Source organism: Alpinimonas psychrophila (assembly GCF_014137865.1).
Classification (GTDB): Bacteria; Actinomycetota; Actinomycetes; order Actinomycetales; family Microbacteriaceae; genus Alpinimonas; species Alpinimonas psychrophila.
In genome coordinates this window covers 171,952-228,198 of the sequence record NZ_JACGWU010000002.1, presented here as the reverse complement: position 1 = coordinate 228,198, position 56,247 = coordinate 171,952, and the positions used below count along the sequence as shown (strand labels likewise).

At 58.5% G+C, this 56,247-nt stretch carries 59 protein-coding genes and 1 tRNA gene (2 of these 60 cut by a window edge); 40 read left to right on the top strand and 20 right to left on the bottom strand.

What is annotated here, in order from left to right; translation table 11 throughout:
• From FB555_RS05750 to rbfA, 6 genes are all read left to right on the top strand, one after another.
• Window positions 1-574: the final stretch of an MFS transporter gene (locus tag FB555_RS05750; RefSeq protein ID WP_343046414.1), read on the top strand. The gene continues 683 nt to the left of window position 1, outside the view; only the last 574 of its 1,257 coding nucleotides appear in the window; the start codon falls outside the window, past its left edge; its stop codon occupies window positions 572-574.
• A 10-nt stretch (window positions 575-584) separates the two neighbouring features.
• Window positions 585-2,348, top strand: a complete 1,764-nt coding sequence (locus tag FB555_RS05745; RefSeq protein WP_182484502.1) for a proline--tRNA ligase — start codon at window positions 585-587, stop codon at window positions 2,346-2,348.
• A 59-nt stretch (window positions 2,349-2,407) separates the two neighbouring features.
• Window positions 2,408-3,472 carry a transcription termination factor NusA gene (gene nusA / locus FB555_RS05740; protein ID WP_182484501.1) on the top strand — a complete coding sequence of 355 codons (1,065 nt, stop codon included), beginning with the start codon at window positions 2,408-2,410 and terminating at the stop codon, window positions 3,470-3,472.
• A gap of 41 nt (window positions 3,473-3,513) precedes the next feature.
• Window positions 3,514-3,819 carry a YlxR family protein gene (locus tag FB555_RS05735; RefSeq protein WP_182484500.1) on the top strand — a complete coding sequence of 102 codons (306 nt, stop codon included), beginning with the start codon at window positions 3,514-3,516 and terminating at the stop codon, window positions 3,817-3,819.
• A gap of 80 nt (window positions 3,820-3,899) precedes the next feature.
• Window positions 3,900-6,794, top strand: coding sequence for a translation initiation factor IF-2 (gene infB / locus FB555_RS05730; protein ID WP_182484499.1), 2,895 nt, complete (start codon window positions 3,900-3,902; stop codon window positions 6,792-6,794).
• 90 nt (window positions 6,795-6,884) lie between these two features.
• Window positions 6,885-7,421 (top strand): 30S ribosome-binding factor RbfA, encoded by a 537-nt coding sequence (gene rbfA / locus FB555_RS05725; RefSeq protein ID WP_182484498.1) that lies wholly within the window; start codon window positions 6,885-6,887, stop codon window positions 7,419-7,421.
• Here rbfA and FB555_RS05720 read toward each other — a convergent pair.
• The gene (locus FB555_RS05720) at window positions 7,418-7,705 is read right to left on the bottom strand and encodes a 2TM domain-containing protein (RefSeq protein ID WP_182484497.1); all 288 of its coding nucleotides are present in this window, start codon (window positions 7,703-7,705) and stop codon (window positions 7,418-7,420) included. The two genes, rbfA and FB555_RS05720, sit on opposite strands and share 4 nt — an antisense overlap.
• Before the next feature lie 9 nt (window positions 7,706-7,714).
• Window positions 7,715-8,575, bottom strand: a complete 861-nt coding sequence (locus FB555_RS05715) for an HhH-GPD family protein (protein ID WP_343046413.1) — start codon at window positions 8,573-8,575, stop codon at window positions 7,715-7,717.
• A 79-nt stretch (window positions 8,576-8,654) separates the two neighbouring features.
• Here FB555_RS05715 and truB point away from each other — a divergent pair, with 79 nt between their 5' ends.
• The 17 genes from truB to rdgB all read left to right on the top strand — a co-directional run bounded on the left by truB (window position 8,655) and on the right by rdgB (window position 24,345).
• On the top strand, window positions 8,655-9,641 hold the full coding sequence (truB, locus tag FB555_RS05710) for a tRNA pseudouridine(55) synthase TruB (RefSeq protein ID WP_182484496.1): 987 nt from the start codon (window positions 8,655-8,657) through the stop codon (window positions 9,639-9,641).
• On the top strand, window positions 9,638-10,006 hold the full coding sequence (locus FB555_RS05705; protein WP_182484495.1) for a hypothetical protein: 369 nt from the start codon (window positions 9,638-9,640) through the stop codon (window positions 10,004-10,006). Before truB ends, FB555_RS05705 begins: the two co-directional genes overlap by 4 nt.
• A 27-nt stretch (window positions 10,007-10,033) precedes the next feature.
• Window positions 10,034-10,477 carry a hypothetical protein gene (locus FB555_RS05700; protein ID WP_182484494.1) on the top strand — a complete coding sequence of 148 codons (444 nt, stop codon included), beginning with the start codon at window positions 10,034-10,036 and terminating at the stop codon, window positions 10,475-10,477.
• Window positions 10,474-11,406 (top strand): bifunctional riboflavin kinase/FAD synthetase, encoded by a 933-nt coding sequence (locus FB555_RS05695; protein ID WP_182484493.1) that lies wholly within the window; start codon window positions 10,474-10,476, stop codon window positions 11,404-11,406. Before FB555_RS05700 ends, FB555_RS05695 begins: the two co-directional genes overlap by 4 nt.
• A 12-nt stretch (window positions 11,407-11,418) precedes the next feature.
• Window positions 11,419-12,654: an MFS transporter gene (locus FB555_RS05690; protein ID WP_182484492.1), complete on the top strand. Its 1,236-nt coding sequence runs from the start codon at window positions 11,419-11,421 to the stop codon at window positions 12,652-12,654.
• Window positions 12,655-12,790: 136 nt separating this feature from the next.
• Window positions 12,791-13,744: a sugar-binding transcriptional regulator gene (locus FB555_RS05685; protein ID WP_182484491.1), complete on the top strand. Its 954-nt coding sequence runs from the start codon at window positions 12,791-12,793 to the stop codon at window positions 13,742-13,744.
• Entirely contained in the window at window positions 13,741-14,736 is a 996-nt protein-coding gene (gene deoC / locus FB555_RS05680) for a deoxyribose-phosphate aldolase (protein WP_182484490.1), read from the top strand. The genes FB555_RS05685 and deoC overlap by 4 nt, the downstream gene beginning before the upstream one ends.
• 9 nt (window positions 14,737-14,745) lie before the next feature.
• Window positions 14,746-16,188 (top strand): aldehyde dehydrogenase family protein, encoded by a 1,443-nt coding sequence (locus FB555_RS05675; protein WP_182484489.1) that lies wholly within the window; start codon window positions 14,746-14,748, stop codon window positions 16,186-16,188.
• Window positions 16,185-17,042, top strand: coding sequence for an aldehyde dehydrogenase family protein (locus FB555_RS05670; protein ID WP_182484488.1), 858 nt, complete (start codon window positions 16,185-16,187; stop codon window positions 17,040-17,042). The genes FB555_RS05675 and FB555_RS05670 overlap by 4 nt, the downstream gene beginning before the upstream one ends.
• Before the next feature lie 20 nt (window positions 17,043-17,062).
• A complete protein-coding gene (locus tag FB555_RS05665) occupies window positions 17,063-17,926 on the top strand; it encodes a carbon-nitrogen hydrolase family protein (RefSeq protein ID WP_246323604.1) in 864 nt (287 codons plus the stop codon).
• Between the two features lie 461 nt (window positions 17,927-18,387).
• Window positions 18,388-18,969 (top strand): hypothetical protein, encoded by a 582-nt coding sequence (locus tag FB555_RS05660; RefSeq protein ID WP_182484487.1) that lies wholly within the window; start codon window positions 18,388-18,390, stop codon window positions 18,967-18,969.
• Complete coding sequence (locus FB555_RS05655) at window positions 18,945-19,871, top strand: hypothetical protein (protein ID WP_182484486.1); 927 nt, start codon at window positions 18,945-18,947, stop codon at window positions 19,869-19,871. The genes FB555_RS05660 and FB555_RS05655 overlap by 25 nt, the downstream gene beginning before the upstream one ends.
• 148 nt (window positions 19,872-20,019) lie before the next feature.
• On the top strand, window positions 20,020-21,723 hold the full coding sequence (locus FB555_RS05650; RefSeq protein WP_182484485.1) for a S1C family serine protease: 1,704 nt from the start codon (window positions 20,020-20,022) through the stop codon (window positions 21,721-21,723).
• A 113-nt stretch (window positions 21,724-21,836) separates the two neighbouring features.
• Window positions 21,837-22,118: a DUF3039 domain-containing protein gene (locus FB555_RS05645; RefSeq protein ID WP_182484484.1), complete on the top strand. Its 282-nt coding sequence runs from the start codon at window positions 21,837-21,839 to the stop codon at window positions 22,116-22,118.
• Window positions 22,111-22,932 carry a glutamate racemase gene (murI, locus tag FB555_RS05640; protein WP_182484483.1) on the top strand — a complete coding sequence of 274 codons (822 nt, stop codon included), beginning with the start codon at window positions 22,111-22,113 and terminating at the stop codon, window positions 22,930-22,932. The genes FB555_RS05645 and murI overlap by 8 nt, the downstream gene beginning before the upstream one ends.
• Window positions 22,933-22,945: 13 nt before the next feature.
• Window positions 22,946-23,689, top strand: coding sequence for a ribonuclease PH (rph, locus tag FB555_RS05635; protein ID WP_182484482.1), 744 nt, complete (start codon window positions 22,946-22,948; stop codon window positions 23,687-23,689).
• Complete coding sequence (gene rdgB, locus FB555_RS05630; RefSeq protein ID WP_182484481.1) at window positions 23,689-24,345, top strand: RdgB/HAM1 family non-canonical purine NTP pyrophosphatase; 657 nt, start codon at window positions 23,689-23,691, stop codon at window positions 24,343-24,345. The genes rph and rdgB overlap by 1 nt, the downstream gene beginning before the upstream one ends.
• Here rdgB and FB555_RS05625 read toward each other — a convergent pair.
• From FB555_RS05625 to FB555_RS05605, 5 genes are all read right to left on the bottom strand, one after another.
• A complete protein-coding gene (locus FB555_RS05625; protein WP_182484480.1) occupies window positions 24,342-25,166 on the bottom strand; it encodes an amino acid ABC transporter permease in 825 nt (274 codons plus the stop codon). The two genes, rdgB and FB555_RS05625, sit on opposite strands and share 4 nt — an antisense overlap.
• A complete protein-coding gene (locus FB555_RS05620; RefSeq protein ID WP_182484479.1) occupies window positions 25,163-25,810 on the bottom strand; it encodes an amino acid ABC transporter permease in 648 nt (215 codons plus the stop codon). Before FB555_RS05620 ends, FB555_RS05625 begins: the two co-directional genes overlap by 4 nt.
• 109 nt (window positions 25,811-25,919) lie before the next feature.
• Window positions 25,920-26,789, bottom strand: coding sequence for a glutamate ABC transporter substrate-binding protein (locus tag FB555_RS05615; protein ID WP_182484478.1), 870 nt, complete (start codon window positions 26,787-26,789; stop codon window positions 25,920-25,922).
• 38 nt (window positions 26,790-26,827) lie between these two features.
• Window positions 26,828-27,547, bottom strand: coding sequence for an amino acid ABC transporter ATP-binding protein (locus FB555_RS05610; protein WP_425485597.1), 720 nt, complete (start codon window positions 27,545-27,547; stop codon window positions 26,828-26,830).
• A gap of 184 nt (window positions 27,548-27,731) precedes the next feature.
• A complete protein-coding gene (locus FB555_RS05605) occupies window positions 27,732-29,171 on the bottom strand; it encodes a helix-turn-helix domain-containing protein (protein ID WP_182484477.1) in 1,440 nt (479 codons plus the stop codon).
• A 154-nt stretch (window positions 29,172-29,325) separates the two neighbouring features.
• Here FB555_RS05605 and aceA point away from each other — a divergent pair, with 154 nt between their 5' ends.
• Genes aceA through FB555_RS05590 form a run of 3 tightly spaced genes read left to right on the top strand, consistent with a single transcriptional unit; the run spans window position 29,326 to window position 32,977 of the window.
• On the top strand, window positions 29,326-30,615 hold the full coding sequence (gene aceA / locus FB555_RS05600) for an isocitrate lyase (protein WP_182484476.1): 1,290 nt from the start codon (window positions 29,326-29,328) through the stop codon (window positions 30,613-30,615).
• Between the two features lie 29 nt (window positions 30,616-30,644).
• Window positions 30,645-32,282 carry a malate synthase A gene (gene aceB, locus FB555_RS05595; protein ID WP_182484475.1) on the top strand — a complete coding sequence of 546 codons (1,638 nt, stop codon included), beginning with the start codon at window positions 30,645-30,647 and terminating at the stop codon, window positions 32,280-32,282.
• Window positions 32,279-32,977: an SDR family NAD(P)-dependent oxidoreductase gene (locus tag FB555_RS05590; protein WP_182484474.1), complete on the top strand. Its 699-nt coding sequence runs from the start codon at window positions 32,279-32,281 to the stop codon at window positions 32,975-32,977. The genes aceB and FB555_RS05590 overlap by 4 nt, the downstream gene beginning before the upstream one ends.
• A gap of 5 nt (window positions 32,978-32,982) precedes the next feature.
• Here FB555_RS05590 and FB555_RS05585 read toward each other — a convergent pair whose 3' ends face one another.
• From FB555_RS05585 to FB555_RS05570, 4 genes are all read right to left on the bottom strand, one after another.
• Complete coding sequence (locus FB555_RS05585; RefSeq protein WP_182484473.1) at window positions 32,983-33,834, bottom strand: PhzF family phenazine biosynthesis protein; 852 nt, start codon at window positions 33,832-33,834, stop codon at window positions 32,983-32,985.
• The gene (locus FB555_RS05580) at window positions 33,834-34,589 is read right to left on the bottom strand and encodes a DedA family protein (RefSeq protein WP_182484472.1); all 756 of its coding nucleotides are present in this window, start codon (window positions 34,587-34,589) and stop codon (window positions 33,834-33,836) included. The genes FB555_RS05585 and FB555_RS05580 overlap by 1 nt, the downstream gene beginning before the upstream one ends.
• A 10-nt stretch (window positions 34,590-34,599) precedes the next feature.
• Complete coding sequence (locus FB555_RS05575; RefSeq protein WP_182484471.1) at window positions 34,600-35,247, bottom strand: VTT domain-containing protein; 648 nt, start codon at window positions 35,245-35,247, stop codon at window positions 34,600-34,602.
• Window positions 35,248-35,285: 38 nt separating this feature from the next.
• Window positions 35,286-35,367 (bottom strand) — tRNA-Leu (locus FB555_RS05570).
• A gap of 81 nt (window positions 35,368-35,448) precedes the next feature.
• Between FB555_RS05570 and FB555_RS05565 the strand changes: the two genes are divergently transcribed.
• The 7 genes from FB555_RS05565 to FB555_RS05535 all read left to right on the top strand — a co-directional run bounded on the left by FB555_RS05565 (window position 35,449) and on the right by FB555_RS05535 (window position 40,064).
• Window positions 35,449-36,669, top strand: coding sequence for a TadA family conjugal transfer-associated ATPase (locus tag FB555_RS05565; RefSeq protein WP_182484470.1), 1,221 nt, complete (start codon window positions 35,449-35,451; stop codon window positions 36,667-36,669).
• A complete protein-coding gene (locus FB555_RS05560; protein ID WP_182484469.1) occupies window positions 36,666-37,523 on the top strand; it encodes a type II secretion system F family protein in 858 nt (285 codons plus the stop codon). Before FB555_RS05565 ends, FB555_RS05560 begins: the two co-directional genes overlap by 4 nt.
• Complete coding sequence (locus FB555_RS05555; protein WP_182484468.1) at window positions 37,520-38,464, top strand: type II secretion system F family protein; 945 nt, start codon at window positions 37,520-37,522, stop codon at window positions 38,462-38,464. The genes FB555_RS05560 and FB555_RS05555 overlap by 4 nt, the downstream gene beginning before the upstream one ends.
• 67 nt (window positions 38,465-38,531) lie before the next feature.
• Window positions 38,532-38,699, top strand: a complete 168-nt coding sequence (locus tag FB555_RS05550) for a hypothetical protein (protein WP_182484467.1) — start codon at window positions 38,532-38,534, stop codon at window positions 38,697-38,699.
• A 6-nt stretch (window positions 38,700-38,705) separates the two neighbouring features.
• Entirely contained in the window at window positions 38,706-39,149 is a 444-nt protein-coding gene (locus tag FB555_RS05545; RefSeq protein WP_182484466.1) for a TadE/TadG family type IV pilus assembly protein, read from the top strand.
• Window positions 39,124-39,615, top strand: a complete 492-nt coding sequence (locus FB555_RS05540; RefSeq protein ID WP_182484465.1) for a hypothetical protein — start codon at window positions 39,124-39,126, stop codon at window positions 39,613-39,615. Before FB555_RS05545 ends, FB555_RS05540 begins: the two co-directional genes overlap by 26 nt.
• Complete coding sequence (locus tag FB555_RS05535; RefSeq protein ID WP_182484464.1) at window positions 39,615-40,064, top strand: pilus assembly protein TadG-related protein; 450 nt, start codon at window positions 39,615-39,617, stop codon at window positions 40,062-40,064. Before FB555_RS05540 ends, FB555_RS05535 begins: the two co-directional genes overlap by 1 nt.
• Window positions 40,065-40,579: 515 nt before the next feature.
• Here FB555_RS05535 and FB555_RS05530 read toward each other — a convergent pair.
• The 7 genes from FB555_RS05530 to FB555_RS05500 all read right to left on the bottom strand — a co-directional run bounded on the left by FB555_RS05530 (window position 40,580) and on the right by FB555_RS05500 (window position 47,675).
• Window positions 40,580-41,737: a mandelate racemase/muconate lactonizing enzyme family protein gene (locus FB555_RS05530; RefSeq protein ID WP_182484463.1), complete on the bottom strand. Its 1,158-nt coding sequence runs from the start codon at window positions 41,735-41,737 to the stop codon at window positions 40,580-40,582.
• A 98-nt stretch (window positions 41,738-41,835) separates the two neighbouring features.
• Entirely contained in the window at window positions 41,836-42,222 is a 387-nt protein-coding gene (locus FB555_RS05525; RefSeq protein WP_182484462.1) for a RidA family protein, read from the bottom strand.
• A gap of 7 nt (window positions 42,223-42,229) precedes the next feature.
• Window positions 42,230-43,354, bottom strand: a complete 1,125-nt coding sequence (locus FB555_RS05520; RefSeq protein ID WP_182484461.1) for an aminotransferase class V-fold PLP-dependent enzyme — start codon at window positions 43,352-43,354, stop codon at window positions 42,230-42,232.
• Window positions 43,355-43,357: 3 nt separating this feature from the next.
• Complete coding sequence (locus FB555_RS05515) at window positions 43,358-44,536, bottom strand: ABC transporter ATP-binding protein (RefSeq protein WP_182484460.1); 1,179 nt, start codon at window positions 44,534-44,536, stop codon at window positions 43,358-43,360.
• A 3-nt stretch (window positions 44,537-44,539) separates the two neighbouring features.
• Window positions 44,540-45,373 (bottom strand): carbohydrate ABC transporter permease, encoded by an 834-nt coding sequence (locus FB555_RS05510; protein WP_182484459.1) that lies wholly within the window; start codon window positions 45,371-45,373, stop codon window positions 44,540-44,542.
• Window positions 45,370-46,335 carry a carbohydrate ABC transporter permease gene (locus tag FB555_RS05505; protein WP_182484458.1) on the bottom strand — a complete coding sequence of 322 codons (966 nt, stop codon included), beginning with the start codon at window positions 46,333-46,335 and terminating at the stop codon, window positions 45,370-45,372. Before FB555_RS05505 ends, FB555_RS05510 begins: the two co-directional genes overlap by 4 nt.
• 74 nt (window positions 46,336-46,409) lie before the next feature.
• Entirely contained in the window at window positions 46,410-47,675 is a 1,266-nt protein-coding gene (locus FB555_RS05500) for an ABC transporter substrate-binding protein (protein WP_182484457.1), read from the bottom strand.
• Between the two features lie 192 nt (window positions 47,676-47,867).
• Between FB555_RS05500 and FB555_RS05495 the strand changes: the two genes are divergently transcribed.
• From FB555_RS05495 to FB555_RS05485, 3 genes are read left to right on the top strand one after another with little or no spacing between them, the layout of a single operon-like run.
• Window positions 47,868-48,839, top strand: coding sequence for a sugar kinase (locus tag FB555_RS05495; protein WP_220475846.1), 972 nt, complete (start codon window positions 47,868-47,870; stop codon window positions 48,837-48,839).
• Window positions 48,840-48,843: 4 nt separating this feature from the next.
• The gene (locus tag FB555_RS05490; protein ID WP_182484456.1) at window positions 48,844-49,602 is read left to right on the top strand and encodes an IclR family transcriptional regulator; all 759 of its coding nucleotides are present in this window, start codon (window positions 48,844-48,846) and stop codon (window positions 49,600-49,602) included.
• Complete coding sequence (locus tag FB555_RS05485; protein WP_182484455.1) at window positions 49,589-50,188, top strand: bifunctional 4-hydroxy-2-oxoglutarate aldolase/2-dehydro-3-deoxy-phosphogluconate aldolase; 600 nt, start codon at window positions 49,589-49,591, stop codon at window positions 50,186-50,188. The genes FB555_RS05490 and FB555_RS05485 overlap by 14 nt, the downstream gene beginning before the upstream one ends.
• A 38-nt stretch (window positions 50,189-50,226) precedes the next feature.
• Here the strand turns inward: FB555_RS05485 and FB555_RS05480 are convergent, their stop codons facing one another.
• Window positions 50,227-51,252 (bottom strand): peptidoglycan bridge formation glycyltransferase FemA/FemB family protein, encoded by a 1,026-nt coding sequence (locus FB555_RS05480; protein WP_182484454.1) that lies wholly within the window; start codon window positions 51,250-51,252, stop codon window positions 50,227-50,229.
• 111 nt (window positions 51,253-51,363) lie between these two features.
• Window positions 51,364-52,620, bottom strand: coding sequence for an MFS transporter (locus FB555_RS05475; protein WP_182484453.1), 1,257 nt, complete (start codon window positions 52,618-52,620; stop codon window positions 51,364-51,366).
• Window positions 52,621-52,676: 56 nt separating this feature from the next.
• Between FB555_RS05475 and prfB the strand changes: the two genes are divergently transcribed.
• From prfB to smpB, 4 genes are all read left to right on the top strand, one after another.
• The gene (gene prfB, locus FB555_RS05470) at window positions 52,677-53,783 is read left to right on the top strand and encodes a peptide chain release factor 2 (RefSeq protein ID WP_182484452.1); all 1,107 of its coding nucleotides are present in this window, start codon (window positions 52,677-52,679) and stop codon (window positions 53,781-53,783) included.
• A 51-nt stretch (window positions 53,784-53,834) separates the two neighbouring features.
• Complete coding sequence (gene ftsE / locus FB555_RS05465; RefSeq protein ID WP_182484451.1) at window positions 53,835-55,031, top strand: cell division ATP-binding protein FtsE; 1,197 nt, start codon at window positions 53,835-53,837, stop codon at window positions 55,029-55,031.
• The gene (gene ftsX, locus FB555_RS05460) at window positions 55,028-55,942 is read left to right on the top strand and encodes a permease-like cell division protein FtsX (protein ID WP_182484450.1); all 915 of its coding nucleotides are present in this window, start codon (window positions 55,028-55,030) and stop codon (window positions 55,940-55,942) included. The genes ftsE and ftsX overlap by 4 nt, the downstream gene beginning before the upstream one ends.
• A 96-nt stretch (window positions 55,943-56,038) precedes the next feature.
• On the top strand, window positions 56,039-56,247 hold the beginning of the coding sequence (gene smpB / locus FB555_RS05455) for an SsrA-binding protein SmpB (RefSeq protein WP_182484449.1). 268 nt of this gene lie beyond the right edge of the window; the window shows 209 of its 477 coding nt (coding positions 1-209); the start codon lies at window positions 56,039-56,041; its stop codon lies off the right edge, out of view.

Genomic DNA, 56,247 nt, shown 5'->3' with positions numbered 1-56,247 from the left:
CCTTGCCGCCAACCCGGTTGCCGCTGTGGCCGTCTTTTCGCTGGCCTTCAGTCATGCCACGATGGTGGCCGTCATGGCCATGACGCCGGTTCATCTTGCCCTTCACGGAGTTATCATCCCACTCATCGGCTTGACCATCAGTTTGCACACCGCCGGCATGTACGCCCTCTCGCCGGTCTTTGGATGGTTGGCCGATCGGCTGGGGCGTCCCACGGTTATTTTGATGGGACAAGCCATTTTCATGGCCTCACTAATCGTGAACTGGAGTGCGCCCGATTCGGTTCCGGCGGTTACGGTTGCCCTTGTCCTATTGGGGTTGGGATGGTCAGCATCCACCGTCGCCGGTTCCGCGCTATTGACCGAGTCCGTGGAACCCCAGGATCGAACCACAGTTCAAGGTTTCTCGGACACGGTCATGAGCCTGGCGGGTGCCGGGGGAGGTGCCCTGGCTGGAGTCGTGTTGGCCGCGGTCGGCTACGGCATGCTCAATGTCACCTCGATGGCCCTCGTCATTGCGGTGACGCTGGCGGTGATTCTTGTCGCCTGGCGGCGGGTGCCGTCTCCCACCGCCTAAAATGGGGGTCGTGCCAACACGACTCTCACACCTATTCCTGCGTACCCTCCGCGAAGACCCGGCTGAAGCCGAGGTCACCAGCCATCGGCTCCTGCTGCGTGCTGGCTACATCCGCCGCCAGGCTCCGGGCATTTTTGCGTGGTTGCCGCTTGGCTTGCGGGTGAAGGCCAAAGTTGAGGCGATCATCCGTGAAGAAATGATGGTGGCCGGTGCGCAAGAAGTGCACTTTCCAGCGCTACTCCCCAAGGAACCCTATGAGGTCACCGGTCGATGGGACGAGTACGGCAGCGGAATTTTTCGTCTGAAGGACCGCAAGGATGCCGACTACTTGTTGGCCCCCACGCATGAAGAAGTCTTCACTTTGCTCGTGAAAGACATGTACACGAGCTACAAGGATTTGCCGGTCTGCCTGTATCAGATTCAAGACAAGTACCGCGATGAGGCTCGCCCCCGGGCGGGACTACTGCGCGGCCGCGAGTTCACGATGAAAGACGCGTACTCCTTCGATGTCTCGGACGAAGGTCTCGACGTGAGCTACCAAGCTCAGCGTGATGCCTACGAGCGGATTTTCGCTCGCCTCGGCTTAAATTACGTGATCGTCACGGCGGATGCCGGCGCAATGGGTGGTTCGCGCTCGGAGGAGTTCCTGCACCCCACCGAGGTGGGCGAAGACTCTTTCGTTCGTAACGCCTCGGGCTACGCGGCCAACGTCGAAGCATTTCGCACCGTCGTGCCTGCGAGCATCCCTCTCGACGGTCTTCCTGCCGCCGAAGTGTTTGAGTCGCCGAACACGCCGACCATTGCTTCTCTCGTGGATTTCGTCAACACGAACCACGCGCATCCCACCGGCCGGGAGTGGACCGCCGCCGACACCCTGAAGAACGTCGTGCTGGCGCTTACCCATCTCGACGGAACCCGCGAGCTCATAGCGGTGGGTCTTCCCGGTGACCGCGAGGTCGAACTTTCTCGCATCGAGATCGCGTTCTCCCCGGCTACAGTTGAGGCCGCCACCGAGGAAGACTTCGCGAAGAATGCAGCGCTGGTCAAGGGTTACATTGGCCCGTGGTCGCTGGGCGGCCCCGTACTCGGCGCCGAGGCGACCTCGAAGGTGCGCTTCTTCGTCGACCCCCGTGTCGTTGACGGCACCGCATGGATCACCGGCGCCAACCTGCACGAGCGTCACGCTCTCAACGTTACGGCTGGTCGTGACTTTGTCGCCGATGGCGTTATTGAGGCATCGGATGTTCGCGAAGGCGACCCGGCCCCCGATGGTTCGGGCCCCGTAGAGATTGCGCGGGGCATGGAAATCGGTCACGTCTTCCAGCTTGGCCGCAAGTATGCCGAGGCGCTCGGGCTCAAAGTTCTCGATGAGAATGGCAAACTGGTCACCGTCACCATGGGGTCATATGGAATCGGGGTGACCCGCATCCTGGCCGTTATTGCCGAGACGAACAACGACGAGAAGGGCTTAATCTGGCCCGAGAATGTTGCCCCGTTTGACGTACACGTTATTGCCACCGGCAAAGATGAGGCAGTCTACGAGGCGGCCGAAAAAATTGTGGCCGACCTCGAGGCCGCTCGCTACGACGTGCTGTTCGACGACCGACCTAAGGCGTCTCCCGGTGTGAAGTTTGGCGACGCCGAACTCATCGGTGTCCCGCGGATCATCATCGTGGGTAAAGGATTGGTCGATGGCGTGGTTGAAGTCTGGAACCGCCGCACCGGAGAGCGCCGCTCGGTGCCCGTGGCCGAGGTGCTCAGCCACCTGAGCTAAACTGAAACTTCGTTCGCCGGGAGGCAAGCGGTAACTGGTGCGAATATAGGAGGCCCGTCGTGGATATCGATCTCAGAGTTCTCAAGCTCATGGAAACTGAGAAGGGCATCCCCTTTGACGAACTCGTCGAAATCATCGAGCAGGCCATTCTTATCGCCTATCAGAAGCACATGGTTCAAAATCAGCCGCTGCCCAAGCCCATTCGCCAGCCCAAGGGAGCTCCCGGATCTAAGGTCGTTCCGGAGGTTCGCCCCGCGATTGAGCTTCCTGACGCTCGAGTAGAGCTGGATCGCAAGACCGGTATTGTCACCATTTTTGTACCCGAAAAAGACGAAGAAGGTCACATCATTGGCGAGTCCATCGCCGATGGTGAAGACTTTGGCCGCATCGCTGCGGCTGCCGCCAAACAAGTCATCTTCCAACGGCTGCGCGACATCGCTGATGATGCCGTTCTCGGTGAGTTCAAGGGCCGCGAAGGCGACATCGTTGCCGGCGTCATTCAGCAGGGCCCCAACCCCCGTATGGTGCACATTGATCTCGGTTCGGTGGAGGCCATCATGCCCCCCGAGGAGCAGGTTCCTGGCGAAGAGTATGTTCACGGCGCTCGCATCCGCGTGTATGTTACGGCCGTTGCTCGCGGTCTCAAGGGCCCCATGGTCACTGTTTCTCGCACGCACCCGCAGCTCGTTCGCAAGTTGTTCGTGCTCGAGGTTCCCGAGATTGCGAGCGGCCTGGTTGAGATCGTTGCCCTGGCTCGCGAAGCTGGACACCGTACCAAGATCGCGGTTCGCGCCACCGACGCTGCTATCAACGCCAAGGGCGCCTGCATCGGCGAGCTCGGCCGTCGCGTTCGCGCCGTAACCGAGGAGCTCAATGACGAGAAGGTTGACATCGTTGACTACTCGGCAGATTTGGCGACGTTTGTGGCTAACGCGCTTTCTCCGGCCAAGGTGACAAGTTCCTATGTCATCGACAAGGACCTGAAGGCCGTTCGCGCCCTTGTCCCCGACTACCAGCTCTCGTTGGCCATCGGTAAGGAGGGGCAGAATGCTCGTCTTGCCGCGAAGCTCACCGGGGCCAAGATCGACATTCAGCCCGACTCAATTCTCGAGGGCGACGACTAATTTGCGGCCCCTAATCCCGGGGCCCCGCAGAGTGAGGTAACATGGAACCGGTTAGAACGTGCATCGGCTGCCGTCACAAGGCCGACAAGTCTGCACTTGTGCGGGTTGTTGCCAAGGATGGCATTGCTGTCGTAGATTTTTCTGCGGTGGCGCCAGGCCGAGGTGCATGGGTTCATCCACGCAGTGAGTGTGTGGAAACGGCGGTGAAGCGTCGGGCTTTCGGGCGTGCGCTTCGAACCGAGATTACCGATACTCACGATTTGGTCAGCGTGCTGACTTCCAAGGAGCTCGCCGTCGGCGAGCCTCACACCAACCAAACAAAGGCTGAACGGCTAATGGACAACTAATGAGTGACTCGTAATGAGTTCCGTCCGTTTGTAATGGTCTGGTCCTGTAATTAGGGCTCAGACCCTAAGACAGGAGAATTGTGGCTGCCAAACCACGCGTACACGAAGTCGCTGCTGAATACGGCATCGATAGCAAGCAGGCTCTCGCTATGTTGAAAGACATAGGCGAGTTCGTCAAAGGACCTTCGTCCACCATTGAACCTCCCGTAGCGCGCAAGTTGCGGGCCGCACTCGAGGCCGAGGGCATCAAGCCCGCTGCCGCGGTTGCTGCCGCTGCTGCCGCGTCTGCTCCAGCGAGCCCGGTTGACGCGACTCCCGTTGCTTCTACGAGCGCTCCGGTCCCCACCCAAGTTTCGGCTCAGGCTCCGGCCCCTTCGGCTGCAGCGACCCCCGGACCTGCCATGCCTGCGGCCACTGTGTCGGTTCCCTCGGCTCAGGCTCCAGCCCCGAGCAAACCAGCATCGATTCCCTCGGCTCAAGCACCGGCGCCCTCAGCGTCCTCTGCTCCAGCAGCGGCTGCTGTCGCCCCGTCGGCGCCGACCGCACCGGTCGTTGCTGAAGGCACGCCTGCAGCTCCTAGTGCGCCCACGGACGGTTCAGCACCAGCTGCGCCCAAGGCCCCTGGCGCTGTTCGTCCCGGCAATAACCCCTTCGCTTCGGCGCAGGGAATGGGTACACGTCCCGCAGGTGCCTCGCGTCCCGGCAATAACCCCTTCGCTTCGGCGCAGGGAATGGGCACACGCCCGGCGGGAACTCCAAGCCCCAGTAACATTCCTCGTCCCATGGCTCCGCGTCCCGGTGGCGGCATGCCGCGTCCGGGTGGCGCAGGTGGCCCCGGTGGCCGCCCAGGTGGTCCCGGTCGTCCCGGCGGTGCCGGTACGTCCTTCCAGCGCCCCGGTGGTGCTGGTGGCGCACGTCCCGGCTTTGCTGGCGCTGGCGCTGGTGCACCCGGTGCTCCCGGTGGAGCAGCACGTCCAGGCTTTGGCCCCAACCGTCCGCCAGCTGGTGGCGCGGGCGGCCGTGGCCGAGGTCCCGGTGGTGGAACTGCCGGTGCTTTTGGTCGCGGAGGCGGCAAGAGCAAGGCACGTAAGTCGAAGCGCACCAAAAGGGCCGAGTTTGAGCTCCGCGAAGCCCCCTCGCTGGGTGGTGTTAGCGTTCCCCGCGGTGATGGCACGACGGTCGTCCGACTTCGTCGTGGCGCCTCGATCTCTGACTTCGCAGACAAGATCAACGCCAGCCCCGGTAACCTGGTAACCGTTCTGTTCCACCTCGGTGAGATGGCAACGGCCACAGAGTCTCTCGATGAGGCCACATTCCAGGTACTTGGTGAAGAACTGGGATTCAAGATCCTGGTTGTCAGCCCCGAAGAGGAAGACAAGGAGCTTCTCGAAGCCTTCGACATCGACCTCGAGCAGGAGCTGGAAGACGAGACAGACGAAGATCTTGAAATTCGTCCCCCCGTCGTCACCGTCATGGGTCACGTTGATCACGGAAAGACGCGTCTACTCGACAGCATCCGTAAGACGAACGTTGTCGCGGGTGAAGCCGGTGGAATCACGCAGCATATCGGTGCCTACCAGGTTCACACCATGCACGAAGGCGTCGAGCGCGCCATCACCTTCATCGACACACCGGGCCACGAGGCGTTCACCGCCATGCGTGCTCGTGGTGCTCAGGCAACGGACATCGCGATTCTGGTTGTGGCAGCAGACGACGGCATCATGCCTCAGACCATTGAGGCGCTCAACCACGCACAAGCCGCTGGGGTGCCCATCGTTGTGGCCGTCAACAAGGTAGACAAGCCCGATGCCAACCCGGCCAAGGTTCGTCAGCAGCTCACCGAATTCGGTCTCGTTGCCGAGGAATACGGAGGAGACGTTATGTTCGTCGACGTTTCCGCCCTCACCGGCTTGAACGTTGATGCTCTTCTCGATGCCGTTCTGCTCACCGCAGATGCTGGTCTCGACCTCCGTGCCAATCCCAACAAAGCCGCTCGCGGTATTGCGATTGAGGCTCGCCTTGATAAGGGTCGTGGTGCTGTGGCAACCGTGCTCATCGAGTCGGGAACCCTCCGTGTTGGTGACGCCATCGTTGCGGGTACGGCGTATGGTCGCGTTCGCGCAATGATGGATGAGAACGGTGATCCCGTCAAGGAAGCCACTCCTTCTCGTCCGGTTCAAGTTCAGGGCCTCTCGAGTGTTCCGCGCGCCGGAGATACCTTCCTCGTTACCGAAGAAGACCGTACGGCTCGTCAGATTGCTGAGAAGCGTGAAGCTGCCGAACGTAACGCGCTGTTGGCCAAGGGTCGCAAGCGCATTTCGCTTGAAGACTTCACGCGCGCTCTCGAAGAGGGCAAGGTCGAGTCGCTCAACCTCATCATCAAGGGTGACGTTTCGGGTGCTGTTGAAGCCCTCGAAGAGTCGTTGCTCAAGATCGAGGTTGATGATTCTGTTCAGCTACGCATCATCCACCGTGGTGTGGGTGCGGTCACCGAGAGCGACGTCAACCTCGCTACGGTCGACAACGCCGTCATCATCGGATTCAACGTTCGCCCCGACGTTAAAGCGCGCGAGCGTGCTGCCCGTGAGGGTGTCGACATCCGGTTCTACTCGGTCATCTACGGTGCCCTCGAAGACATTGAGCACTCCCTCAAGGGCATGCTCAAGCCTGAATTCGAAGAGATCCAGTCGGGTGTTGCAGAAGTTCGCGAGATCTTCCGCTCGAGCAAGTTCGGGAACGTTGCCGGCTGTATCGTTCGCAGCGGAACCATCACGCGAAACTCGAAGGCCCGCGTTATTCGCGAGGGCATCGTTATCGCCGATGGTCTTGCCATCGAGTCGCTCCGTCGCTTCAAGGACGACGCCACTGAGGTCCGCACGGACTTCGAGTGTGGTATCGGACTGGGCAAGTACAACGACATCATGCTCGGTGACGAGATTGAGACGATCGAGATGAAAGAAAAGCCCCGCGTCTAATCCCTGTAAGAAAAGGGGCACGCCGCGCAACCCGCAGCCTGCCCCTTTTCTTGCCCCACTTTTTAAGAGATTTAAGAGATAGGCACGAACATGGTCGACCACGCCAGAGCACGCAAGCTTGGTGAACGCATCAAGGTCATCGTCGCGGAGGCTCTCGAGCGCGGTGTCGTCAAAGATTCCCGCTTGGGCTTTGTCACGATCACGGATGTTCGGTGCACCGGTGACCTCCAACACGCCACAATTTTTTACACCGTCTACGGCTCCGATGAGGAGCGTGCCGATACGCAGGCGGCGCTCAAGGCCAACACTGGTCGCATTCGCGGTGAGGTGGGACGCAATCTTACGATTCGCCTGACCCCCGTCATCGAGTTCATGCTCGATGCCCTGCCGGAGAACGCGCAAAGCATCAACGACTTGCTCGAGAAGGCTCGGGAGCAGGACTCCGCGGTCGAGGGTCTAGCGAAGAACGCGGTCTATGCTGGCGAAGCGGACCCCTACGTCAAGCCCCGCGAAATCCATGATGAAGAGGCTGCGCCGCGGGTCAACCCGTGGGCCGACGGTGTCAGCGATATTGACGAGGCTGACGAAGCTGACGAGCTTCACGAAGGCTCTGCAGAGAAGCCTTAGGAACTTTCGGGCTTAGTGCCTTTGAGGCGGTGAACTTCAGCATCGATGGCTGCTTCGCTGATGATGCGCGGGTTCTTGCCGTACGCGTCTATCCCTGAGAAAAGGGCGCCGATACCCATGCCGAAGATGGCCCAGATTGGCCAGTAATACGTTCCGAAACTGGTGAGTGCCCAGATGGCGGTCAGCATGACCGAAACAGCCAACCAAATCCACAGGTACCCCTTGAAATCTGCCTGTTTCTTGAGTTGCTTCTTGGCTATCTCGCGAATCTCGTTCTCATCCATGGTTTTAGCCTAGGACGGCAGGCCAAAGATGTCACTTTCTTCGAGCACGACGAGACCATCTTGGAGAAGTCCCTCCAGGGCCCGCCCACGCCCGGCGGCATCCGGCCACGCGTCATCTATGGCTGATCGGTGGACCGCACTGGGGGCATCTCGCAACACCGCCAGTATTGCTCCGCGCACCTGGCGGTCGCTTCCCTCATACTTTTTCTGTCGTGCTTTGACTGCACCTTCATACTCGGGATAGCCGGCTGTTCGCCAGGCGCACGTTGCACGAATGGGACACGCCTCGCACTGGGGATTTCGTGCAGTGCACACCAGAGCCCCTAACTCCATGACACCAATGTTGAAGGTGGGAGAGATGGTCGGCTCGGGCAAAAGCTCACGCATAGCCTCCATGTCGGCTTTTTCGCGGGGCGGTCCGGGCTCGGCTTGTCCCAGCGTGTGGCGGGCAATAACGCGCCGGATATTCGTGTCAACCACCGGTTCATGCGCACCGAAGGCGAAGACGGCGACGGCGCGAGCGGTATAAGACCCCACTCCGGGGAGGGCGAGCAGGGCATCCACGTCATTGGGAACGTTTCCGCTGTAATCTCGCACGATTGTGACAGCGCACGCGTGCAACCACAAGGCTCGACGCGGGTACCCCAGATTGGCCCACGCCCGCACAGCATCTCCAGCGGGGGCGGCGGCCAGGGCTGCTGGTGTCGGCCAGCGTTCGAGCCATTCCTCTAGGCGGGGGATCACACGCGCCACCGGGGTTTGTTGCAACATAAACTCGCTGACCAGCGCACCCCACGGGGTAAAGCCGGGCTGGCGCCACGGGAGGTTGCGCCCGTTGGTCTCGTACCAGTCGATGATCTCTTGTTGCACGAGAGAAAGTCTAGGTCGGCCTCACGCCGATAATGGAACACGTGTGGGGCGGCCTGCTTCAGGCGAGGATAATTGAGGTGTGCCAAAAACTTCTGTCGACGCCCCTAACGGCATCCTTCTCGTGGATAAGCCTCAGGGGCTGACAAGCCATGACGTTGTTGCTCGCACACGCAAGAAAGCTGACACCCGCAAGGTGGGGCATGCTGGCACCCTAGATCCCATGGCTACGGGACTTCTCATCTTGGGACTGGGCTCCTCCACGAGACTCCTCACGTTCATTGTTGGGCTCGACAAGGAGTACGAGGCAACCATTCGTTTGGGAATCTCTACCACGACCGATGACGCCGACGGAGAGAGTCTGGGCAGCGCCCCGGCAGCCCAGGTTCAGCGGGTGACCGAGAGCGCCATTCACGAAGCCATCGTCACGTTGACAGGGGAAATCGAACAGGTTCCGAGCTCGGTCAGTGCCATAAAAGTGGATGGGCGTCGAGCCTACGCGCTCGTGCGAGCGGGCCAAGAAGTGCAGCTGAAAGCGCGTGCCGTGACGGTCTCAGAATTTGAGGTCCTATCGGTTGCGCACTCCCGCGACGCGCAGGGGGAGGCTGTCATTGACGTGGATGTTCGTGTCGTCTGTTCGTCCGGTACCTATATTCGTGCCCTCGCCCGTGACCTTGGTTTCAAGTTGGGAGTTGGTGGCCATCTCACTGCTTTGCGCCGCACGCGTATCGGTGGCTTCCACGTGACGGATGCGCTCAGAATTGAGGATGTTGCCTCGCCACCAAAACTCCTGGGCCCCGCGGACGTCGCTCGCCGAGTATTTCCCGCTGTGGATCTCGGGCTGGAGCACGCCGTCGACCTCAGCCACGGAAAAAAGATCGTGTTGGCGGATCAGGCCGACTCGAAACATCCCATCGCTGCTATTGGGCCCGAGGATAGGCTGGTGGGACTCATCACAGTGAAGGCGGGGGTTTCGCGCGTGATTCTGAATTTTCCTGCCTATGGCCCGATCGCGTCCGATGGGACTTCCGATGAGGTTCCCGATGCGCTGGAGATAACGACCTCATGATCGAATGGCTGACTCTCCTTCAAATTCTCGTTGCTGTTGTGGGCGGAGCAATTGCGGTGATGCTGGGGCTCATTGGGCGTCGCCCGAGTGACCTGACGATGGCCTTTACCGGCGTTGTGGCGTTATTGCTCATCGTTCAGCTCGGGGTGGCCATCGCCTCCCCAATTATGGGCAACGAACCCTCGGGTTCGCTCCTTGAGTTCTATATTTACCTCATCAGCGCGATCCTTATTCCCTTTGGAGCAGGATTTTGGGCACTGCTTGATCGAAGTCGCTGGAGCACGATTATCCTGGGCGTTGCCTGCTTGGCGGTTGCCGTCATGCTGTTCCGGATGAGCCAGATCTGGTTCATCCAAGGCGCCTAGCCACACCGAAGTAGAATTGATCTTGATATGACTGCGACAAGGCCTCCCCACGCGAATGAACACACTCGCCGCTCGGGTCTGGGACGAGTGCTCATTGCGGTCTACGCGGTGTTGGCTCTCGCGGCACTCGGTCGCTCGTTCTTTCAGATTGCGACCAAGTTTCATGATGCCCCCGTCGCCTATGCGCTCTCGGCCGTCGCGGCCCTCATCTATGTCGTCGCCACGATTGCCCTGATTGCTCCCGGTCGTACATGGATGCGTGTCGCCTGGGTGACGATCAGCATCGAGCTCGCCGGCGTGCTCATCGTCGGTTTCCTCAGTATTTTCTTGCCGGTACTTTTTCCGCACGACACCGTCTGGTCAGTTTTTGGTCGCGGGTACCTCTTCTTGCCGTTGGTCATGCCAATTTTGGGGCTCCTCTGGCTTCGTCGGTCGAGATCGCCTTTGGCTGTCGCGGGGGAAACCCGATGACAACCTATTGGTCACTCGAGGAGATCCCTCAGGATTTTGGCCCGACTGCCGTCACGATTGGCAAGTTCGATGGCGTTCACATCGGCCATGTTGAAATCATCCATCAGCTCGATGACATTGCAGAGACTCGTGGGCTGACGGCCACCGTCGTGACGTTCGATAGGCACCCCGCGGCACTTTTTCGCCCTGAGGCTCGCCCGGTTGAAATCACCGGCATGGCTCGCCGAATTGAGCTGATTGAGCAAGCCGGCGTTCAGACCAACCTCGTTCTGCCCTTCACCCATGAGCTGGCCGCGCTGAGTCCTCGGGAATTTGTCACGCGCGTGCTCGTGCACGCTCTGCACGCGCAGGTCGTTCTGGTCGGACACGACTTCCGGTTTGGGTCTCACGCGGAAGGCGACGTGGCTCAACTTCGAGCCTTCGGAGTCGAGCTTGGTTTCGATGTTGTGCTCATCGATGATGTTTCGTCGGTCAACGGTCTGCGAGTGTCTTCCTCGCGCATCCGCCTCGTTATGGGGGAAGGCGATGTTGAGGGGGCGTGCGCGTTGCTCGGGCGCATGCCGGCTGTGCGTGGAACCGTCGTTCATGGAGCTAAACGGGGCCGCGAGCTGGGTTATCCCACAGCCAATCTTTCCCAAGAAGCAACGGGGCTTATTCCCGCTGATGGCGTCTATGCCGGCTGGCTCACCGATGCGGGTGTTCGCTATCCGGCCGCAATCTCTGTGGGGTCTAATCCAACCTTTGAGGGAATCCATCTGCGAACGGTGGAAGCCTTTGTGTTGGATGCTTCCCTCGATCTCTATGGGCATGTGGTCGTCGTGGAATTTGCGGCGCGCCTTCGCGGCATGGTGGCCTTCGCCGGCATCGAGGCGCTCATTGAACAGATGAATGCCGATGTTCTGGATGTGCGCAAAGTTCTCGCCGTCTAGGTGTCCTCTCCGATGATTCCTGGGGCTCCCGGTCGGATTTGGGCGGGACGGGCGTTTGCGTTCGCCGGAATCGTCATCGTGGCGGCAAGCATGCGCACGGCAGTGGCCTCAGTTTCCCCGATCCTCGCCCTTATCGGGAACGACGTTCACTTCACCCCCTTTTCGGTGGGTATTTTGGGAATGCTGTCGCCCGTTGCTTTTTCTGTCTTTGGGTTGGCGGCACCGTGGTTTGCCCGCCGGGTTGGGCTCGAATGGGCCCTGATGATCGGCGTCTTCCTCACCGGGGTGGGGCAAATTCTTCGGGCCTTCTCCTCGGAGACCAATGCATTTCTGGGATGGAGCGTTGTCGCCCTCGCGGGTATTGGAGCCAGTAATGTTCTCCTGCCTCCGCTGATCAAGAAATACTTCCCCGATCGGGTCGCCTTCATGTCGGCCTTGTATGTCTCTGTAGCCGTGGCATCGACCATGTTCCCACCGCTGCTTTCGGCACCACTCGCCGAAGCCATTAACTGGCGATTCTCGATCGCGTCCTGGGCCATCATTGCGTTCGTCGCGATCATCCCGTGGGCGGCCCTTCTTATTCGGCGCCGTTCTGTCGACAAGCCCACATTGCCCCACCACACGCATAAAATTACTCGCCTCGTTTGGAAGTCACCCACGAGCTGGGCGATCACGCTTGGCTTCGCCATCGCCAGCATCAACGCCTACACGTCGTTTGCCTGGCTGCCCATGATGCTTCAAGAGCGTGTGGGCATGACCGCCGCCCAAACCGGATCGAGCTTGGCTTTCTACGTGCTTCTCGGCCTCGCCCCGGCGCTGTTCGCGCCAATTCTTGTGGCTCGCATGAAGAATGTCAGTTTTCTCTACTACCTTTCGTCGGCGTCATTGTTAGCGGGGACCACAGGGTTGTTGTTGATTCCCCACACGGCAACCTTGCTCTGGATCGCACTCTTGGGCTTGGGTCCTTTGCTTTTCCCCGTCTGTCTGGTGCTGATTAACTATCGAACAAGAACGCAGGAGGGGTCGGTTGCATTGAGCGGCATGGCTCAAGGAGTGGGCTACGCCATCGGTGCACTCGGGCCCCTAGGCGTGGGCCTCATTCACGCCGCGACGCCCAGTTGGACGCCCATGCTGCTCATGATGATGGCAACGGGTGTGATTGCTGCTTTCGCAGGGTTCATTATGCGCAAAAACGTCATGGTGGACGGCACGGCCGTGGGAAGTCCGGCACCTCTTCCGCCGGCGTAGGGTGCCGACCGAGATTCCCGCCGACCCACCCGTCAACTCGCCCATTTTGCTCATACGAGCAAGCTATCGCGCAGATGTTGCGTATTGCCGTAAATGCGTCTATCCTCGAGACAGTAGCTCGTGTCTTGGAGGTTTCATGTTTAACGCCGATCTCACCCTCGCGGTGCGGGCTTCCGAGCTGTACTACAACGGAGACATGACGCAAGATGACATCGGCGCCGAACTGGGGATTTCGCGCTGGAAGGTTGGGCGTTTGCTCACCGCCGCCCGCGATGCCGGAATCGTTCGGATCACGATTGTTCATCCACGCGCGCGTCAGAATGAACTCGAGCAGAAGCTTCGTGAGCGCTATGGCTTGGCGGAGGCCGTGGTTGTCCCTGCTGCACGCGGCGATGGCTACGACGAGGTTCAGGAGCGAGTCGCCGCTGCAGCCGCGACCTATCTTTCGCTGTTGAAACCGAACCCTCGCATTTTGGGGCTGAGCTGGGGGCGCACCCTAGACCGCATCGCCGAGGCACTTCCTCAGGGCTGGGCGGATGGCACCCAAGTCGTGCAGATCAACGGTGGCGTCAGCCTCACATCGCGTTCCGAGAATGCCAGCCAGACGGCGATGACAATGGCCCGCAAGTCTGGAGGAAGCATCACACTGCTTCCCACCCCCGCAATTTTGGAGCGTGCGGAGACGCGTGCTCTCATTCAGGATGACCGCACCATCGCGGGTGTCCTCGATCTTGCCGGCTCCGCAAATGTTTTCTTGTTCAGCGCCGGTCCCGCCGATGACACCTCGGTGTTGCTTGAGAGCGGCTATATCTCCCCAACAGATTTGAACCGCCTTATTTCACGCGGTGCCGTCGGCGATGTCGTCGGGCGCTTCATCGATGCCGCGGGCAAGATCGTGGATCCCGCCCTCGATGCGCGGACCTTGGGAGTCGAACACGAACAGCTGCGTAAGGCGGCCATCAGTATTGCCGTCATTGCGGGCGCGTCCAAGCAGGGGATTGCCGCGGCCGTGGCCGCCAGCGGGCTCTGCACCGTTTTAGTTACCGATGAACAAACGGCGCTGGCGCTGTTACCTGGAGGAGACCAATGACGATTTTGTCTACCGATCACGCCCATTCTTTGGTGGGCACCGATTTTTCGGAAAAGAACCTGAAGGCTGTTCTCAACGGACTGCCCGGTGTCGATGCCGTCGGGCTCGAAGCCCGTGCCGCCGACCTCGGAACCCGCAGTATCAAGACCAGTTCCAAGGCCTGGGCGATCGACAAGATTATCTCGTTGATCGACCTCACGACGCTGGAGGGCGCCGACACCCCCGGCAAGGTCCACTCCCTCGCCGCCAAGGGCATGCTCCCCGACCCCAGCGACACCGCCACTCCTCGTGTTGCTGCCCTCTGCGTTTATGGGGACATGGTTGGCCATGCCGTTGATGCGTTGGGTACCCTTCATGGCGATCCGGATGCGGGACTGATTAGCATCGCTGCCGTCGCCACCGCATTCCCCAGCGGTCGCTCCTCTCGGGCGATCAAGCTTGCCGACACCCGAGATGCTGTCGCGGCCGGTGCCGACGAAATTGATATGGTCATTGATCGAAGTGCGTTCCTCTCAGGTCGCTTGGGTCTCGTTTTCGAGGAAATCCAGGCTGTCAAGCAATCGTGTGTACGCACCGATGGAACCTCCGCACACCTCAAAGTCATCCTCGAGACCGGTGAGCTAAACACGTACGACAACGTTCGTATGGCCTCCTGGTTGGCCATGCTGGCCGGCGGTGACTTCATCAAGACGTCGACTGGCAAGGTTGCTCCTGCCGCCACCCTTCCCGTGACGCTGCTCATGCTGGAGGCCGTGCGCGACTGGCACGCCCAGACGGGACAGAAGGTGGGCGTGAAGCCTGCCGGCGGAATCCGTACCTCCAAAGATGCCATCAAGTATCTCGTCACCGTCTCTGAGACCGTCGGCGAGGAATGGCTCACCCCGCACCTCTTTAGGTTCGGTGCCTCGAGCCTGCTCAACGATGTCTTGCTCCAACGCCAGAAGCTTTCAACGGGCCATTACTCCGGTCCCGACTACGTCACGATTGATTAGGACAGACACATGTCATTCTTGGAATATGCCCCCGCGCCAGAGTCCACTGGGCTTCTCAATCTGCGCGAAAACTACGGTCACTTCATTGGTGGTGAATTCGTTGATGGCTCCGGCGAGTCTTTCGCGAGCATTTCACCCTCAACCGAGAAGCACATCGCTACTTTCGCCGCCGGAACCGACGAAGACGTGAATCGTGCCGTTGTCGCCGCTCGCAAGGCGTACGACAGCGTCTGGTCGAAGCTCTCCGGCGCCGACCGTGGCAAGTACCTCTTTCGAATTGCCCGCCTGATTCAGGAGCGCGCTCGTGAGCTTGCGGTTGCCGAGACACTGGATAACGGCAAGCCCATCAAGGAGACCCGCGACGCGGACATCCCCTTGGCAGCCGCCTGGTTCTTCTACTACGCCGGATGGGCTGACAAGCTCGACTATGCCGGCATGGGTGCCAACCCTCGCGCCCTCGGTGTCGCCGGGCAGATCATCCCCTGGAACTTCCCGTTGCTCATGCTCGCGTGGAAGATTGCGCCGGCCCTCGCCGCCGGAAACACGGTCGTGCTGAAGCCCGCCGAGACCACCCCGCTCACCGCGATGCTCTTTGCCGAAATTTGCCAGCAGGCCGATTTGCCCGCCGGTGTCGTCAATATCGTCACGGGCGCGGGCGCCACGGGACGTGCCATTGTCGAACATCCCGACATTAACAAGATTGCTTTCACGGGCTCCACGGCTGTGGGTCGCGGCATTGCGCGCACCCTCGCCGGAACCGGCAAGAAGCTGACGCTCGAGCTTGGCGGCAAAGGGGCTAACATCGTCTTCGATGACGCCCCCATCGACCAAGCTGTTGAGGGAATCATCTCGGGCATCTTCTTCAACCAAGGCCAGGTGTGCTGCGCTGGCAGCCGTCTCTTGGTGCAGGAGAACGTTCACGATGAGGTTGTCGATCGCCTGAAGACGCGCCTCGGAACCCTGCGTCTCGGAGATCCGTTGGATAAGAATACCGACATCGGGGCCATCAACTCCAAGGTTCAGTTGGAGCGCATCACGGCTCTGGTCGCCAAGGGTGAGGCCGAGGGCGGAGAACGATGGAGTGCCGCGTGCGAGATTCCTGAAAAGGGCTTCTGGTTCGCGCCCACACTATTCACCGGGGTTCAGACCAGCAACACGGTTGCCCGTGATGAGATCTTCGGACCCGTGCTGTCGATCCTGACCTTCCGCACCCCGGCCGAGGCGATTGCGAAGGCGAACAACACGCCTTACGGTCTGTCCGCTGGAATCTGGAGTGACAAGGGCAGTCGTATTTTGGCCGTGGCCGACAAGCTGCGCGCCGGGGTCATCTGGGCAAACACGTTCAACAAGTTCGATCCCGCAAGCCCCTTTGGCGGATACAAGGAATCTGGGTACGGCCGTGAGGGCGGAATCCAAGGACTTTCCGCTTACCTCGAAGGAGGCGTGCGATGAGCCGTCTTGCCGTTCCCAAAACCTACAAGCTCTTCATTGGCGGCAAGTTCCCGCGCAGTGAATCGGGCCGTGTGTATGAAATTTTGTCGACCAAGGGAGACTTCGTGGCCAACGCCGCCCTCGCCTCAAGAAAAGACCTGCGCGACTCCGTTGTAGCCGCCCGCTCGGCTCTCTCCAGCTGGTCCGGTGCCACGGCGTACAACCGCGGCCAGGTGCTCTACCGCATCGCCGAGGTGCTCGAGGGTCGTCGCGCCCAATTCATCGAGGAAATCGTTTCCGTCGAGGGAGCAACCGCCGCTGCCGCCGCCAAGCAGGTCGATGACGCCATCGATCTGTGGGTGTGGTACGCCGGATGGGCCGACAAATACACGCAGGTTGCCGGCAACGCCAACCCGGTTTCTGGCCCGTACTTTAACCTGTCGGTCCCCGAGCCCACCGGGGTTGTCGCCGTAATTGCACCTCAGGCATCCGGTTCACTACTGGGTCTCGTCTCAGTTATTGCGCCTGTTCTCGCCGGCGCCAACACGGTCGTCGCGGTTCCTCGTTTTGATGCACCACTGACCGCGATTAGCTTCGCTGAGGTCTTGGCCACCAGCGATGTTCCTTCGGGTGTCGTCAACATCATCACGGGCAAGCCCGCGGAATTGGCTCCATGGTTCGCCTCGCACGCCGATGTGAACGCGCTCGACTTGGCCGGTGCCGGTGACCTCGACTGGGTTGATCTTCAGATTGCTGCTGCCGAGACTCTGATGCGTGTTCTGCCTCCCGTCGAGGGCGTGCCTGCGGCCTCGCTTGCACGCATCACGGCCTTCACCGAGACCAAGACCGTCTGGCACACAAAAAGCCTCATCTAGAGTTCGGTAGTGTTGCCCGCATGAGTGATTCGCAGGCATCGATCGATGCAACCGCTGATGTTCCTGAACCCATGGGGGTATTTGTCGCGGTCGGACAGTTTGGGCCTGGCCCGAACCCGGCCGATAACGTGGATGCCATTCGCGAGCTCGTCGAAGCCGCCTCCGAAAACGGCGCCAAGATCATTATTCTTCCTGAGTACGCATCGTCATTTTGTGGAGCCCTCGGCGACTGGGTGAATACGTTTGCCGAGCCTCTCACTGGCCCGTTTGTCACGGCGATGCGTGCTCTTGCCGCCGAGTGCGAGATTGCCGTCGTCGTGGGGATTTTGGAAGCCGCGGACGAAGATGACGAAGACACTCGTCCCTTCAACACCGTCGTGGCTATCAATTCTTCGGGTGACATTATGGCCCGGTACCGCAAGGTGCATCTCTTCGATGCTTTCGGTTCGATGGAGAGCGACTGGATTCGCGCCGGCGATCCGGTCGTTGCCCCCGAGCTCTGTGAGCTCGCCGGCTTAACAGTCGGATTACAGACCTGCTACGACCTGCGCTTTCCGGAGGTCACCCGACGTCTCGTCGATGCTGGGGCTGAGCTCGTCGCGATCCCGAGCGAGTGGCTGGCCGGCCCGAAGAAAGCTCATCACTGGGTTGCCCTCATCGCTGCGCGCGCGATCGAGAACCTCGTCTTTGTGGCGGCGGCCGACCAGATCGCCCCCGTCGCCGTGGGCATGTCCCGTGTCATCTCCCCGCTGGGGGAGACCCTCATCGATATGGGCCAGACTGCCGGTATCGCCATGGCGGAAGTTTTCCCCCAGGCCCTCGTCGATGCCCGCCGGGCCAATCCGGCCTTGGAGCTTCGCCGCTACGGGGTCACCCCGCTTTAGCTTGCAGCCCTTAGTTCGCGGCCATTAGTTCGCGGCTTTTGCTCCCGGTTGCATCGTTTAGCTCAGGCTGAGCTGCGCCTGATGTTCGTAACTCCTGTAATTTTTGCCCTGTCCGTTTTCGCGCCCCAAGTTTCCGCGGCACGCGTGTCCGAAGTTCGAGAATCTCAGGAGTTACGCACACAATCCGAGTTCCACGGCACCCCGACCAACCTTTCCATTGGGCGTCGCCGAGAATTTTGGTTCGCAATGGAGGAAAGTTCACAGCCTGCGAACTTTCCTGTCCTGGATTTCCGGGAGTTAGGTAGTTGCTCGTCACGTTTATCCTCCGATCCGTACACTTTTGCCTCACCACGCGTCATCTCGGTTGATCCCTTCACCGTATTCCTGTTGAGAAATCTCGAGAATGCCCATCTGTGGACGGTTCAATCCGGACCTCAACGCCATCGCCTAGCGTGCAGGCTATGACCCCTTCTCGCGGCAACATTCGCACACGCTCCGGCGCAACGCTCTTGATTTGCGCTGCTCTCACCACACTCGTCCTGACGGGATGCGCGAGCACTGCGACGGTTGCTCCGCCCACAGCAACTCCCGCCGTTGAGGCAACTCCGATGTTCGCCTCCGACGAAGAAGCTCTCGCCGCTGCCGAGGCTGCTTATCGGAACTACATCGACGTCAGTGACCAGATTGCCCGTGATGGTGGTCTGAATGTTGAGCGCCTTCAGCCTTTCGTTTCTGTTGAGCTATACCAACAGCAAGTTCAGGAATACGCCGACGTTGTTTCGAAGGGACTCCGTGCAATGGGATCCTCAATGTTCGACTCTTTCACGCTTGAAAGCTATGACGCGACCAAGGGTGAAATCCGAGCGTATGCCTGCCTCAGGACGGGAGATATCCAGGTCCTGGACTCAAGTTCGTTGGACGTGACGCCAATCAATCGGAATAACAATTTACCGCTTCAACTGGTTTTTACTGTGTCGACAGATTTAGATTCACGAGTTTCTATTTCACGGAGTGACGTATGGTCCGGAACAAATTTCTGCTGACGCTTGCGGCGGGCCTCCTAGCAGCGGGAGTTTTGATTTCGTTTGAATCCTTGAGTGCTTTTGCTGCGCCTGGTGGCTGCAGCACCTCGGGTTCTAGTTTTAGCGCATGTTCAGGGGCGCAAGTCGGCGGGAACAGCGTGGATGTCTGGGCGAACCAAACCATGCCGGGAGCCAACGGTGGGGGAGCGACCTGGGGTGGGCGTGACGCGATTCCTGGGGCGGGGCAAGGCCGTGGATCGGGGGGCTCGGGAGGTAGCTCGACGCCGTACTGGAGTTTCTATCCGCGAGTGCCAGATTCTCCCCAACAGGCGCGAGGTTACTGTTACGTGCTCGTGAACCGGGCGGCGTCTTGTTTTCAGGTCGCCAACCCTGGAGTTGCTGAGGCGCCACCGATTCTCGAGGCCGCCTATGTCACTCCCGTCATCACGGTGGCCGACGTTGCAACCTTCTCACCGAATCAACCCTCGCTGGCGACCGAGCCGTCCGGCTGGGCTGTCGTGGGATTGGACAGCAACATGATCACGTCCACGCGCCCACATGTTGTCGGAGGAGTTCTCTTGGGGTCGTCCGCGGAGGTTCGGTTTACCCCGGTGAGTTTTGATTTCACGTACGGCGACGGTGGCACCCGTAGCACGTCATCACCCGGGGCTTCATGGGTGGTGCAGGGGCTTCCTGAGTTCTCGCCAACCTCCACGAGCCATATCTATTCCCAATCCGGTACGTATGAGATCGCCGCCCGGGTGGGCTTCGCCCTCGAGTATCGCTGGGGCTCCGGCACCTGGACTCCCATCGAGGGACGAGTTTTTGCCACGGCCCCAACTCAGACCGTGGTGGTGGTGGACAACGCCAACGTGTTGGTTCAAGGAGCGTGCCAGCAGGGAATCCCTGCCCCCGGCTGTTAGCCTTGAACCCGGCAACGCGTGAACGAATCGCCGAACGTTAGTCACGCAATATTCCGCATCGAAACACTCAGATGACACTCAGCCTGCTCATAGGAAGTGCTCAGAATAACAGTGGATGCTGGAGTCGCTCGGAAGGAGCAACCACATCATGCCTGAGAACCCCCAAAACCCCGAGAACATCGAAAACGCAGTGAGCCCCGTCGCCCCCAAGGACGCATCTGGGCCATCTGCAACAGAAGCTCCCAAAGTTCGCAAGACCCCTGTTCGCAAGGCAGTTGTCCCGGAAGGCGTCGTTCCCGAGGCGACCGTTTCAGAAGCCGTCATCTCCGAAGCAGCCGCGCCGACTCCGCCGAGCGACTACACGCCCCCGTCATCAGCGCAGGCGTCAGCCCCAACGGCAGCGCGGACCTCGACCGCTCCTGTTACGGGCAAGGCCGACCGCAACTACTACTTCCCACCCACCACTGCGGCGGCTCGCACGCCAGCTTCGGCAGCGACGCCGACGTACGCTGGAACTGTCCCCCCAGCCCGCACCTTGCCCGCCGCGGGTAGCGTTCCCCCCGCCGGAACAATTCCCCCGGCTTTCGGTGGCCCCGCCCCGGCAGCGGCACCCAAGCGCGTTCTGACCCTTCCCGTCGTAGTCGCGATTGCTCTCGCGGCAGCCGTGATCGGTGGAGGTTCTGGGGCAGGCATGGCCGCATACTTCTCTAGCCAGAACGGTTCGACCGCTTCAGGCGTTGTCGCCCAGGGCATCACCATTAACGATGCGTCGAACGTCTCGACGGTCACAGCGGTTGCCCAGAAAGCATCCCCCAGCGTTGTCACCATCTCGGTGTCAGGATCAACGGCGGCCGGCAGTGGTTCGGGCGTTGTTCTCAGCGCCGACGGCTATATTCTGACCAACAACCATGTAGCAACCCTTGATGGGGCCACCGGTAATCCCACCATTCAGGTGCGGGATAACCTCGGTCACCTCTACTCGGCAACCATCGTTGGCACGGACCCCACGGTCGACTTAGCTGTATTGAAGCTTGACGGCGCAACCAACCTGACGCCGATCGAGTGGGGTGACTCCAGCAAGCTCAACGTTGGCGACGTGGCGATCGCCATGGGAGCTCCTCTCGGCCTGGCGGGGACCGTCACAACCGGTATCGTCTCGGCATTGAACCGCAGCATCCAAATTGCGAGCTCGGCTGTTCCGACGACAACCCCTGACCAGAGCACAACCCCCGGGCAAGAAACGCCGCCCAATGGAACGGGTCCCTTCGACTTCTGGAACTTTGACTTCGGTCAAGGGAACGGTCAAGATGGCTCAACTCCATCCACGCAGGCTCCCCCTGCGGCATCTGCATCCATTTCCATCCCTGTTATTCAAACGGATGCGGCCATCAACCCCGGAAACTCGGGTGGAGCCCTTCTCGATGCCAAGGGTCAACTCATTGGAATTAACGTCGCTATTGCCAGCGCCGGCAGTTCTTCTGGTGGCCAATCGGGCAACATCGGCGTCGGATTCGCTCTTCCCTCGAACCTCGCCAAACGAGTCTCGAATGAGATTATCGCAACCGGTACCGCAACCCATGGACTTCTGGGGGCGAGCGTTTCTGATGCCGCCAGCGCGAAGGGAAGCACGATCGAGGGTGCTCTCATTCAGCAGGCCACTTCCGGTGGTGCCGCCGAAAAGGCAGGAATGCAAGCCGGCGATATCGTGACGCGTTTTAACGGAGTTCCCATTACCGATGCCAGCGATATTACGGCGCAGGTTCGCACAATGGCGGCCGGAGCACAAGTTGAGGTCGAGATTAGTCGCGGAGGCAAGACCCAGACAATTCAAGTCACGTTGGGCGGGCTCTAACAAACGGGAGGGGTCCTGCTCAAGGCCTCATCGACTTCAGCAGGACCCCTCAACCGCTCGGCAACCGGGACCCCGTCCAAGCATTTGCAGTGCAAAACTCGTAGAATTACCTTATGACAGCATCCAATCCTGACGGTTCGCCTCTGGAGGGTGGGGGCGGCACGGCTACCCTCGACCACGAGCTAGAAGAGCTGCTGCGCGACGAACAGTTAGACGAAGGCGACCATGATCGCTTCTCGCACTATGTGAAGAAGAACGATATTTTGAAGTCGGCCCTCTCCGGCAAGCCTGTTCGGGCGTTGTGCGGCAAGAAGTGGACTCCGGGCCGAGACCCCGACAAGTTTCCCGTCTGCCAGAGCTGCAAAGACATTTACGAGAAGATGAAAGATGAATAGAAATGCCCCTATCGGCATTTTTGATTCAGGCGTCGGCGGGCTCACTGTGGCGCGCGCTATCCGTGATTCTCTCCCGCATGAGTCGCTGACCTATATCGGCGATACCGCGCACTCGCCCTATGGAACCAAGTCGATAGCCGATGTGCGAACCTTCTCCCTGAACGTTCTCGATGAACTCGTGGACCAGGGCGTCAAGATGCTCGTCATCGCATGCAATACCGCGAGTGCGGCAATGTTGCGGGATGCCCGGGAGCGGTATTCAGTTCCAGTCGTGGAGGTCATCCAACCGGCTGTTCGCGGGGCACTGGCGGCGACGAGGAACAACCGCATTGGGGTCATCGGCACGAGTGCCACGATCAACAGCCTGGCGTACGACGATGCTTTTGCGGCAGCACCGCATCTAGAACTGTTCACCCATGCGGCCCCGCGATTCGTGGAGTTCGTCGAAGCGGGGCAAACCAGTGGCACCGACGTTCTGCGCGTTGCCCGCGACTACTTGCAACCTCTGATTGACGCCGACATCGACACGCTGGTGTTGGGGTGTACACACTACCCCTTTCTTCGGGGCGCCATTGCGTACGTCATGGGTGAAGGGGTGCGCTTGGTTTCCAGTGACAACGAGACCGCCAAAGATGTGTATCGCGAACTGGTCAATCGCGAGCTTGACCGCGTTTCCCCCACGCCTCCGGTCTACCGCTACGAAGCCACCGGCGCCAACGCCGAGGAGTTCATCCGCCTGGCCAGACTCTTCTTGGGACCCCAGGTCGAATCCGTTGATTACACGCCCACCGGCGTTATTACCCTCCCTCTGTAGAAGAAAGCACCCCATGACAGAAACCACCTTCCGGGTAGACGGCCGCGCCAATGACGAACTCCGCGCGATCACGATCGAGCGTGGCTGGAGCGATCAGGCCGAAGGGTCAGCGCTTATTTCCTTCGGGCGCACGAAGGTGCTGTGCACCGCATCGTTTACGAACGGCGTACCGCGCTGGATGGCGGGCAAAGGAAAAGGTTGGGTCACCGCCGAATATGCCATGCTGCCGCGTTCGACAAATTCCCGCATGGATCGCGAAGCGGTGAAGGGCAAAATTGGTGGCCGCACCCACGAGATTTCACGCCTGATCGGCCGTAGCCTTCGCGCCGTTGTGAACATGAAAGCGCTGGGCGAGAACACCATCGTCATTGACTGTGACGTTCTTCAAGCCGATGGCGGAACCCGCACGGCGGCTATCACGGGCGCCTACGTTGCGCTCGCCGATGCCATCGAATGGGGTCGGGAACATAAGTTCATCGGGCAGAAGTCAGAACCACTCATCGACAGCGTCGCCGCTGTCTCCGTTGGCATCATTGATGGCGTTCCCATGCTCGACTTGGCGTATACCGAAGATGTTCGCGCCGAAACGGACATGAACGTCGTTGTAACAGGTCGAGGGCTCTTCGTCGAGGTGCAGGGAACCGCAGAAGCGGCCCCGTTCGATCGCCGCGAGTTGGACGCATTGCTCGACTTGGCGCTCGGTGGCGCGGTCGACTTGACCGTCCTGCAAAAGCACGCGCTCGGCCGCGACGCGTAATGCCCGAAGACGCCACAACGCACCGCACCTTCGTGCTGGCCACGCATAACCTGCACAAGGTGGCCGAATTCGAGGCCATTCTGGGAGCGGCGGGCGAAGGCAATGCCTCCGGATTCAGTGGTGGATTTCACATCGTTGCTTACGACGGTCCCGAGCCCGTTGAGGACGGGGCAAGTTTTACAGAGAATGCTCTGATCAAGGCCCGCGCCGCCGCGGCGCACACCGGGTTGCCTGCGCTCGCGGACGATTCCGGAATTTGCGTCGACATTCTCGGGGGAGCCCCCGGAATTTTCTCTGCACGCTGGGCCGGAGCAGCGCGTAGCGATGCCGCCAACGTGCAGCTCTTGCTCGAACAGCTCGCCGATGTGCGCGACACCAACCGTAACGCGCATTTCACCTGCCATATCGCCATTGTCGTTCCGGCGACCGAGCGCAGCCGAGCTCTCGAGGCCGTCGTGTCGGGGGACTGGCCCGGTCAGATTGCTCGCGAAGTCCGGGGTCAGAACGGTTTTGGCTATGACCCAATCTTTATTCCGCAAGGAAACACCGGTTCTGCGGCAGAGCTACCACCTGCCAAGAAAAACGCGTTGAGCCACCGTTCACGAGCCTTGAAGGCACTTGCCGATCTCCTGGAATCCGGCAAACTCGGGTTTTAGTGGCCCCTGGACCTCGAGCGCCTGGCAATGACGCGGGCCAGCCAGGAGAGAGACAAGTTGATTGTGAGGTACATGGCGAGCACGACGAAGAAGAAAGAGAAGGAGTAGCGGTTGCCGAAAAAGTTTGAGAGGTTGTACACGCCGGACCGCAGGAGCTCATCGTAGGCCACCACAAACGACAGCGAGGTGTCCTTCAGTAACACGACGAGTTGCGCGATGATGATCGGTAGCATCTGCCGGAAGGCCTGGGGGAATTCGATCCGAAACCGCGTCGCAATCGGGGTCAGTCCGATCGCCAACCCAGCCTCGCGTTGCCCGCGCGGCAAAGATTTGATGCCGGCCCGTAGCGCCTCGCCAATGATGGCGCCGTTGTAGACAGAGAGAGCGGCAACGCCGGCCCAGAAAGAGCCGGTCGAGAATACGAGCAGGATGAAGAGCATCATCAGTAGCACGGGCATGCCGCGTACGAATTCGAGCACGATGGTTGTGGGAACTCGGATCCATCTGGTTTCTGATGCCCGGCCGAAAGAGAAGAGTACCGCGAGCGCCAGCGCGAACACGGCGGCGACGCCGGCCATCCTGAGTGTGTTGAGGGCGCCCTGCCCGAGTGTGCGCCAGACCTGTACATCGCTGAAGACATCCCAGCGTGTCACGCTCCATAGACCCGGCTGGACAGCACCATTGGCGCTAACAGTGGGGGCGCCCAGAACGAGGATAAGCCACACAAGGCCGGCCGCGATGAGGATGATGCCGATGATGGAGAGGACACGCGACCGGGCAATAGCCTTCGGGCCAGGAGCGTCATAGAGAACCGAGCTCATCGGAGGACCGTGACCTTCCGCTCGATTTTCCCGGCAATCAAGCCGAGAGGGATAGTGATGATCAGGTAGAAGACTGCCACGGCAAGCAGAATCGCCAACACTTCATCCCCGCGCAGGTTGGTGATTTTGCGGGCGGCGCCGAAAAGTTCGAAAACGAAGAACGCGCCGGCGACCGAGGTGTTTTTAGTGAGGGCGATGAAGACGTTGATCAGCGGAGGGATGACCATGCGCACGGCCTGGGGCATGATGATGAAGGAGAGCGTCTGGCCGAATGTCAGGCCGATGCTGCGGGCGGCCTCTGCTTGCCCGAGGGGTACTCCGTTGATCCCGGAGCGCAGTGCCTCGGCGATGAACGGTGACGTATAGACGGTGAGCCCGATTGCAGCCAACGTGAAATAGCCGGGTGAAAACTGCAGGTACGGGAGGAGGTAGGCGCAGAAGAACAGGACAAGGGTGAGGGGAGTGTTGCGGACGAGTTCCGTGTACACGGTGGCGAATCCACGAAAGGATGCCACGGGTGAGATGCGCATTGCCGCGAGGATGATGCCGAGCACGAGTGCACCGATGCCGGCAATCGCGAGAAGACTCAGCGTGTTTCTAAAACCTTCTAAAAACACGGGCAGATTTTCGATGATTGCGTCCATAACTCACCTCCTCTGTGTGATCTGTGCGGATATCCGACGTGTGTTGGTGAGCCGTGGCCCGCAGGTTGTTCCGAGCGGGCCACGACTCGTCAATTATTAATGACGATGGTTAGTAACGCACCACGGCGGGCGGCGTCGGCGTACCGAGCACCTTCCCAGCGGTCGCCTCCCACGCAGCGGCCCAGGAGCCATCTTTATAGGACTTTTCTAGAACATCATTGATGAAGGCACGGAAAGCAGTGTCATCCTTGTGTAATCCGATGCCATAGGGCTCTTTTGTGAATGGCTTGTCAACCATCTCAAACTCGCCCACATTTTGGTCGGCAAGGCCAGCCAGAATGACGTTGTCGGTGGTCACGGCCACTACTTCGCCACTTCGTAGAGGGCCGAGGCAGTTCGAGTAGGTGTCGGTCGCTATCACGTTAGTTGTGTAGGCGGCGATGTTCCGTTCAGAGGTGGAGCCGCTGACGGTACAGACCCGCTTGCCGGTGAGATCGTTCGGCCCGGTGATTTTCTCCGGGTTTCCGGCGAGAACCAGCAGATCTTGACCGGCTTCGTAGTACGGGCCAGCAAAATCAATAACTTTCTTGCGCGTGTCATTGATTGTGTACGTCGCGACCACGAGGTCTACTTGGCTGTTTTGGAGGAAGGGCTCGCGGTTGGCCGACACGGTCTCCGTCCACACAATATTTTCGGGCCTAATGCCGAGCTTTGCGGCGATGAGCTTACCGATCTCGACGTCGAAGCCGACCGGATTACCGTCCGGACCCTTGAGGCCGAACAGCGGTTGGTCGAACTTGGTGCCGATCGTGATTGTGCCGGCGGTGCTCAGTTTTTCCATCGTGGTTCCGGGAGCAAATGTAGGCGCTTCCGCGACGGGTGCACTTGCGCCGGGTGCGCCCGAGTCCGTGCATCCGCTCAGGGCGAGCGCGGCCGCGAGGGTAATGGCCGAAATAATTTGGCCTTTGTGGAGCCTCATAGTATTTCTCCTAACTGCAGTGAGTTCCTGCACACCGGTTAGTGGGCAAGTATTTTCGAGAGGAAGTCTTTAGCTCTCGTGCTCTGGGGGTTGGTGAAGAATTGCTCGGGGGTGGCCTCTTCGACGATTTCGCCCTCGGCCATAAAAATAACCCGGTTGGCGGCTTTGCGAGCGAAGCCCATCTCGTGGGTGACGACAATCATCGTCATGCCGTCGTTTGCGAGGTCAACCATGACCTCAAGAACCTCGTTAATCATCTCTGGGTCAAGCGCGCTGGTTGGCTCATCCAGCAGAATCAACTTGGGTTCCATGGCCAGCGCCCGGGCGATGGCCACGCGCTGCTGTTGACCGCCGGAGAGCTGTGCCGGCATTTTCTTTGCTTGGTCGGCAACCCCAACGCGTTCGAGCAGGAGCAAGGCTTTTTTCTCGGCCGCGACCTTCGATAGGCCGCGTACTTTGATGGGCCCCAGGGTCACGTTTTCTAGCACGGTCTTGTGCGCGAACAGATTGAAGGCTTGAAAAACCATGCCCACGTCGGCGCGGAGGTGGGCGAGAGCCCTACCCTCGGCCGGCAGCGGTTGGCCGTCGATTGTGATGAGACCGGAGTCGATAGTTTCAAGTCGGTTGATGACCCGGCACAGTGTCGACTTGCCTGATCCGCTGGGCCCAATCACGACGACCACTTCACCACGGTTGACCACGGCGTTGATGTCTCTCAGAACGTGAAGTTCTCCGTAATGCTTGTCGACATCCTTCATAACGACCAGCGGGTCACCCCGCCTGACAGAAATGTTCGACGTTACCGGCGTTGACTGCGTAGCATCCATCTCCCCGAACCTAGCCGAGAACGAGAGTCCCGAACACCCCCCAACAGTATGGTTACCCTTTCGTGACGCCCTGCTTCGGCAGAAAATCGAGTGTCTTGACCGTCGCGAATACGTATTACGAGGTGCTGGGGGAGTGCAACTCGAGAAATTCGTAGACTTCGCGCACGTCGACGCCGCGAAAATTGTTGCGCGGGGCGGCGGCGAGCAGGCTCGAATTGATGCGTGCGGTTGGCCGAGATGATTCCGCCCATTTGGCTGCTAGTGAGTCAGGGGCTTGGCGGCAGCAAACATCATCCGGGCATGACGAGGTAAAACGGGTTGTCGTGTCGCGTCCACGAAACCATTTCACGTGGGCAAAGGGTGTTCCCACGCTCAGGGAGAACGCACCCTGTTCCGTGTTCTGGATGCGGGAGGTGCACCAGTATGTTCCCGCCGGTTTGTCGGTGTACTGGTGGTACGGCGTGAACTTATCTTCACTCGCAAACACCTGCCGGGCACTCCATTTACGGCACACAAGTTGCCCCTCCACAGCTCCCAAAATGTCGGTGGGGAAGGCTACGTTGTCGTTCTCATAAGCCTTCGACAGTGTGCCGCTCTCGTGCACTTTGAGGAAGTGCACGGGAATATCGAGGTGACGTGTCGCCAAGTTGGTGAAGCGGTGCGCGGCAACTTCGTAGCCAACAGCAAAATTGTCGCGCAGGTCTTCGACGGCCAATTGGCGCAGGTTTTTGGCCTCGGTGAGAAACGTCACGGCGCTGGTCTCGGGAATGAGCAGAGCACCGGCAAGATAGTTGGTCTCGACGCGCTGGCGCAAGAAATCTCCATAGTTGTGAGGCTCGGTGTGTCCGAGAACGTGTCCGGCGAGTGCCTGAAGCAGGCTGGTTCGCGGGTCGCGTCCCTCACGCCGAACCGGCAGGTAGATGCGGCCATTCTTGGTGTCGGTCACGGAGCGAGTGGTGCCGGGAAGGTCCGTGACGTAATGCAGCGAGAACCCGAGGTACGTTGCGAGTTCTGCCGTTAGGCGCTCACTGAGGGGCCCTCCGGTATGCCCGATCACGGCAAGAAGTTCGCGAGCCTTGGACTCAAGATCGTCGAAGTAGTTGTTCTGATCGCGCATGATTCCGCGCAATTCAGCGTTGGCCCGTCGCGCCTCCTCGGGGGTTGCTGCTCGTTCGGAGTGCAAACGAGCCACTTCGCGCTGAAGCCCAAGAATCGTGTCAAGCACCTCATCACTCATGCCCTTTCCCACCCGCAGCGGCGCGATCTTCAGCGCCGAAAACATGCCATTTCGCTGCGCTCGTTCGAGCTCAATTTCCTTCGCAGTGCGTTCGTTCGCGGGCTCAACCGTCAGCAGTTCGTTCAATCCGACTCCCAGCGCAGTCGCAATGGCTTGAAGCTGCAGGATGCGCGGCGCACGCTTGCCGTTCTCCAAAGCGGACACCTGCGAGGGGGCCCTCCCAATTGCGGCACCGAGGTCATCCAGGGTCATTTTCTTGCTGGTCCGGATATCGCGGATGCGGCGACCGATAACGAGGGCATCGAGAGTGTCAGGCATGTCTCCATGCTCGCACGCCAGTGCGGTCTGTGGAAGGTTTCACAAAACAGAAGTTCTGTCAATCTTCTGCGCGCAATTTGTGGTCTATCGGCGTCAAACGGGCAAATACTCGAGTTAGAGCCGCAATTCAGCAGAAAGATCAAGGGAGATCACAATGACACTTCGCACCGGAGACCAGATTCAGACCGCAGCACAACTTCAGCACGAGTGGGATACCGACCCCCGCTGGGTTGGAATCAGTCGCGACTACACGGCCGAAGAAGTCATTCGTCTACGGGGCTCTATCGTCGAAGAAGCCACTCTCGCTCGTCGCGGCGCAGAAAACCTGTGGCACCTTCTTCACACAGAAGAGTTTGTTCCCGCCCTCGGAGCGCTCACGGGTAACCAGGCCGTTCAGCAAGTCAAGGCCGGTCTGAAGGCCATTTACCTTTCCGGATGGCAGGTTGCCGGCGACGCCAACACGTCAGGCCAGACCTACCCCGACCAGAGCCTCTATCCCGTCAACTCGGTACCCACGGTGGTGCGCCGGATCAACAACGCGTTGATTCGTGCCGATCAGGTTGAGCGCGTCGAGGGTGACGCTACGGTCGACTGGATCGCCCCAATTGTTGCCGATGCTGAAGCAGGATTTGGTGGCCCCCTGAACGCCTACGAGTTGATGAAGTCCATGATTGTTGCTGGTGCCGCGGGCGTGCACTGGGAAGACCAGCTCGCGTCCGAGAAGAAGTGCGGTCACCTCGGTGGCAAGGTGCTCATTCCCACCCAGCAGCATGTTCGCACACTGAACGCTGCTCGCCTCGCGGCGGACGTGGCCGGCGTTCCCACCATTGTTATTGCCCGCACCGATGCCCTCGCGGCGGATCTTCTCACGAGTGACGTGGATCCTCGCGACAGTCAGTATGCGACGGGGGAGCGCACGAACGAAGGCTTCTACCGCGTCAAGCCTGGCCTCGACGTTGTCGTCACCCGCGGGCTTGCCTTTGCTGAGTACGCCGATCTCATCTGGGTGGAAACGGGCGAACCTGACTTGGCCCTAGCCCGCGAATTCGCTTCGGCAATTCACGCACAGTACCCGGGCAAGATGCTCGCCTACAACTGTTCCCCTTCGTTCAACTGGAAGAAGCACCTGACCGACGCAGAGATTGCGACGTTCCAGGCCGATCTTGCCGCCATGGGCTACAAGTTCCAGTTCATCACACTCGCGGGATTCCACGCGCTGAACCACTCCATGTTCACTCTGGCCAAAGGCTACAAGGATCGGGCCATGAGCGCCTATGTTGAGCTTCAAGAGGCAGAATTCGCCAGTGAAGCCGATGGATACACCGCGACCAAGCACCAGCGCGAGGTCGGTACGGGTTACTTTGACGTCATCTCGACTGCCCTTAATCCTGCGTCAGAGACACTCGCTCTCGTGGGCTCCACCGAAGCCCAGCAGTTCCACTAAACCCCTCACCAAAGACAAGGAGAAAAATCATGTCATCCATCACCATAGATGGACCAATGGGTCCACGTTTTGACGACATCCTGAGCACCGAAGCTCTGGAATTCATCACAGAACTTCATGATCTGTTCGCGGGAACGCGCAATGACGTGCTCGCCGCCCGCTTGGTAACACGCACTCACCTGGCAAATGGTCGCTACCCAACATTTCAGAATGCCACTCGCCACATCCGCGAGGACGCGTCGTGGCGGGTTGCCGGAGCCGGCCCGGGGTTGCAGGACCGCCGTGTCGAAATCACGGGACCTACGGATCCCAAGATGGCCTGCAACGCTTTGAACTCCGGTGCGAAGGTCTGGCTGGCAGATTTGGAAGATGCCACGAGCCCGACCTGGGCCAACATCATCGGCGGCCAGGTTTCGCTGTTCGATGCCATTCGTCGTCAGCTCCACTTTGAATCCGATGGAAAGACGTACGAAATCACGGAGACCGTGACGCCCACCATCGTCATGCGTCCGCGTGGTTGGCACTTGGTCGAGAAGCACCTGACTTACCTGGACCGGTCGGAACGTCCTTCGGCGGCCGTTGCATCCCTGGTTGACTTCGGACTGTACTTCTTCCACAATGCCGCCGAGCTGATCGCGCGGGGGGTGGGCCCCTACTTCTACTTGGCCAAGATTGAGTCTCATGCCGAAGCTCGGTTGTGGAATGACGTCTTCACCTTTGCCGAGGATCGCCTCGGCATTGAGTACGGCAGCATCCGGGCCACCGTCCTGATTGAGACGATTCCTGCCGCGTTTGAAATGGACGAGATTTTGTGGGAGCTTCGCGACCACTGTGCCGGCCTGAATGCCGGTCGGTGGGATTACATTTTTTCTATCATCAAAAACTTTCGAGGCGCAGGAAAGAAGTTCCTCACCCCCGATCGCGCACAGATCACGATGACCGTGCCGTTTATGCGGGCGTACACCGAGTTGCTGGTGGCGACCTGTCACAAGAGGGGAGCACATGCCATTGGGGGCATGAGTGCTTTCATTCCCAATCGTCGTGACCCCGAGGTCACCGCTCGCGCACTCGAGAATGTTGCCAATGACAAGCGTCGAGAAGCGGGGGACGGATTCGATGGAACCTGGGTCGCGCATCCGGATCTCATTGCCACGGCACGCGCAGAGTTTGACGCCGTGTTGGGAGAGCGGCCCAATCAGGTCGACCGCCTTCGCCCCGAGGTGGAAGTAACGGCTGCGGACCTCATTGACATCCAGTCGATCGGGGGCGACGTGACCGATGCCGGAGTGCGCTCCAACGTGTCGGTGGGAATTCGCTATATCGAATCCTGGCTGCGTGGCGTCGGTGCTGCCGCTATCGACAACCTCATGGAAGATGCGGCCACGGCCGAGATTTCTCGTTCACAAATTTGGCAATGGATTCACTACGGTGTCGTCACTCGCGAGGGCACGAGGATCACGCAGGCCCTCGTCGAGAACCTCATCACTCAGATGCGTGATGACCTCACACGGAGCCCGGGAGATCGTTTTGACGATGCCATCACGGTCTTTCGTCAGGTTGCTCTCGACACGGATAACTTCCCGACCTTCCTCACAGTGGGAGCGTATGCGCAATTTCTCATCGATGAGCCAAGCGAGGTGTTAAAACCCCTTAGTGTTGGTGCATGACTGAACTGAGTGGCCGCCGAATTCTCGTGACCGGAGCAACCGGCGGTCTCGGTTCCCTGATTGCCCGTGAGCTCTCTGCGCAGGGCGCCCAACTCGTGTTGAGCGCTCGCAGCGCCGAGAGCTTGCAGGCGTTAGGGCTGGACGCCGAGATGTTCTCGGTTGATCTTCTGGCGGCTGGTGCTGCTCAGGCCCTCATCGATGCGGTCACCGATGCCGGCGAACTCGACGGCATCGTGATCGCCCACGGGGTCGTGGCCTTTGGGCCCGCTGCCGAGATTTCGGACGAGACCTTGACTACCGTGATGACCCTCAACCAAACCGTCCCCATCCAATTAATCAGAGCGGCCGTGCCGGCGCTCGCGGCGTCACGGCAGGCGGGAAATGAGCCCTTTATTCTGACAATTGCCGGCGTCGTTGCCGACTCGCCCACCGCGGGGATGGCCGTCTATTCGGCCAGCAAAGCGGGCCTCAACGCGTTCGTGTCCGCGGCTCAAAGGGAACTGCGCCGCGTGGGCATCCGTGTTCTGGATGCGCGCCCGCCACACACCGAGACGGGCCTGGCGACTCGTCCCATTGCAGGCACGGCGCCGGCCATGCCGACGGGTCTAACCCCGAGCATCGTGGCCACGCGCATTGTCGCGGCCATCGTGAACGACGAGAAAGATGTACCGACCCCGGCCTTCTTACCGCAATAAGGGCGTTAGAGCTGAATTCCCGTTCCGGAGATTTGCATTTGAGAACCACCGACCGTCAGCAGAATGAGGCTGGGTCGCCCCATGTCATCCCCCTGAAGAATCTGGATTTGGTCGCCGACACCGGCGATGCCGTTGTGTCTCAGGTATCCACCCAGCGCCGCCGCCGCCGATCCTGTTGCGGCATCTTCGTAGACGCCACCAATCGGAAAAGGATTGCGAGAATGCCACTTGCGGGTGCTGGGGTCGCCTTCGTCAGGGTAGACCAGTTGGATCGTCGTCCACCCCTCCGCGGTCATCAGGTCGAAGAGATCGTCGAAGTCGTAATCAAGCTCGGCTAGTCGGTCACGCGAGTCGGCTACCAATACCGGATGCGCGTTGCCCACAAACCCAATCGCCGGAGTAAACCGCGGGTCGAGATCTTCACTGTCCCAATCGAGTGCCTCCAACAGGGCTTCGAGCGCATCGTCCGTCAGAGGGCGAACCGAGGCAGCGGGAGAAATGAGGGTGACGACAAGGTCGTCGCCGTTTTCAAAAACTTCAACTTCGATGGGGCCCGCGTTTGAGTTGAATTCGTAGGTTGAGGGACCGTTTTCCTGGCCCAAGGCAATTCCGGCCGCGATCGTTGCATGGCCGCAAAAGTCGACTTCGCCCACCGGGGAGAAATAGCGAATATCGAACGCTTCGGGACCGTCCTTGGGGCGAGCGATGAGAAATGCGGTCTCGGAGTAGCCAACCTCGGCGGCAACGGCCAGCATTTCTTTATCGCTGAGGCCGGCGGCATCCAGAACGACACCGGCAGGGTTTCCCCCTTCGGGGTCATTGCTAAAAGCAGTGAGACGCAGTACCTCGGAGGGCATTACTTTTCTTCGGCTTCGTGCGCACCATCATGCTTTTGCGAGAACACAGCCGGGTCAAGGACCAACCTCTCGGAGGGAGTGCCAGCCGCGGTCGCGGCGGCGTGGGCGGCCTTCTCTTTGCGGCCCTTCACGACGGCCTGGATGTAGTGATAGATCGTGGGGATCAGCACAATGACAATGACGCCCAAGAGAACGATGTCAATGTAGTTCTGAACAAACGCGGCCACGACGGGGATGTGGCCCACACCAAAACCGATCATGGTCAGCCCCGTGCCCCAGATGAGGGCGCCTATCAAGTTATACAGCGTGTACTTTTTGTAGTTCATGTGGCCCACGCCAGCAGCCACGGGAGCAAAGGTGCGAATGATCGGAACGAAGCGGGCCAAAATAACGGCAAACCCGCCGTAGCGCGTGAAGAAAGCGTTGGTCCGTTCTACATTCTTCTTGCTGAAGAGACCATTTTCGTGGCGCTCAAAAATGCGGGGGCCGGCCTTATGGCCAATCAGATAGCCCACTTCACCACCGAGGAACGCGGCCAAACTGATGGCCCCACAGACCACCCAAATGTTGGCACCAAAAGCATTCTCAACGGTGAGGACGCCGGCGGCAATCAGGAGCGTGTCACCCGGGAGAAGAAAGCCGATGAGCAGGCCCGTTTCAGCAAAGATGATGAAGGCGACGCCCAATAGCGCGTAAGGGCCAAAGCCAGCAATCAGCGTGGTCGGGTCAAGCCATGGGATGAGGGCGCTATGCATAGGTGAAAGTTTACGATGCTTTTCTGGCAGTTCGCTCCCGGCGGTCAAGAAGCCACGTGCGAAAACCAAAGACCAAGGAGGCCGTGATGAAGAAGGCCGCGATGATGTACGCGGCAGCCTTTACCCCGGGGATCGAGGCAGCGAAATAACCGGTGAGAGACAACCCCACGCCCCACGCGAGAGCGCCAACGAGGTTGCTGGTCAAAAACTTGTAATAGTTCATCTTTCCAATGCCGGCTATCCAGGGCACGAAGACACGCGCCCACGGAATGAAGCGGGCAACCACCACGGCCCACCAGCCGTAGGAATTATAGAATCGCTCCGTTCGGGCAATGATGCGCTGCATGCGCGGCCCACTCTTTTTATCGAGATAGGGGCGACCGAGGTGTCGCCCGAGAACGAAACCGACTTGATCACCGATGAAAGCAGCGAGCCCGACCCCCACGGCAAGAATCCAGATGTCGAGCTGGGGATTGGCGGCGGTGACTAAGCCAGAGGCGAAGAGCAGTGAATCCCCCGTAATAAAGGGGATGAAAACGCCAACGAAGAGGCCCGTTCCCGCAAAAACCAGCCCCCATACGGCGAGGTAAAAGACGAAGACGCCGACGGTGGCAACGAAATCGGTCAGCTGGGTGTCAAGAACTGCGGTGTGAAGCACGGCGCCACACCCCCATCTCCGGCTCTTAATGTATGTTGTGCGGGAGAAGGGACTTGAACCCTCACGCTCGAAAGCACCAGATCCTAAATCTGGCGTGTATACCAATTTCACCACTCCCGCGAATGACGCGTCCCTAGTTTATCGGTGCTCCATGTGGATAACTTCCCCTGCCCATGACGCTTTGTCGACACACTTCGGAGCATGTCTGATTCTGTTGCCGTGATCATCGAGGCCGTGCGTGCTCGCGTGCGGTGCGATAAGACGGCGTCTGTTGCGCTGATTGAAGCCATCGCCCAGGACGAATTACGCGTCGCCGCCGAGGTTGGGGGCGGGGCCGGGTTGCATTCTTTGGCCGATGAACAACGGGCACTCGACGCAGTAATGTCAGAACTTACCGGGCTGGGGGCTTTGCAACCTCTGTTGGATGACCCCGAGATTGAAGAAATCTGGATCAATTCTCCGGACCGAGTTTTTGTGGCCCGAAACGGCGTGGCCGAGCTCACGTCACTGGTCCTGACAGAAACTACCGTGCACGAACTGGTGGAACGCATGCTGCAAAGTTCCGGGCGGCGCGTCGATTTGTCGAGCCCTTTTGTGGATGCGTCCCTGCCGGATGGCTCCCGCGTTCATGTCACCATTCCCGACATTACGAGCCGTCACTGGGCCGTCAACATTCGAAAGTTTTCGCGCAATATCCGACGCCTCAGCGACCTTGTTGAAGGCAATTCCCTCACGCAACTCTCGAGTGAATTTTTGCGCATGAGCGTCTTGGCGGGCCTGAACATTCTGGTCTCGGGAGCAACCCAGGCGGGCAAGACGACGATGCTCCATGCTCTCCTTTCGGCGGCCAGGCCCAACGAGCGAATTGTGACGGTCGAAGAAACGTTTGAGCTCAGTTTGTCCTCCCGCGATGTCGTGGCCATGCAGTGCCGTCAGGCAAGTCTCGAAGGTACGGGGGAAGTAAACTTGCGTCGCCTCATCAAGGAGGCTTTGCGCATGCGTCCCGATCGTCTCGTGGTTGGGGAAGTCCGCGAGGCCGAGAGCCTTGACCTTCTGATTGCTCTCAATAGCGGGCTGCCGGGAGCCTGTTCCATTCATGCCAACAGCGCTCAGGATGCGTTAGCCAAGCTCTGTACCCTTCCGTTATTGGCCGGGCGCAACATCGACGCATCCTTCGTTATGCCAACCGTCGCCTCCAGCATCGACATGGTTGTGCACTGCGAGCTCGATCGCCACGGGCGTCGCCGAATCCGCGAAATCGTAATGCCCACAGGCACCGTGCTCGGTGCTCACCTCGAGGCGGTCACCATTTTTGACATTCGCGACGGCGTTCTGACTCCGACCGGTTCAATGCCAACGCGCCTGCACAAGTTTGAAACGGCCGGCTTTGACCCCAGCGCTGTTCTTCGGGCGCCCTTATGAGATTCGATGGGTTGCCGGCGCTGGCTTTACTCCTCGGCTGCGCCCTCGGGGCGGGAACGCTTCTGGTGCTGTCGGTGTGGGCCTGGCCGCGACACAATCCAGCTGGTGCGGCGGTGGCGCGTCCGCTGGCCAACAGACACCCCAACCGGGTGACGGTTCTGGGGATTTCCCTTCTCATCGGGGTCATCGTTGGTTTTCTCACGTTCGCCTTAAGCGGTGTTATCGGCCTGAGCGTTATTTTTGCGGTCGCATCCGCGAGCGCCCCTCGCCTTGTGATGAGGAGACAGGCCCACAAGGAACGCCTCCTCATGAGAACACTGTGGCCCGATGTCGTCGACTCTCTTGTTTCTGCACTTCGAGCCGGGGCGTCGTTGCCGGCGGCGCTCTCTTCTTTGACGACCTTGTCGCCGCGGGTGGTGCACCATGCCGCAGGCGAGTTTGAACGGCAGTATCGGCTCTCCGGTAATTTCGATGCCTGCGTCGACGTCTTGAAAACGACGTGGGCTGATCCAGCGGCCGATCGCATCTTGGAGACCCTTCGCTTAGCCCGTCACGTTGGCGGCAGTGAAGTCACCACGATCTTGCGCACTCTGGGTGGTTATTTGCGGCAGGAGTCTGCCATTCGCCAGGAGGTGGAGGCGCGTCAAGGCTGGATTCGTTCCGCCGCCCGCATTGGTGTCGCTGCACCCTGGGTCGTATTGGCCCTTTTGGCGACGAGACCCGAAGCTGCGGCCGCCTACAATTCTCCGGCGGGAATCACGGTGATCTTCATCGGATTTGGCCTGAGCCTGGTGGCCTATCGCATCATGCTCGCGGTGGCAATTTTGCCGCAACCGCGGCGGTGGTTCGCATGAGTACCGTGGTTGCATTCGCCTTGGTGCTGGGGGCGATCCTCGGGTTGGGGCTCTGGATTGTCGTGAGCACGGTGCCGCGGCTGGGGGGAATTCCCCTAACCCAGCGCGTAGCACCCTTCGTGGCCGATCTTTCCCCCGAAGCATTCCGCCTCTCGACGCGATTGCCAGGGGACCCAGTGTCGGTCTTGGGCAAAATCCTCGCCGTTTCGGTGCGTCGGTTCACCCCGCTAAGCGAGGGGCTTCTGGGCAACAAACACGAGACTCTGCGTCGCTTGGCCCAGGCGGGGGCACCCCTCACCTTGGAAGGCTTTCGAGCCCGCCAATTATTGTGGGCTCTCGGTGGTCTCGCGGCGGGCGTGGTCATAGATCTTGCCACGGGCTTCTTTGGCACGACCACTCCCATTGGACTTGCCGTTGTCCCCGTTGTGGGCCTTGTTACCGGGTGCTTAGCCGCCGAATTCGCCCTCCGCTCCGCCGTCAAACGCCGGGCTACCAGGATCACCAGTGAACTGCCGACCGTGTTCGAATTCACCTCGTTGTGCTTGGCTGCGGGGGAGTCCATCACCGACACCCTTCGGCGGGTTGCTCAGGTGGGCTCTGGTGACTTCGCCGGCGAGCTCGGACACGTCATGCGACAGGTCGATACCGGGGTTCCCTTGGCGTCCGCTTTGCGTCAACTTTCTGCACGCCTTCAGCTACCGGCCGTGCCCAGCGGTATCGAACAAATTCTCGGGGCGCTCGATCGCGGGTCTCCCTTGGCGGCCGTTCTGCAAGCGCAGGCTCAGGATGCTCGCGAGGACGACAAACGCGAGCTTCTGGAGAAAGCGGGCCAGAAGGAGGTTGTCATGTTAGTTCCGCTCGTATTTCTCATCCTTCCAGTGACAATCCTCTTTGCGGTCTTTCCCGGACTTCTCGTTATCCAGACGGGGTTTTCTTTCTAGGGCACCACCCTCACATCCACAGCAACATCCACAGCAACATCCACAGCAAAAGAGAAAAGAGTGAACCATGTATCAATATATTTTGCAGCGACTCCATGACGAGCAGGGGGACGTTCCCGGCTGGGTGCTCATCACAATCATGACGGCAGGGCTCGTTGTCGCAATTTGGGCACTGGCCGCCCCGGCGCTGGGAACCGTCTTCGATCAAGCGATCAATCGCGTCATCAGTTTTTAGTCTGTCATGACGGTATGGGGGAACACGCCCGTGGGGGCGGCGCCGAACACTCCGAAGTCGGGTTCGACACCGGGTTCGGCGGAGGAGGGGTCGACCGTCGTCGAGTTTGTTTTTGTGAGCTCACTCCTACTTTTCCTCGTTCTTGGGGTGTTGCAGTTAGCACTGGTCTTGCACGTTCGCAATACCGTTCAGGATGCCGCGGCCGAAGGTGCTCGCTGGGCTGCCCTCGCCGACTCGAGCCTCTCGGCGGGGCACGATCGCACCCGGGACTTGATTGAAACGGCTGTGGGTGAGCAGTACGCGCAGGACGTTCGAGTCGAGTATGAGATGTGGCTGGGGCACCCGGCAATCATCGTCACGGTTCGTGCGCCCTTACCTTTGCTGGGCCTGTGGGGTCCGCCCCAATCGTTGGAGGTGAGTGGGCATGCAGCGCGTGAAGTTATTGAGTGACAGCGGGCTCAGCGACGGTCGACGCCTCTTTCGCGCCCCTGACGAGGGATCATCATCACTGGAATTCATCACCGCGGGGCTCCTGTTGCTGGTTCCGTTGGTGTATCTGGTGCTCGTCCTGTCGGCAGTTCAGGGTGCGGCTCTGGCCGCGGAAGGCGCCGCACGGCAGGCGGCGCGCGTTTTTGTGCAGGCGCCCACCGAAGCGGAGGGGTTTGCTCGTGCCCAACGAGCACTCGCCTTTGGCCTGGATGACTATGGGCTGGGCGATGCGGCTGTGGGTATGACAATAACGTGTGTGCCCCAAACTACTCCGTGTCTCCACCGATTGGCGAGCGTCACGGTGGCCATCACGCTCCAAGTAGATTTGCCTTTAGTTCCGGCCGTTTTGGGACTCGACAGACTGGCGCGCGTTCCGGTCAATGCGACGGCCACACAACACGTCTCACGTTTCTGGAGTGGTGACTGATGAAAGAAGACGGATCTCACACCTCTGAGGAGGGGTCGACTCTCATTCTGATCATTTTCAGTGCAGCACTTGCGTTGGCTCTGATTCTTGGCGTCAGTGCCGCCACGAGTCTGTATCTCGAACGAAAGCGACTCTTTAGCCTTGCCGATGGGGCGGCATTGGCCGCATCAGAATCTTTCGAACTCTCGTCCGTGGTTATCGGAGAAACCGGGAGTTTCGTGCGACCCCTGATGACCGATGACGCCGTAAACCGAGCGGCTCAGGGGTATATCGCTGGCGCAGGCGCGACGAAGCTCGATGGTCTCGAAATCAGTCGTGCGGTCACGCGCGACGGGCGAAGTGCCACTATCGAACTCGCTGCCTACTGGCGGCCTCCGGTGGTATCACTCTTCCTGCCGGAAGGCATTCGCCTGAGCGTGGAGTCGACGGCGCGGAGTATTTTCTTCTAACGAGCTACAGGCACTCCTTCATTGCGTTGGTAACACTCGATTGATTGGCGGGAGGCCTTCTCCTTTGGTTGTCGCTCAAGTGTGGTTTGTAGTCATCAATCAATGGGCGAAGGGCTCCCAGTCCACGTGTATTGTCCGATCGGAGCGTTCGACTTCCAGTTTTTCCTTTAACCACGAACTGGATATCTGAGACGCAAATAAGCTCACTGACGATACAAGGTCCACTTGCTGTGCCCGCTTTGGAATGGCCTGATAAGACTTGGCAGACAAGCATTTGAAGCCCGATTAGGTTGAGAAATGCGTTTGGCGGAGGCACAAAGGGGGCCTGCGAGATCGCCTTTAGATAACAACGCGCTAGGAAGCGCACGCCACCGTTCGTGTGCGAGGTCATTCACTCGCGCAGCGATTTTCTCTTCAGTATCGACAAGAGACTCGGGCCGTCAGCATAGGCGGCGTATACCCATTTCGTTCCGCCAAAGCTGCTTGCCACCAACTTGCGGTAGTTCGTCAGCGCATCACAGCCGCCACCCCGCTCGGAGGTCGTCCAACTGATAAGGGAGAAACTGACCGTCTCTCTGGTACCTAGCGGAAGCATCAGCAAGTTGGTCCTGGTCGATTTCAACGCCCAGTCCAGGGGCAATTGGCAAACCCCATTTAGGGCCGTCCTTAATCGGAACCTCAGAGAGATCGGCGGTCATGTGGGCGCTTGTCTGTTGGTTGCCTTCCACGATCTTCGGCAGTGTCAGGAGCACGTGGTGAGCGGCAGTTGCCGCGATAGAAAATTCACCATGAGTGTGCTTGCAAACCGTTCCGCCCTGTCGGCCGGCAAGCGAACCGATGAACTGGAAATTACGCAACGAGCCGACCCAATACTGACTGAAACAATAGACGTCCGCTACTTCCGCGAGGATTCGACTTATGGCATCCGCCTCTGTCCACAATCCTTCATTGGCTGCAATCGGCATGATTCCACTATCCCGAACCCGCCGCATCAATTCAGGGGGGCTTTCTTTCACTGGTTGCTCCATGAAATCGATGTCAAACTCTTGGAGTTTTCTGAGGTTTGAAATGGCTTCGGAAGGAGACCAAGCGCCATTTGCGTCCAACCGAAGCAACGGCTTCGTGCCGATGATCTCGCGGACCAGAGCGACTCGCTTCACGTCGGCCTCGATATCTCTACCGACCTTGAGGTAAAACACGCCGTACCCCAAGGAAAGGCCACGCGCGCATTGTTGGCGCATGTCTTCTTCATTATCCCAAGAAAGGTAGTAGAAGTAGTTGACGCTGTCGCGAACTGCCCCTCCAAGTAGCTTGTAGACCGGCACACCAGCGTCCTTACCGCACAAGTCCCATAGGGCCATGTCGATTCCGGCCCAAGCGAAATTGGCTGTCCCCTCGCGAAATTGCCAGAGTCCATGGTGCAATAGATCCTTTCTCATCCGTTCGACATCCCACGGTGATCGGCCGACCACGAACGCCGACATCGCTTCTATTGCCGCGACGATTGAAACCGTGTCGCTGCCGCTGCACGACTCTCCCCATCCGACAGTGCCGTCTTCCGTTTCCACTCGCACGACAACGTCCGACACACCATCGCGTGCCACTTGGAAGCTGACCTCACGATGGTTGTAGGCAATGCTCGCGGGAATAGCCTGAACTGATCTGATCTTCATTTTGACTGCCCTTACTTTTTGTTTAATTGAGATCGCTTACTCGCGCTCCTCAAGCTGAGATGAAGCGGCGATGACTTTACGATGATTTGGCAAAGTTGCTATCTAGATTTTGGTAACGCTGCAACGACGTCTATTTCAACCAAAATCCCTCTAAGCTGCGAGCCAACTGTTGTTCGAACAGGGTAGGGCTCTTTAAAGAACTCAGAATAAGACGAGTTATATTCTTCGAAGTCACGTTCAAGATCCTGGAGGTGCACCGTCGCCTTGACAACATCGTCCGTCGTGAGACCAGCGCTTTGCAGGACGGCCTCAATATTCCTCAATACCTGCCGAGTTTGCTCGCCAACACTGGTAGCGAGGGCGCCGGTAAGGGGATCCTGAGGACCAAAGCCGGCGGTATAGAAGAAACCATTGCCGGCGATCCCCTGGCTATATGCCCCGGTTGGTGGTGGAGCGGCGAGAGTGGTTACAGCTTTTTTGATCATCTCTTCCTCATTTTGATTGGTCTATGGAACTGAGCACAACGTTCTGGACGTTCCCTGGCTCTCCAGCTTTGAGAATCTCGGGAGTCAACCAGAGCCCATGTGGCTGCCCGTTGCGCATATCGGGCAGGACCATTACACGAGGATTGGATGCGTCTATGAAGTCCAAAACCTTTCGGGCACGTTCAGGATTGGAGATACCGAGATGTAGACGGGGAACTGGCTGACCCGCTTCATTCGTCGGTTCGATTGATGCAATTACTCCAGGAGTGTCTTCGAAGGCCGCGTGCCAACTCTGAACTGTCTTCAGCCAGTCTTGATGAACTGCCCTGTGGTCTAAAGAGACGAAACGTGATACGGCGGTGATTAGGCCTGCAATCTCTTCTTTACCGACTTTCAGCGCCCTGGCCCACCGCTGATAGGGCGCACCATTCTGTCGCGCGGCTTCTATCAAATCAGTTCGGCCTACCATCAGGCCAGATGCTTGAGGGCCGCCCAGGGCTTTACCGCCGGAGAAAACAGCGATATCCGCACCCTGGTCCCGCGTAAAGGACCAGAGATTCTCAACCGGAGGAAGTTGTGCTGCGGCGTCGACTACAACAGGAATGCCTCTGGCGTGCGCGATAGCAACGACAACATCAAGCGGCAGTGCAACCTGTGCGAGGTGTGTTCCGGGCACGTATAGGACTGCGGCAGTTTCCTTGGTTATTGCTGCCTCTAACTCCCACTCAAAGGTTTGCTGAGCATTGCCGATTTGGCGGATCGTTGCGCCAGCTAGAGCCAGCGCGGAATCGTATGGGATGCGATGTGCCGTGTGCATGACAACTTCAAAAGGTCGCTCCGCGTGACCGGGAAAAGAAATAATCCCGGATGGGTCGCCATTATTCCGGATGGCTAGAACCGCCAATACCAGGGCGGCAGCACAACCGGATGTGACGTATGCCGCTTCATTCTGAGTGAGTTGCGCCAGCCGTTTGCCTGCAGCAATGTGTAGCTCGTGCATGTCAATGGAACAACGAGCAGCCTCGTTCATTGCGGCGAGAACTTCATCCGACATAAGGGCACCCCCCAATGCCGTGAAAGTTCCTTTCGCGTTGATTACGGTGCTAATCCCGAGGTCCTGATAAAAAGCCAAGAGTCATTCCTTTCTCTGCAATTCCTCTGAGTTGACGTTAAGGGCTTGCCCGGTTTTTTCGTCGAACCAGACCCCAGCGGTGATATTAATATCGAAGTCCTGCACACTTCCCGGTTTGAGTTCAATTCGACCAGGAATTCGCGCATAGTGATTGGAATAAACTGCGGTAGCGGCAAGGAGGTTGCTCTGGCTCGGTTTTTTGAATTGAAATCCAATGACAGTTTCGCCCCCCAAGTGTTCCAAGGAAGTGACATAAGCCTCGGATGCAGTTCCTGCATCTGCCAAAGCTATGACTTCTGGTCGAATGCCCAATAGGTAGTCACCGTCCGGCTGTTCGCATCGGACGCTGATCGCCTGGGAGCCATCCCGAATAACCGTTCGACCAGAAGATACTGTCACTGGAATTAGATTCATTGCAGGTGCTCCGATAAAGCTCGCAACAAAGGTATTGGAAGGGCTGTTATAGATTTCATTGGGGGTGCCGATTTGCTGCACCTCGCCGTGATTCAAAACAATAATGCGGGTAGCCATCGTCATGGCTTCGACTTGGTCATGAGTCACATATACGAAGGACTTAGAGACCCTTCTAAATAGTGCGGAAATCTCCCCACGCATCTGTGTTCGGAGTTTTGCGTCAAGGTTGGAAAGCGGCTCATCGAGCAGGTACAAAGAAGGATCTCTAACTAGTGCACGAGCAACGGCGACACGTTGACGTTGTCCACCAGACAGGGTTTTCGGGCGCCGCTTCATCAACTCCCTCAACTCGAGCATTTCTGCGACTTCGGTCACACGGTCGCGGACATCGGGGCTGTTTGCGAGAACACGTCTCATAATCGAATTGAGTATGGGAATGTGATACCAGCCTTTAAAACGATCCATAATAAGAGGAAAAGCGATGTTTTCTTGGACGGTCATATGTGGGTAAAGGGCATAGGACTGGAAAACAAAGGCGACATTACGAGCGCGCGGTTCAAGCGTGTTTACGAGCTCCCCGTCGAAAAGCAATTCGCCAGAGGTAATATCGGTCAGGCCCGCAATCATGCGGAGCATTGTCGACTTTCCGCAACCAGAAGGCCCGAGCAGTACGAGAAATTCTTTGTCGTCGATGTCCGCAGTGAATTCGCGAATAATTGGGGTGCTGCCGTAAGACTTGCTGAGATTCTTGAATGTGATGCTTGGCATTGACTATCCTTTCACGGCGCCTGCGGTGAGGCCGCTGACGATTTGTCTTTGAACTATCAAGAAAAATATGACGGCAGGAAGCGTGAACAAAAAGGCCGCAGTCATGACGCTTCCGAGTGGAGTCGAATACTGCCCGATGAAAGAAGCAAGCCCAACCGACGCCGGCCATATTTCGGAATCGGATATGAAGGTATTTGCGAAGAGGAATTCATTCCAGCCGTCAAAGAATGAAATGACGGCCGCTGCCGCAACGCTCGGGAGGATTAAAGGAAGCACAATCATTGATAGTTGCCCATAACGAGGACAGCCGTCTATCCGCGCCGACTCTTCGATTTCATAAGGAATCTTGTCGATTGCACTTTTCATAATGAAAAGAGCAACTGGCATTGTGAAAGTCGTATTTGCGATGACGAGACCTAAGAGGCCATTCAGCAAGCCGAGACTTCCAAACAACGCAAAGAGGGGCACTACTAGAAATGCCTCGGGAAGCATTTGCGTCGAGAAGAGCAGGAATCCAGCAAGACCCTTCCCGTGGAATCTAAACCGGCTGAGAGCGTATGCGCCTAACAACGCCAGAAGCAGGCTGAGGAATGTCGAACCGAACGCGATGATTGAAGAGTTCGTGAGCCATTTAAATATTGGCACATCATTTAGAAGAAAAGGAATTGTGCCGAATCTTTCGAGATGAGCCCAGAACGATTGCCCGGATTGGTAAAGCTCTGAATCCGTGGCGAGCATCGTGTTGATCATCCAGTAAACGGGGAAAGCCGCGAACACCAAAGTTATTGAAAGCGAAGTGAAGGTGAGAGCGCGAACGGCTACTCTGCGAGTTTTCATGAGGTTCCTTCTTTCACGTTCTCACGACGTTCTGCCAGGAAGAAGACCACCGTGACGGCAAGGGAGAGGATGAGACCCAAAACAGCAATCGCGGCAGCCGCGCCAAGTTGCTGTTCGCTGAAGGCTCGTTGGTAGATATTGATTACCAGAGTGTTCGTTTTTTCTACTGGACCTCCACCTGTCAGTAGGAAAATGATTTCGAACCTTCTAATTGACCAAATAGTCATCAGGAGGGCGACAACTCTGATTGTCGGCATCAGGTGTGGCAGGACAATAGACCTAAAAGTGCTTAATGAATCCGCGCCATCCACTCGAGCGGCCTCGAAGAGCTCCTCAGGTACAGATTGGAGCGCAGCAAGCATTACCAACATTACAAAAGGAAAGACCTTCCACACCGTTGTCGCAACGACTGAAAACATCCCGAAAGAAGGATCAGTTAGCCAGCCGACCTCTCCCAGGCCAAGAGCCCCGGTCGTTCGATTGAGAATTCCACCGGATTGATTGTAAATCCAGATGAAGACCAGGGTGACGGCGACCGACGGCATGGCGTATGGGAAGGTAAGAATAGCCCTTACAATCGTGCGGCCCCGAAACTTCCGATTGACGAGAATTGCCGTTGTGGTTCCAACAAACATAGAAAAAAATACGGTTGTTGCAGTGTACGTGAGGGTTGCTCCAAGAGAGTTCCAAAATCGAGCGCTGGTGACAAGGTTCGCGTAATTTTCGATCCCGACGAAACTGCCACCGGATGGATTGACTAAGACGGAGTCGGTAAAGCTCAACTGAATCCCTCGCGCAAAAGGGACAAGAAGAAAAATAGCCAGGTATATGATCGCTGGTGCAATAAATAAGTATCCGGCCCATCGGCTAAATCCTCTTGAATGACTTTTAAGTCGGTTTTTTCGTGGGGAAGATTTGGAATTGTGCACAACGTCTTTTTCATCTTCAACTAAAACTGGCATAGAACGCACCTTTCAATAGAAGCCCGAGGGGGAGCTGTTCGGCTTCACCCTCGGGCACCTTTTAGTGTGGATTGCTAGTTTGCCGCCTCGGCTTCTTGCTGAGCTTGACTGAGCGCGGCCTGAGGATCCTGGCCCTCTGCTATGACCCTCTCAACGGCCTGCATGATGATGCGCATGATCGGAACAGTTTCTGTTTCGAATCCAGGGATTAGCACGCTTCGGGACTTGCTGCCATTCTCAAGGTAAGTCGCAGCCCACGGATTAGCAGTTTCAAACTCTTGTTCAAGCGGAATATTGGTCGCCATCGTGCTAGCGCCCATAGATGGTCGAAGTGCCGACTGCCCACTCTCGCTCACAACCCATGACACAAAGTTCTTTGCTAGCTCTTTGTTCTTACTATTAGCGTTCACTGCAAGAATGAGATGTTCATTTTGGCCAGAAAAGGGAAACGGTAGCGGTGCCGAAAGAATATCAGCACCCGTCAATTTACCCCCGGATGCGAAGGAAGCAGCCGCTCCACTGTTGTCAATGGTGAAGCCAAGTTGGTTTTCCTTAAATTTTGTACGGAATGTGGAAGCGTCGTCGCCGATTGGCACTATGCCTGCCTCCATCACTCTCTTGAACTCAGAGACTCCTTTGACATTTGCGGGGGAGTCAATTGTCAGCTTCTCGCCGTCAGACCAAGCGCCACCTTGTCCATAGGGCCAAGCCTGGAAATCGAAATACCAGCCGCCGAAGTCGTTCATCTGGTGGCGCACTGCAAATCCATCTGCGCCGTTTGCTTCAATTGCTTTACTCGCCGCAATAAGCTCATCCACAGTAGTTGGCATTTGGGTCAATCCTGCTTGTTCCATAACTATCTTGTTCCCGAGCAATGCATAACTGACCTGATCCCAGGTAACGCCAAGTTGATCCCCCTCCAACACCATGGAATCGTTGGATGCGTTTAGCTTTACACCACTCACCGAACTGTTCAAAGGCTCCAACAAACCGGCCTCAGCGAGAGTGACGAACTGGCTGTCTCCGATAACAAAGACGTCTGGGCCTGATCCTGCGCCCAACTGGGTGTTGAGCTTGTCTGCGTACTGAGCAAACGCAGTCTCTGATTTGACCAATTCGGCCTTTGGGTTGTCCGTGACATACCCATTCACCGCTTCCCACATGACTTCCCCCCTTCCCGGCTCTAGCCACTGCCAGTTGGAAAATACTAGGGTTCCACCTTCGGTCGCAGATTTAGCATCTGCGTCAGCGCTAGTGCTACATGCACTTAGCCCTGCTGTTGTTATTGCAAATGCTGCGGCGACCGCCATCATGCGACGGGAAGTTGAGCTGATCATCATCGATCTCCTTAGTTGTTATTTGCGGTGTGACGAAAGCCCTAGAGGTGCCATCGGAAATAACCCGTCCCTTTGGAACTAGGGGTAGATGTGGTTTGTCTCGGTGGTAGCATTGCATCCTCTTGCATATTCTGCAACTATATTGCATATGTTGCAATTTATTCGATTTTGTCCGAACGATCTGGAGCTTAGAACGTGAGAACTTTTGAAGTGCTCTGCATCGGGGAAACTATGGTGATGGTGACGCCGATTTCAGGAGGTCACTTGGACGGGGATTCACAGTACATTCTTCGCCCGGGGGGAGCCGAGTCAAATGTGGCATTGATCCTTGCGGCTTTGGGACACGATGTCGCCTGGGCTGGGTATCTAGGGGCGGATCCTTTTGGAGCCATAATCTGTTCGGAATTAAGAGCCGCCTCAGTTGATATTTCAGCTGTGATAAGAACCTCAGATTTTCCGACAGGTGTTTATTTTAAGGATCCTCACCCTGAAGGAACGTCGGTTTACTATTACCGGGCTGGTAGTGCGGCGTCCACTATGGGACCGGGTTCGTTTAGCGAATTGCACGGGACAACGCCACGCGCGATCCATCTCAGCGGCATCACTGCTGCTATCTCCGTGAGCTGCCGCGAACTTCTTAATGAGTTCATTTTCAACAGAGTTCTGGGAGAGGCTCTTGTTAGCTTCGATGTCAATCATCGCCCAGCGTTGTGGGGGGACAGGGACCCTGCCTTCGAACTCTTGGAACTCGCTCAGGCGAGTGATGTTGTTTTTGTAGGTTTGGACGAAGCCTCTGCACTCTGGGGTGTGTCGAGCGCGGAGGAAGTCCGCGAAGTTATCGATAAGCCATCTACGCTCGTCGTTAAAGACGGTGGAATCGAAGCTGTGTCGTTTTCTCCTGACGAGGTGGCCCGCGTGCCGGCAAAAAGAGTCAAGATACTCGATCCCGTTGGAGCGGGTGACGCATTTGCTGCCGGCTGGTTGAGCGGGATGCTAAGAGGGTCAAACGCTGTGGAGCGCTTAAGCCTTGGACATCTTGCGGCGTCTCGAGTCCTTGCGTCGACCACCGATGCACCACAACGGTCGGATAGTGACGTTTTTTCCGCTAATCTCCTAGGCGATAGGTTTCAGCAAGGCCGGGCAATACGTCACACAAGAGATTGGTGAGTCTATGTCGCAAACTGTGGTCCGCGCCCTGGACATTCTCCGCTTTATCTCGACGTCGCCTAGGAGTCTCACGGAAGTTGCCGCACACCTCGATGTGCACAAGTCAACCGCGTTACGTTTGTTGCAGACCCTTAGCTTGCAGGGGTTCGCACGCCAATTATCGAATGGAGCGTATGTCACCGGCTTTGGCATCATCGCGCTTGGACAGCTTGCCATCGATCAGATAGATGCTCGCACAATAGCGCATCCGCACGTTCAGAGGTTATCTGAAGAAAGTGGTCACACAGTTCATTTAGCTCAGCTGACCGGCGACGAAGTCGTTTATGTGGACAAGGTAGATGGCGCCACGATGATGATGGGGTCGCGAATCGGCCTTCGTGCAGAGACCCATTCGGCCAGTGTTGCCAAAGTTGTATTAGCTTTTGCCGATGAGGCAGTTCGCGAGAAAGCTATTACCGCCGCCACATTTCAGCGATACAGCTCGACGACGATAGTGACAGCAGAGGCTTTGAGGCAAGAACTCTCGCAAGTACGCTCGCGTGGCTGGGCCGAGGACAACGGCGAGAAGGAAGACTACATCAATTGTGTTGCACTTCCGATTTATGATGCTCGAGGCAAAGTCTCCATGGGAGTCTCATTGACCGCGCTAAAAGTCGTCGCACCCCTTGAGGTATTGAGAGCAAGAATCCCCGAGTTTCGTCTAAGCGCCTTGACAATCTCGCGAGAATTCGGATGGCGAGGAGATGAGTATGGAAAGCACTGAGTTTTTTTCGAAGCATTTCGAAGAACGTCCAATCATGGCAATCTTCCGCGGGCAGTCCCCCGCTCGTACGGTTGAGTTATGCCGGACCGTATGGGCCCTTGGAATAGATCTGGTTGAAATCCCGGTGCAGTCGGAGGTGGCCATCCCCTCGCTCCGAGCAGCAATCGCGGAAGCAAGAAGCTCTGGACGTATCGTTGGCGCAGGTACGGTGACAACGTTGGAGCAACTGCGCGAAGTTAAGCAGTTGGGGGCTATGTTCACTGTTGCCCCCGGTTTCGCTGACGACGTTGCAAGAGAATCGGCGCGACTTGACATTCCCCATCTTCCTGGTGTGGCCACTGCAACTGAGATTTCTCATGCAGTAAGAGGCGGATTTCGTTGGTTGAAGGCGTTCCCTGCAGCTCAGTTAGGAACGGGGTGGGTTAGAGCACAACATGGTCCATTCCCTTCGGTTAAGTTTGTCGCCACCGGCGGTATCGATGCCGACAATGCAGCCGATTTTTTGGCGTCGGGCTGTGGCGCGGTATCTATAGGCTCTGCGTTCACCTCTGGATCTGACTTGGCATTTCTTGATAATCTGAAATGACTTATTGCCTAAAAGATTCAGTCTTTTCTTGCCATGAACTAGTACCAGTAGTCGTGCTTGAGGCGAGAGTAAGCGCCGAGGTACTTGCCTTCGTACTTTTGCCAGAGCGCGTTGCCACGGCCGATGCCATATTGCAAAGCCGGCATGAACGTCGTGGTCTCATCTGAGAAGCTCGTCTTGAACGTGAACAGCCCCTTCATGGCGCTGTTCTCCGCCTCGGCCGGTGGGGGAATCACGCCGAGGTCGTAGGAGGTGATACCCCGGGACTGCAGATCGCGCATGATGCAGAACTGCAGGTAGCGAGCGCCGCCGAGCTTGTCTTTTTCGCGCGTGGAGCCACCATCTTTGTACCAACCGACAGTGCCAAAGGTCATCACGAAGGCCCCGGCAACGAGGTCGCCCTCGTGTTCGGCGAGGTAGACGAACCCTTGACCTCGCGAAGCAAACTCCCGCCAAGATTTCAGCAGGTACTCGTCATTTCTAAAGAATGCCCCGGTGCGGTCGGCGGTCTCGTGCAGGAGGGTGAGGAGGCGCGCCATGTTGGCCTCGGTGGGTTCGGCAGCCTCCACGGTGACCCCCGAGCGTTCGGCGAGACGCACTTCGTAGCGGGCACGCTTCTTGAAGCCCGCGAGAAGGGTGTCTTCGGTGCCGCTCGTGTCGACCACAACGGCGTGACGATACTGGGATGCTTTGCACGCCACCCACCCGGCATCGGTGAACGAGGTCACGAGATCCGTGTCGACCGGCTGGAAGAACTCGAGCTTCATGGCCAGGGTGCCGGCGGGACTGGCTTCGGCGGCAGCGGTGAGCCCGGCAACGTGGGCGGGAGTTATTCCAGTGACGCGCGGCAGGTGGCGCAGAGTTCCGAGTGGAATTCCGAGCGTGGTGACCTTGCGGGAGAAGGCCTGCACGGGGAACGTTTCGCCGGCCGAAGAAATATCGATCTCCAGACGGCTAGGGGTCCAAGCGCTACCGGCTTTAAGAGCGGCCCAGGCTTCGCTTTGCATGAAGTGTGCCCCGGGCTGGGCGGCAAGAACGCGGGAGTCCCACTCTGAATTAGTCACGTGCTTCATTTTCGCCCATTTTCGAAGGTCCCGTCGCCAGGCGCGGCGGCCGGGGCAGGAGTGGCCGGGCATGCAACGGCCAGGTGGGGAGCTACACGGGGGAAGCTTGGATTACTTGATGTGCGGCAGGAAGCGCGGCACGTACCGCAGCAGAAGGAAGGCGCCGATGAAACCGAGCCCTCCGACGAGTCCGGTGGCCAGCGAGAGCGACGCGTAGGCGGTCACAGCGGCAACGCCGAGCGGGGCAAGGGCGGCACCGGTATCCGTCGTAAACCGGAACGCCCCCAAGAAAGGCGCAGGGTTCGATTCGGGGGCCAGATCCGAGCCCAGGGTGAGCAGGATGCCCGAGCCGACACCGTTGCCAATCGCAAGAGCAAAGGCGACAGCGATAAACCAGGGCACCGCGGAGCCGAAGTCGTGGGTAAACGAGAGAACCACGAGCGCTGTGCCCATGGTGAGCATGGAGGGCACCCCCGACCACAGGCGCCCCCAGCGGTCCATGATCTGACCGCTGGTAAAGAAGAGGGCAAAGTCGAGGGCACTCGCGATGCCGATGATGAGCGCCGTATCCGAGTCGCGGATCCCAATACTCAAAGCCCACAGCGGCAAAATGACGGTGCGACCAGCCCTGAGAGCGCCCACAATGGCGGCCGCGGAGCCCAGCCGCAGCAGAACGTGGCGGCTCTCAAAAATGATGCGCCAGAGCCCCTGCGTCTCCTCGTCGGCTTCGACTTCCCCCGGTGTCTGCGCGTATCCCCTTCGAGTTTCGACCCGGCGTACCGATCCAAAAGTTGCCTCGGGATCGGGAAGGAAGATCAGAGTGGCCGTCGTGGCGAGCGTAAAGATGACGGTGAGCCAAAAGGCTGAGTGAGCGGATCCTGTCCAGGCAATCAAGGCGGCGCTCAGAAGAGGACCAACCACGCTGCCGGCGCGAAACATGCCGCCCAACGTGGAGAGCGCCCGAGCCCGGTATGGCAGGGGCACGTAGCTGGTGAGAAAAGCATGCCGGGCGAGAGCAAAAACTGCCGTGGCTAAACCGATCAGCAGAATGCCAAGCCCCAAGACGGCCGGGTTGGGGGCCGTGAGACACACGAGGACCGCAATCAGGGCCAGCAGAGATGCCCACAGCATGGCGTTGCGCTCACCGATGCGCGACACAATCCAGCCGCTCGGGATATCGCCCATGACGATTCCCACCGTGAGCATGGCAGCCACCAAACCGGCGATGGCCAGAGTGGCTCCAACGCTTCCAGCAATGACCGGAATGACCGGGATGATGGCGGACTCGCCTGCCGCGAAAAGCAGGGTGGGTAAGTAGACCGGAAGAATCGCCGAACGCAACGAGAACGGGCGTGAGGGGTCTGTCATGGCAGTGCCAGCCTACGCCGCCCTCGAACCTGTTCGCTCGATAAGCTGACATCATCATGCTTGAATTAGATCTCACCGAGCAGATTCGGGCACTCCGCTCGACATTTGCTGATATCCGCGCCGTTATTGACGTCACGAAGCTCACCGCCGAAATTTCGCGGTTGAATGAGCTGGCCGAGGCCCAAGATTTGTGGGATGACCCCGACAACGCTCAGAAGGTTACCAGTGCGCTGAGTCACCGTCAGGCGGAACTCAAACAAGTCGTCAGCATCGAAAGTCGCCTCGATGACCTCGAAGTTTTGGTTGAGATGGCCAATGAAGCCGGGGACGAGGCCTCGGGCAAAGAAGCCGAAGCCGAACTGGCGAGCATCACCAAAATTCTGGGCGACCTCGAAATTCAGACCCTGTTGAATGGCGAGTATGACGCTCGCCCGGCTGTGGTGACCATTCGATCCGGTGCCGGCGGTGTCGATGCCGCAGACTTCGCCGAAATGCTTTTGCGCATGTACCTGCGGTGGGCGGAGAAGCACGGTTTCAAGGTGAGCGTTCTGGATACCAGCTACGCCGAAGAGGCCGGCATCAAGTCGGCAACATTCGAGGTGGATGCGCCCTACGCTTTTGGCACCCTCAGCGTCGAGGCGGGAACCCACCGTCTCGTGCGCATGAGCCCCTTCAACTCGGCTGGGAAGCGCCAAACGAGCTTCGCCGCCGTCGAGGTTGTGCCCCTCATGGAGGAAACCGAAGCGATTGAGATTCCCGAGAATGACATTCGCGTGGATGTGTTTCGTTCCAGTGGCCCCGGTGGCCAGTCGGTCAACACCACGGACTCCGCCGTTCGCATCACGCACCTTCCCACAGGAACGGTCGTGAGCTGCCAGAACGAGAAGAGCCAGATTCAAAACCGCGCAGCAGCCATGCGCGTGCTCACATCGCGGCTTCTCCTCTTGCAGCGCGAAGCCGAAAGTGCCAAGAAGAAGGAGCTCGCCGGTGTCATCACGGCCAGCTGGGGGGACCAGATGCGCAGCTACGTCATGGCTCCCTATCAAATGGTGAAAGACCTCAGAACGGACTATGAAGTCAATAATCCTTCGAACGTATTTGACGGAGATTTGGACGGGTTCATCGCCGCCGGCATCAAGTGGCGCAAACAACCCGCTAAATAAAGCGAGTCGCTGCCCATCAACATTGACAGCCCCGCTTAAGCTCGCAGAGTCATGATTCGTTTTACTAACGTCACTAAGAAATACGCGGGCACGTCACGCCCCGCTCTCAACGGGGTCGACTTCGAAATCCTCCGTGGCGAGTTTGTCTTTCTCGTCGGTGCCTCGGGTTCGGGAAAATCCTCGTGCCTGCGCTTGATGATCAAAGAAGACCGCCCCAACATCGGCTCGATCCATGTTCTCGGGCAAGACCTGGGAACGATCTCGAGCCGCAAAGTACCCTTCTTTCGGCGCAACCTCGGAGTCGTGTTTCAGGACTTCCGCCTGCTGCCGAACAAGACGGTCTTCGACAACGTGGCTTTTACGCTGCAGGTTATCGGCAAGTCGCGGGGCTTCATTCAGGAGGCCGTGCCCGATGTCTTGAAAATGGTGGGGTTGGCAGGAAAGGCCGCCCGCTACCCCCACGAACTCTCTGGCGGTGAACAGCAGCGCGTTGCCATTGCTCGCGCCATCGTGAACAAGCCAGCATTGCTCCTCGCCGATGAGCCCACTGGAAACCTTGACCCCGCCACGAGTGCCGGAATCATGGCACTGCTGGAGCGCATCAACGCATCCGGAACCACCATCGTCATGGCCACCCACGCGGCAGACTTTGTGGACCGCATGCAAAAGCGCGTGATCGAACTTGTCGCCGGCCAGATTGTGCGTGACGAACGCGAGGCCGGTTATGGGCAGACAGCCGCTCTTCCCGTCGTCGGTGGGCTTAACCCTGTGACAGGGCAGACCACGCTTTCGGGTCCCACGAGTGCGGCTATTTCTGCGGCTGCTGCCGCCGCTCGAGCGCAAGCCGCAGCGAGTTCGGAGATGCCAGATGGTTTAGTCGGAGCGACCTACTCCGGCGTGGCGAAGCCGCCCGTGCGACAAGGGCCGCCGCGTGTCGTGACGGCCGCCGAACAGCCCAGCATTATCGAGACAACGGATCTCGTCGCACCCAAGCCTGTGTTTGACGAAACCGATGAGATAACGATGGATGCCGTTCCCGAGCTCCCAGACGTCTTCGCCGACGCCGATGATGCCGACGACCTCGGTTCTCTCGATCAACTCTTTGGCATGAATGACTCCAAGCCGATTCAACGCTTACCGGCAGAGCCGAATGCGGACGTCCCCATCACGGAGAGATTGCGCATTCAGGCTCAGACCCGGGCAAAAGAGAATCCTGATACTGATCAGAACGTGGGGCCTGTCTCGTGAGGTTTGCCCTGATCTGGTCGGAGGTTGCCAACGGCCTTCGCCGAAATGCTTCCATGGTTGTTTCCGTAGTTTTGGTGACCTTCATCTCGCTGACGTTCGTCGGTACGGCGATCTTGCTCCAAATGCAGATCGGCCAAATGAAAAACTATTGGTATGACAAGGCTCAGGTCGCTGTCTACCTCTGCACGGATGTGTCATTTGGCGAGAATTGCGCGAATGGCGCGGCAACCCCAGATCAGGTCGCCGCCATAGATGCCGCTTTGGCCTCCCCGATTCTGTCGCCCTTCATTGACAAGTACTTCTTTGAAAACCATGACGAAGCGTTCGCCAACTTTCAGAAGCAATTCGCCAGCAACCCGGTTGCGGAGTATGTCACCCCAGATCAACTGAACGAGACCTATTGGGTCAACCTAAAAGATCCGTCCCAGTCAGACGTGTTGGTGGAGGCTCTCTCGGCCGAAAAGGGGGTGGAATCAGTCACCGATCAGCGCAGCTATCTTGATCAGATTTTCTCCATCTTGAACGCGGCTAGTTACACAGCCATCGGTGTCGCATCCCTCATGCTCATCGCTGCCGTCTTGCTCATTGCGACAACGATTCGCTTATCGGCGTTCTCGAGGCGGCGAGAACTCGGCATCATGAGACTGGTGGGAGCCTCGAACGGCTTCATCCAAACACCTTTCATTTTGGAGGGTGTCTTCGCGGCCTTTGTGGGATCTCTGCTTGCCGGCGGTGCCATGGTGGGGATCGTGCACTTCTTCGTGCAGGGGTACCTGGCCGTAAATATCCCGCTGACGTCATTTGTCGGGGTTGGGGATGCGCTGATCGTGCTGCCGATCCTCGTCGTCGTAGGGTCGATCTTGGCCGCCGTCTCGGCTAACTTCGCCATCACTCGCTACCTCAAGATCTAGGTGGGCTGATACGAGTCTGGAGGCTCGGAGGTTTTGCGGTCAACGTGCTCGCCTAAACTGATAGTTCGCGCCAACGAATTCTGAGGGAGGTGTGCGATGCCAAAAGAGCTTGGTAAGAAGGTTGTTGCCACCAACCGCAAGGCCCGCCACGACTATCTCATCATTGAGACGTTCGAGGCTGGGCTCTCGTTGTGGGGAACTGAAGTCAAGTCCTTGCGCGAAGGCCGCGCTTCGTTGGTTGATGGTTACGCCTTCATCGAGAACGGCGAAGCCTGGCTAGACGCGGTCCACATTCCGGAGTATCA

Coding starts and splice junctions, on each gene's coding strand:
- prfB (WP_182484452.1), top strand. CDS start 52,677: ATGCTTGAATTAGATCTCACCGAGCAGATTCGGGCACTCCGCTCGACA.
- FB555_RS05695 (WP_182484493.1), top strand. CDS start 10,474: ATGACAACCTATTGGTCACTCGAGGAGATCCCTCAGGATTTTGGCCCG.
- FB555_RS05475 (WP_182484453.1), bottom strand. CDS start 52,620: ATGACAGACCCCTCACGCCCGTTCTCGTTGCGTTCGGCGATTCTTCCG.
- FB555_RS05525 (WP_182484462.1), bottom strand. CDS start 42,222: ATGATCAAAAAAGCTGTAACCACTCTCGCCGCTCCACCACCAACCGGG.
- FB555_RS05565 (WP_182484470.1), top strand. CDS start 35,449: ATGTCTGATTCTGTTGCCGTGATCATCGAGGCCGTGCGTGCTCGCGTG.
- FB555_RS05580 (WP_182484472.1), bottom strand. CDS start 34,589: ATGCATAGCGCCCTCATCCCATGGCTTGACCCGACCACGCTGATTGCT.
- FB555_RS05670 (WP_182484488.1), top strand. CDS start 16,185: ATGAGCCGTCTTGCCGTTCCCAAAACCTACAAGCTCTTCATTGGCGGC.
- FB555_RS05490 (WP_182484456.1), top strand. CDS start 48,844: ATGTCGCAAACTGTGGTCCGCGCCCTGGACATTCTCCGCTTTATCTCG.
- FB555_RS05660 (WP_182484487.1), top strand. CDS start 18,388: ATGACCCCTTCTCGCGGCAACATTCGCACACGCTCCGGCGCAACGCTC.
- FB555_RS05545 (WP_182484466.1), top strand. CDS start 38,706: ATGACGGTATGGGGGAACACGCCCGTGGGGGCGGCGCCGAACACTCCG.
- FB555_RS05605 (WP_182484477.1), bottom strand. CDS start 29,171: ATGCCTGACACTCTCGATGCCCTCGTTATCGGTCGCCGCATCCGCGAT.
- ftsE (WP_182484451.1), top strand. CDS start 53,835: ATGATTCGTTTTACTAACGTCACTAAGAAATACGCGGGCACGTCACGC.
- FB555_RS05505 (WP_182484458.1), bottom strand. CDS start 46,335: ATGCCAGTTTTAGTTGAAGATGAAAAAGACGTTGTGCACAATTCCAAA.
- FB555_RS05500 (WP_182484457.1), bottom strand. CDS start 47,675: ATGATGATCAGCTCAACTTCCCGTCGCATGATGGCGGTCGCCGCAGCA.
- rdgB (WP_182484481.1), top strand. CDS start 23,689: ATGCCCGAAGACGCCACAACGCACCGCACCTTCGTGCTGGCCACGCAT.
- FB555_RS05560 (WP_182484469.1), top strand. CDS start 36,666: ATGAGATTCGATGGGTTGCCGGCGCTGGCTTTACTCCTCGGCTGCGCC.
- FB555_RS05590 (WP_182484474.1), top strand. CDS start 32,279: ATGACTGAACTGAGTGGCCGCCGAATTCTCGTGACCGGAGCAACCGGC.
- aceA (WP_182484476.1), top strand. CDS start 29,326: ATGACACTTCGCACCGGAGACCAGATTCAGACCGCAGCACAACTTCAG.
- FB555_RS05555 (WP_182484468.1), top strand. CDS start 37,520: ATGAGTACCGTGGTTGCATTCGCCTTGGTGCTGGGGGCGATCCTCGGG.
- FB555_RS05735 (WP_182484500.1), top strand. CDS start 3,514: ATGGAACCGGTTAGAACGTGCATCGGCTGCCGTCACAAGGCCGACAAG.
- FB555_RS05540 (WP_182484465.1), top strand. CDS start 39,124: ATGCAGCGCGTGAAGTTATTGAGTGACAGCGGGCTCAGCGACGGTCGA.
- FB555_RS05615 (WP_182484478.1), bottom strand. CDS start 26,789: ATGAGGCTCCACAAAGGCCAAATTATTTCGGCCATTACCCTCGCGGCC.
- FB555_RS05530 (WP_182484463.1), bottom strand. CDS start 41,737: ATGAAGATCAGATCAGTTCAGGCTATTCCCGCGAGCATTGCCTACAAC.
- FB555_RS05690 (WP_182484492.1), top strand. CDS start 11,419: ATGATTCCTGGGGCTCCCGGTCGGATTTGGGCGGGACGGGCGTTTGCG.
- FB555_RS05610 (WP_425485597.1), bottom strand. CDS start 27,547: ATGAAGGATGTCGACAAGCATTACGGAGAACTTCACGTTCTGAGAGAC.
- FB555_RS05720 (WP_182484497.1), bottom strand. CDS start 7,705: ATGGATGAGAACGAGATTCGCGAGATAGCCAAGAAGCAACTCAAGAAA.
- FB555_RS05485 (WP_182484455.1), top strand. CDS start 49,589: ATGGAAAGCACTGAGTTTTTTTCGAAGCATTTCGAAGAACGTCCAATC.
- FB555_RS05655 (WP_182484486.1), top strand. CDS start 18,945: ATGGTCCGGAACAAATTTCTGCTGACGCTTGCGGCGGGCCTCCTAGCA.
- FB555_RS05625 (WP_182484480.1), bottom strand. CDS start 25,166: ATGAGCTCGGTTCTCTATGACGCTCCTGGCCCGAAGGCTATTGCCCGG.
- deoC (WP_182484490.1), top strand. CDS start 13,741: ATGACGATTTTGTCTACCGATCACGCCCATTCTTTGGTGGGCACCGAT.
- FB555_RS05510 (WP_182484459.1), bottom strand. CDS start 45,373: ATGAAAACTCGCAGAGTAGCCGTTCGCGCTCTCACCTTCACTTCGCTT.
- FB555_RS05700 (WP_182484494.1), top strand. CDS start 10,034: ATGACTGCGACAAGGCCTCCCCACGCGAATGAACACACTCGCCGCTCG.
- FB555_RS05620 (WP_182484479.1), bottom strand. CDS start 25,810: ATGGACGCAATCATCGAAAATCTGCCCGTGTTTTTAGAAGGTTTTAGA.
- FB555_RS05665 (WP_246323604.1), top strand. CDS start 17,063: ATGAGTGATTCGCAGGCATCGATCGATGCAACCGCTGATGTTCCTGAA.
- FB555_RS05705 (WP_182484495.1), top strand. CDS start 9,638: ATGATCGAATGGCTGACTCTCCTTCAAATTCTCGTTGCTGTTGTGGGC.
- FB555_RS05685 (WP_182484491.1), top strand. CDS start 12,791: ATGTTTAACGCCGATCTCACCCTCGCGGTGCGGGCTTCCGAGCTGTAC.
- aceB (WP_182484475.1), top strand. CDS start 30,645: ATGTCATCCATCACCATAGATGGACCAATGGGTCCACGTTTTGACGAC.
- rph (WP_182484482.1), top strand. CDS start 22,946: ATGACAGAAACCACCTTCCGGGTAGACGGCCGCGCCAATGACGAACTC.
- FB555_RS05650 (WP_182484485.1), top strand. CDS start 20,020: ATGCCTGAGAACCCCCAAAACCCCGAGAACATCGAAAACGCAGTGAGC.
- FB555_RS05675 (WP_182484489.1), top strand. CDS start 14,746: ATGTCATTCTTGGAATATGCCCCCGCGCCAGAGTCCACTGGGCTTCTC.
- FB555_RS05645 (WP_182484484.1), top strand. CDS start 21,837: ATGACAGCATCCAATCCTGACGGTTCGCCTCTGGAGGGTGGGGGCGGC.
- murI (WP_182484483.1), top strand. CDS start 22,111: ATGAATAGAAATGCCCCTATCGGCATTTTTGATTCAGGCGTCGGCGGG.
- FB555_RS05515 (WP_182484460.1), bottom strand. CDS start 44,536: ATGCCAAGCATCACATTCAAGAATCTCAGCAAGTCTTACGGCAGCACC.
- FB555_RS05550 (WP_182484467.1), top strand. CDS start 38,532: ATGTATCAATATATTTTGCAGCGACTCCATGACGAGCAGGGGGACGTT.
- rbfA (WP_182484498.1), top strand. CDS start 6,885: ATGGTCGACCACGCCAGAGCACGCAAGCTTGGTGAACGCATCAAGGTC.
- FB555_RS05535 (WP_182484464.1), top strand. CDS start 39,615: ATGAAAGAAGACGGATCTCACACCTCTGAGGAGGGGTCGACTCTCATT.
- FB555_RS05585 (WP_182484473.1), bottom strand. CDS start 33,834: ATGCCCTCCGAGGTACTGCGTCTCACTGCTTTTAGCAATGACCCCGAA.